General features: G+C 67.7%; 42 protein-coding genes and 2 pseudogenes (1 of these 44 cut by a window edge). 20 read left to right on the forward strand and 24 right to left on the reverse strand.

Annotated elements, in window-relative coordinates; genetic code table 11:
* Nucleotides 1–1,002, reverse strand: the 5' portion of a protein-coding gene (locus ACWD3C_RS23740) for a peptidoglycan-binding protein (RefSeq protein ID WP_451147004.1). 408 nt of this gene lie to the left of the window's left edge; 1,002 of the gene's 1,410 nt are visible here — the first part of the coding sequence; it begins with the start codon at nucleotides 1,000–1,002; its stop codon lies beyond the left edge, outside the window.
* Nucleotides 1,003–1,632: 630 nt separating this feature from the next.
* On the opposite strand from ACWD3C_RS23740, the gene ACWD3C_RS23745 reads away from it, so the two are divergent.
* Both ACWD3C_RS23745 and ACWD3C_RS23750 read left to right on the forward strand, forming a co-directional pair.
* Nucleotides 1,633–3,720 (forward strand): glycosyltransferase family 2 protein, encoded by a 2,088-nt coding sequence (locus ACWD3C_RS23745; RefSeq protein ID WP_451147006.1) that lies wholly within the window; start codon nucleotides 1,633–1,635, stop codon nucleotides 3,718–3,720.
* Nucleotides 3,717–5,654 carry a galactose oxidase-like domain-containing protein gene (locus ACWD3C_RS23750; protein ID WP_451147008.1) on the forward strand — a complete coding sequence of 646 codons (1,938 nt, stop codon included), beginning with the start codon at nucleotides 3,717–3,719 and terminating at the stop codon, nucleotides 5,652–5,654. Before ACWD3C_RS23745 ends, ACWD3C_RS23750 begins: the two co-directional genes overlap by 4 nt.
* A gap of 156 nt (nucleotides 5,655–5,810) precedes the next feature.
* On the opposite strand, the gene ACWD3C_RS23755 is transcribed toward ACWD3C_RS23750, so the two are convergent.
* Complete coding sequence (locus ACWD3C_RS23755; RefSeq protein WP_451147010.1) at nucleotides 5,811–6,839, reverse strand: glycoside hydrolase family 6 protein; 1,029 nt, start codon at nucleotides 6,837–6,839, stop codon at nucleotides 5,811–5,813.
* Nucleotides 6,840–7,006: 167 nt separating this feature from the next.
* On the opposite strand from ACWD3C_RS23755, the gene ACWD3C_RS23760 reads away from it, so the two are divergent.
* Together ACWD3C_RS23760 and ACWD3C_RS23765 are read left to right on the forward strand one after the other, a co-directional pair.
* Complete coding sequence (locus ACWD3C_RS23760) at nucleotides 7,007–7,417, forward strand: hypothetical protein (protein ID WP_451147012.1); 411 nt, start codon at nucleotides 7,007–7,009, stop codon at nucleotides 7,415–7,417.
* The gene (locus ACWD3C_RS23765; RefSeq protein ID WP_451147014.1) at nucleotides 7,398–7,799 is read left to right on the forward strand and encodes an ANTAR domain-containing protein; all 402 of its coding nucleotides are present in this window, start codon (nucleotides 7,398–7,400) and stop codon (nucleotides 7,797–7,799) included. Before ACWD3C_RS23760 ends, ACWD3C_RS23765 begins: the two co-directional genes overlap by 20 nt.
* A gap of 337 nt (nucleotides 7,800–8,136) precedes the next feature.
* On the opposite strand, the gene ACWD3C_RS23770 is transcribed toward ACWD3C_RS23765, so the two are convergent.
* From ACWD3C_RS23770 to ACWD3C_RS23785, 4 genes are all read right to left on the reverse strand, one after another.
* Nucleotides 8,137–8,802: a class F sortase gene (locus ACWD3C_RS23770; RefSeq protein ID WP_451147016.1), complete on the reverse strand. Its 666-nt coding sequence runs from the start codon at nucleotides 8,800–8,802 to the stop codon at nucleotides 8,137–8,139.
* 5 nt (nucleotides 8,803–8,807) lie between these two features.
* On the reverse strand, nucleotides 8,808–9,512 hold the full coding sequence (locus ACWD3C_RS23775) for a hypothetical protein (RefSeq protein WP_451147018.1): 705 nt from the start codon (nucleotides 9,510–9,512) through the stop codon (nucleotides 8,808–8,810).
* Between the two features lie 93 nt (nucleotides 9,513–9,605).
* Nucleotides 9,606–10,385 (reverse strand): HAD-IIA family hydrolase, encoded by a 780-nt coding sequence (locus ACWD3C_RS23780; protein WP_451147020.1) that lies wholly within the window; start codon nucleotides 10,383–10,385, stop codon nucleotides 9,606–9,608.
* A 57-nt stretch (nucleotides 10,386–10,442) separates the two neighbouring features.
* Nucleotides 10,443–11,336, reverse strand: a complete 894-nt coding sequence (locus ACWD3C_RS23785; RefSeq protein WP_451147022.1) for a cell wall protein — start codon at nucleotides 11,334–11,336, stop codon at nucleotides 10,443–10,445.
* A gap of 302 nt (nucleotides 11,337–11,638) precedes the next feature.
* Here ACWD3C_RS23785 and ACWD3C_RS23790 point away from each other — a divergent pair, with 302 nt between their 5' ends.
* Nucleotides 11,639–12,721, forward strand: a complete 1,083-nt coding sequence (locus ACWD3C_RS23790) for a Gfo/Idh/MocA family protein (protein WP_451147024.1) — start codon at nucleotides 11,639–11,641, stop codon at nucleotides 12,719–12,721.
* Between the two features lie 4 nt (nucleotides 12,722–12,725).
* Here the strand turns inward: ACWD3C_RS23790 and ACWD3C_RS23795 are convergent, their stop codons facing one another.
* The 5 genes from ACWD3C_RS23795 to ACWD3C_RS23815 form a co-directional block, all read right to left on the reverse strand.
* Nucleotides 12,726–13,319 carry a Uma2 family endonuclease gene (locus ACWD3C_RS23795; protein WP_451147026.1) on the reverse strand — a complete coding sequence of 198 codons (594 nt, stop codon included), beginning with the start codon at nucleotides 13,317–13,319 and terminating at the stop codon, nucleotides 12,726–12,728.
* Nucleotides 13,320–13,439: 120 nt separating this feature from the next.
* Nucleotides 13,440–14,297: a fumarylacetoacetate hydrolase family protein gene (locus ACWD3C_RS23800; protein ID WP_451147028.1), complete on the reverse strand. Its 858-nt coding sequence runs from the start codon at nucleotides 14,295–14,297 to the stop codon at nucleotides 13,440–13,442.
* 160 nt (nucleotides 14,298–14,457) lie between these two features.
* Nucleotides 14,458–15,183, reverse strand: a complete 726-nt coding sequence (locus ACWD3C_RS23805; protein ID WP_451147088.1) for a YidC/Oxa1 family membrane protein insertase — start codon at nucleotides 15,181–15,183, stop codon at nucleotides 14,458–14,460.
* Nucleotides 15,184–15,332: 149 nt separating this feature from the next.
* A complete protein-coding gene (locus ACWD3C_RS23810) occupies nucleotides 15,333–15,650 on the reverse strand; it encodes a DUF6412 domain-containing protein (protein ID WP_451147030.1) in 318 nt (105 codons plus the stop codon).
* Between the two features lie 135 nt (nucleotides 15,651–15,785).
* Entirely contained in the window at nucleotides 15,786–16,571 is a 786-nt protein-coding gene (locus ACWD3C_RS23815) for a class E sortase (RefSeq protein WP_451147032.1), read from the reverse strand.
* A gap of 238 nt (nucleotides 16,572–16,809) precedes the next feature.
* Between ACWD3C_RS23815 and ACWD3C_RS23820 the strand changes: the two genes are divergently transcribed.
* Together ACWD3C_RS23820 and ACWD3C_RS23825 are read left to right on the forward strand one after the other, a co-directional pair.
* Nucleotides 16,810–18,369, forward strand: a complete 1,560-nt coding sequence (locus tag ACWD3C_RS23820; RefSeq protein ID WP_451147034.1) for a beta-1,6-galactanase — start codon at nucleotides 16,810–16,812, stop codon at nucleotides 18,367–18,369.
* 203 nt (nucleotides 18,370–18,572) lie between these two features.
* Nucleotides 18,573–19,772: a PP2C family protein-serine/threonine phosphatase gene (locus tag ACWD3C_RS23825; protein ID WP_451147036.1), complete on the forward strand. Its 1,200-nt coding sequence runs from the start codon at nucleotides 18,573–18,575 to the stop codon at nucleotides 19,770–19,772.
* Between the two features lie 103 nt (nucleotides 19,773–19,875).
* On the opposite strand, the gene ACWD3C_RS23830 is transcribed toward ACWD3C_RS23825, so the two are convergent.
* On the reverse strand, nucleotides 19,876–20,484 hold the full coding sequence (locus ACWD3C_RS23830) for a calcium-binding protein (RefSeq protein WP_451147038.1): 609 nt from the start codon (nucleotides 20,482–20,484) through the stop codon (nucleotides 19,876–19,878).
* On the opposite strand from ACWD3C_RS23830, the pseudogene ACWD3C_RS23835 reads away from it, so the two are divergent.
* The 3 genes and pseudogenes from ACWD3C_RS23835 to ACWD3C_RS23845 all read left to right on the forward strand — a co-directional run.
* Nucleotides 20,483–20,692 (forward strand): annotated as a pseudogene (locus ACWD3C_RS23835) (AAA family ATPase); the annotation flags it as partial. The gene ACWD3C_RS23830 and the pseudogene ACWD3C_RS23835 sit on opposite strands and share 2 nt — an antisense overlap.
* Before the next feature lie 2,002 nt (nucleotides 20,693–22,694).
* On the forward strand, nucleotides 22,695–23,153 hold the full coding sequence (locus ACWD3C_RS23840; protein ID WP_451147090.1) for a response regulator transcription factor: 459 nt from the start codon (nucleotides 22,695–22,697) through the stop codon (nucleotides 23,151–23,153).
* A 115-nt stretch (nucleotides 23,154–23,268) separates the two neighbouring features.
* The gene (locus ACWD3C_RS23845; protein WP_451147040.1) at nucleotides 23,269–24,285 is read left to right on the forward strand and encodes an SEC-C metal-binding domain-containing protein; all 1,017 of its coding nucleotides are present in this window, start codon (nucleotides 23,269–23,271) and stop codon (nucleotides 24,283–24,285) included.
* Between the two features lie 435 nt (nucleotides 24,286–24,720).
* On the opposite strand, the gene ACWD3C_RS23850 is transcribed toward ACWD3C_RS23845, so the two are convergent.
* From ACWD3C_RS23850 to ACWD3C_RS23865, 4 genes are read right to left on the reverse strand one after another with little or no spacing between them, the layout of a single operon-like run.
* Nucleotides 24,721–25,821 carry an AAA family ATPase gene (locus ACWD3C_RS23850; RefSeq protein ID WP_451147042.1) on the reverse strand — a complete coding sequence of 367 codons (1,101 nt, stop codon included), beginning with the start codon at nucleotides 25,819–25,821 and terminating at the stop codon, nucleotides 24,721–24,723.
* Nucleotides 25,818–27,716 carry a DrmB family protein gene (drmB, locus tag ACWD3C_RS23855; RefSeq protein ID WP_451147044.1) on the reverse strand — a complete coding sequence of 633 codons (1,899 nt, stop codon included), beginning with the start codon at nucleotides 27,714–27,716 and terminating at the stop codon, nucleotides 25,818–25,820. Before drmB ends, ACWD3C_RS23850 begins: the two co-directional genes overlap by 4 nt.
* Nucleotides 27,717–27,721: 5 nt before the next feature.
* Nucleotides 27,722–30,880 (reverse strand): helicase-related protein, encoded by a 3,159-nt coding sequence (locus ACWD3C_RS23860; RefSeq protein ID WP_451147046.1) that lies wholly within the window; start codon nucleotides 30,878–30,880, stop codon nucleotides 27,722–27,724.
* Nucleotides 30,877–32,493 carry an NERD domain-containing protein gene (locus ACWD3C_RS23865; RefSeq protein WP_451147048.1) on the reverse strand — a complete coding sequence of 539 codons (1,617 nt, stop codon included), beginning with the start codon at nucleotides 32,491–32,493 and terminating at the stop codon, nucleotides 30,877–30,879. Before ACWD3C_RS23865 ends, ACWD3C_RS23860 begins: the two co-directional genes overlap by 4 nt.
* Before the next feature lie 711 nt (nucleotides 32,494–33,204).
* Here ACWD3C_RS23865 and ACWD3C_RS23870 point away from each other — a divergent pair.
* The 4 genes and pseudogenes from ACWD3C_RS23870 to ACWD3C_RS23885 form a co-directional block, all read left to right on the forward strand.
* A pseudogene (locus ACWD3C_RS23870) lies at nucleotides 33,205–33,873 on the forward strand (sigma-70 family RNA polymerase sigma factor); the annotation flags it as partial.
* Between the two features lie 258 nt (nucleotides 33,874–34,131).
* Entirely contained in the window at nucleotides 34,132–36,231 is a 2,100-nt protein-coding gene (locus ACWD3C_RS23875; RefSeq protein WP_451147092.1) for a helix-turn-helix domain-containing protein, read from the forward strand.
* Nucleotides 36,228–37,220: a hypothetical protein gene (locus tag ACWD3C_RS23880; protein ID WP_451147050.1), complete on the forward strand. Its 993-nt coding sequence runs from the start codon at nucleotides 36,228–36,230 to the stop codon at nucleotides 37,218–37,220. Before ACWD3C_RS23875 ends, ACWD3C_RS23880 begins: the two co-directional genes overlap by 4 nt.
* The gene (locus tag ACWD3C_RS23885; protein ID WP_451147052.1) at nucleotides 37,217–38,104 is read left to right on the forward strand and encodes a DUF6339 family protein; all 888 of its coding nucleotides are present in this window, start codon (nucleotides 37,217–37,219) and stop codon (nucleotides 38,102–38,104) included. Before ACWD3C_RS23880 ends, ACWD3C_RS23885 begins: the two co-directional genes overlap by 4 nt.
* Here the strand turns inward: ACWD3C_RS23885 and ACWD3C_RS23890 are convergent.
* From ACWD3C_RS23890 to ACWD3C_RS23910, 5 genes are all read right to left on the reverse strand, one after another.
* On the reverse strand, nucleotides 38,073–39,341 hold the full coding sequence (locus ACWD3C_RS23890) for a DNA cytosine methyltransferase (RefSeq protein WP_451147054.1): 1,269 nt from the start codon (nucleotides 39,339–39,341) through the stop codon (nucleotides 38,073–38,075). The genes ACWD3C_RS23885 and ACWD3C_RS23890 overlap by 32 nt on opposite strands.
* A gap of 44 nt (nucleotides 39,342–39,385) precedes the next feature.
* A complete protein-coding gene (locus tag ACWD3C_RS23895; protein ID WP_451147056.1) occupies nucleotides 39,386–40,393 on the reverse strand; it encodes a DNA cytosine methyltransferase in 1,008 nt (335 codons plus the stop codon).
* Nucleotides 40,390–40,842 (reverse strand): very short patch repair endonuclease, encoded by a 453-nt coding sequence (locus ACWD3C_RS23900; protein ID WP_451147058.1) that lies wholly within the window; start codon nucleotides 40,840–40,842, stop codon nucleotides 40,390–40,392. The genes ACWD3C_RS23895 and ACWD3C_RS23900 overlap by 4 nt, the downstream gene beginning before the upstream one ends.
* A 126-nt stretch (nucleotides 40,843–40,968) precedes the next feature.
* Nucleotides 40,969–41,118, reverse strand: a complete 150-nt coding sequence (locus tag ACWD3C_RS23905; RefSeq protein WP_451147060.1) for a hypothetical protein — start codon at nucleotides 41,116–41,118, stop codon at nucleotides 40,969–40,971.
* A gap of 284 nt (nucleotides 41,119–41,402) precedes the next feature.
* A complete protein-coding gene (locus tag ACWD3C_RS23910; RefSeq protein ID WP_451147062.1) occupies nucleotides 41,403–42,062 on the reverse strand; it encodes an ATP-binding protein in 660 nt (219 codons plus the stop codon).
* 226 nt (nucleotides 42,063–42,288) lie between these two features.
* Between ACWD3C_RS23910 and ACWD3C_RS23915 the strand changes: the two genes are divergently transcribed.
* The 3 genes from ACWD3C_RS23915 to ACWD3C_RS23925 all read left to right on the forward strand — a co-directional run bounded on the left by ACWD3C_RS23915 (nucleotide 42,289) and on the right by ACWD3C_RS23925 (nucleotide 47,067).
* Nucleotides 42,289–43,137 (forward strand): helix-turn-helix domain-containing protein, encoded by an 849-nt coding sequence (locus ACWD3C_RS23915; RefSeq protein WP_451147064.1) that lies wholly within the window; start codon nucleotides 42,289–42,291, stop codon nucleotides 43,135–43,137.
* A complete protein-coding gene (locus tag ACWD3C_RS23920) occupies nucleotides 43,134–43,346 on the forward strand; it encodes a DUF397 domain-containing protein (RefSeq protein WP_451147066.1) in 213 nt (70 codons plus the stop codon). Before ACWD3C_RS23915 ends, ACWD3C_RS23920 begins: the two co-directional genes overlap by 4 nt.
* Nucleotides 43,347–43,527: 181 nt before the next feature.
* Nucleotides 43,528–47,067: an nSTAND1 domain-containing NTPase gene (locus tag ACWD3C_RS23925; protein WP_451147068.1), complete on the forward strand. Its 3,540-nt coding sequence runs from the start codon at nucleotides 43,528–43,530 to the stop codon at nucleotides 47,065–47,067.
* Here the strand turns inward: ACWD3C_RS23925 and ACWD3C_RS23930 are convergent, their stop codons facing one another.
* The 3 genes from ACWD3C_RS23930 to ACWD3C_RS23940 form a co-directional block, all read right to left on the reverse strand.
* On the reverse strand, nucleotides 47,068–47,376 hold the full coding sequence (locus ACWD3C_RS23930; RefSeq protein ID WP_451147070.1) for an NIPSNAP family protein: 309 nt from the start codon (nucleotides 47,374–47,376) through the stop codon (nucleotides 47,068–47,070).
* A 312-nt stretch (nucleotides 47,377–47,688) separates the two neighbouring features.
* The gene (locus ACWD3C_RS23935; RefSeq protein ID WP_451147072.1) at nucleotides 47,689–48,861 is read right to left on the reverse strand and encodes a serine hydrolase domain-containing protein; all 1,173 of its coding nucleotides are present in this window, start codon (nucleotides 48,859–48,861) and stop codon (nucleotides 47,689–47,691) included.
* Nucleotides 48,862–48,932: 71 nt separating this feature from the next.
* Nucleotides 48,933–50,255 (reverse strand): transcriptional regulator, encoded by a 1,323-nt coding sequence (locus ACWD3C_RS23940; RefSeq protein ID WP_451147074.1) that lies wholly within the window; start codon nucleotides 50,253–50,255, stop codon nucleotides 48,933–48,935.
* Nucleotides 50,256–50,447: 192 nt separating this feature from the next.
* Here ACWD3C_RS23940 and ACWD3C_RS23945 point away from each other — a divergent pair, with 192 nt between their 5' ends.
* From ACWD3C_RS23945 to ACWD3C_RS23955, 3 genes are all read left to right on the forward strand, one after another.
* Nucleotides 50,448–51,698 (forward strand): methionine adenosyltransferase, encoded by a 1,251-nt coding sequence (locus ACWD3C_RS23945; protein ID WP_451147076.1) that lies wholly within the window; start codon nucleotides 50,448–50,450, stop codon nucleotides 51,696–51,698.
* Between the two features lie 79 nt (nucleotides 51,699–51,777).
* Nucleotides 51,778–52,623, forward strand: coding sequence for an aminoglycoside phosphotransferase family protein (locus ACWD3C_RS23950; protein ID WP_451147078.1), 846 nt, complete (start codon nucleotides 51,778–51,780; stop codon nucleotides 52,621–52,623).
* Nucleotides 52,620–53,288, forward strand: coding sequence for a histidine phosphatase family protein (locus ACWD3C_RS23955; protein WP_451147080.1), 669 nt, complete (start codon nucleotides 52,620–52,622; stop codon nucleotides 53,286–53,288). The genes ACWD3C_RS23950 and ACWD3C_RS23955 overlap by 4 nt, the downstream gene beginning before the upstream one ends.
* Nucleotides 53,289–53,368: the final 80 nt, after the last annotated feature.

The raw sequence follows: 53,368 nt of genomic DNA on the forward strand, positions 1-53,368 counted from the left end.
CGCCCACTGGAACGCCTGCGTCGCCCTGCGGTCCGCGTCCGACCAGCGCGGCCCGGGACCGCTCCGGTAGAAGCGCGCCCCGCCCCTGTCAACCAGCATCCGCCCCAGCTGAGTGACGTACGCGTTGTTGGCGCCGGGCCCGAAGGCGGCGGCCCCCGGGTAGCGGGTCACCGGCTTCACGTCCGGCGTGTCCGGCGCACCCGGCGCGCCCCCGCTGCCCGCCACGAGCCCCTTGTAGCGGTACGGCTCGTAGCGCGCGGCGTTGCTCCAGTAGCCGTACGGGGTGGACTGCTTGCGGGTGTGCGGGCGGGTCTGCTCGTAGGCGAGGTAGTAGGTGTGCGTGTAGTCCGTCCAGCCGCCGAAAATGGTGACGTGCGAACCGTCCTGGGGGTCCTGCGGATTGTGGAAGAGGAGAATGTCGCCGGGTTGCAGCTCCTCCTTGGGAATCCGCTCGGCATAGGTGCCGAGACTGCCCGTCCATTCGTTTCCGCCGAGGTTCCAGGCCATCGAGACATAACCCGAACAGTCCTGCCGGTACCCGTCCGACCAGTACGAGGTCATGCTGTACGGCACGCCCGTCGCGACCCACTTCTTGGCCCGGTTGATGATCTCCGCCCGGGTCGTCGGGGGCGTCTTGACCGCGGCCGGCTCCGGCTGTTCCCCGTCCGCCGGGCGCCCCGTCGGGCCGTGCAGCGGAGCCGTGCCGCCCTGCGGTGTTCCGGGGTCTTCACCTGCGGGAACGCCCGGCCGGGCGGGTGAGTGCGCGGCCACGACCGCCGGTACGGCATGGCCCGCGCCGAGCACCGCGGAGGCCGCCGTGGCGACGGCGAGCGCCCGGCGCGCCGGGGGGCGCCCGGCATTCCCGTACGAGGAGGAGGACGGGGAAGATGACGAGTAATGCGGGCAGGACAGGGAATACGGCAGGACCCGCCGCCAGTACGCGCACCCGGGACATTCGCAGCCGCTCACGGGCTCGAATTCCTCGAATACCGGCGTCTCCATGCGATTCCCCTCACGCTCCACCTGGACCTGGAAATGTCCGCGCTTCTGCACGATCGTCAGTTTCTCAACTGTCGTCCGGTGTCGCACGTTGACGGTCCGAATGATGTACAAGGCTCGAACCCCGGACCGCGCGGGCCGGCCTCCAGGGCCACGACCGCGACCGCGACCGCAACCGCGAGGGGCCTCCACGGCGTCTTCATGGTCCCGATCCGTCTCCATGATCCTGGTCACCCGATCTCACCATGTACGCGACATCTTCACCTCTCCTCCACACTCCGCCTTTCTCCTCCACTGATGCCCCAATCACCGCGTATGACCGGTAAACACCGCGTTTCGCATCTTGCGATCATGGTGAACGCCGTAGAACCCTGGGTCGTAAGAGACTGCGGATACATGGCAGTTGGGGGGCTTGGGCCGGATTTCGGCCGTGGTGGGGATCAGGGGCTCCCGTTCATGAACGGATGCCGAGGGGGGCATCATGCAACCGGAAGGTCGTCGTCCAGTGTCTCTGTCGTGGAGATGACGTGGCGGCGCCGACCTACCACTGATGCGCCCGGGCCGGTCGAGGGGGACCGGATCGGGCGGAGGACCGACGACCACACACCGATCGTGTGTGCGGGGGGATGACTCATGACGTCGACGCCGACGGGCGCCCGGCATAACTCCGACCCGTCCGAGACGACCCAGCTCAGGGTGCCATCGCACCGGACCGGAGCCTTCCGGAGGATCAAGAAGACCCTGCCCAGATACGACTACGAGCACTACAGCCGGCTCGCCGGGCCCCTGACCCAGCCCGACCCGAGCAAGCCGTACAAGGTGCAGTACCGCTCGCTGATCGGGCAGGAGCCGCATCGCATCCGCGTCGCCCTGATGCTGGCGGCGGCTCCGCTGCTCTCGCTGGTCCTGCTGGCCTGGCTGCTGCAGCCGGAGCACTGGACCGAGCGGGACTACGTGCCCAACGCCTACCTCGAACACCTCGATGTGGTGATGCTGGTCTCGATCGGTCTGATCGAGTTCTTCCGCTGTATGAACGTGCTGTCGAACGCGCACGCCACCCTCGTCGCCCGCGACCCGATCCCGGTGGTGCCCGAGACCGGCACCAGAGTCGCCTTCCTCACCTCCTTCGTGCCCGGCAAGGAGCCGCTGGAGATGGTGACGAAGACCCTGGAGGCCGCGGTCAAGCTCCGGCACCGCGGGCTTCTTCACGTCTGGCTCCTCGACGAGGGCGACGACCCGGAGGTGAAGGCGGTCTGCGCGCGCCTGGGCGTGCACCACTTCTCCCGAAAGGGAGTCGCGCGCTGGAACCAGGCCACGGGCCCGCACCGCGCCAAGACCAAGCACGGCAACTACAACGCCTGGCTCGACGCGCACGGCGACGACTACGACTACTTCGCCTCGGTCGACACCGACCACATTCCGCTGCCCAACTACCTGGAGCGGATGCTCGGATTCTTCCGCGACCCGAACGTCGGCTTCGTCATCGGCCCGCAGGTGTACGGCAACTACGACAACTTCGTCACGAAGGCCGCCGAGTCGCAGCAGTTCCTCTTCCACGCGCTGATCCAGCGCGCAGGCAACCGCTACGGCTCGCCGATGTTCGTGGGCACCTCCAACGCCGTACGCATCAAGGCGCTGAAGCAGATCGGCGGTCTGTACGACTCGATCACCGAGGACATGGCGACGGGCTTCGAGATCCACCGCCACAAGAACCCGGCGACAGGCAGGAAGTGGCGCTCGGTCTACACCCCGGACGTGCTCGCGGTGGGTGAGGGCCCCAGCGCCTGGACGGACTTCTTCACCCAGCAGATGCGCTGGTCACGGGGGACGTACGAGACGATCCTCAAGCAGTACTGGAAGGGCTGGTACTCGCTGCCGCCGAGCAAGCTCTTCAACTACACGATGATGATCATCTTCTACCCGATGTCGGCCCTCAACTGGATTCTGGCGGCGCTGAGTTGTGCACTGTTCCTGGGCCTGGGCGCCTCGGGTGTGAACATCGACCCGACGATCTGGCTGATGCTCTACGGCAACGCCTCCGCCCTGCAGATCGGTCTCTACGTCTGGAACCGCCGCCACAACGTCTCCCCGCACGAGCCGGAGGGCTCCGGCGGTGTGGCCGGCATGGTGATGTCCGCGCTGTCGGCGCCGCTCTACGCAAAGGCGCTGATCGACTCCGTACTGCGCCGCAAGAGCAAGTTCGTGGTCACGCCCAAGGGCGACTCGGCGAGCCCGGACAGGTGGTTCGGGACCTTCCGTTACCACTGGTACTTCATCCTGATCTTCGGCGCCTCGATCGCCGCCGGTTTCCAGTTCGGGAACTCGCACCCCGCGATGATCATCTGGGCCACGTTCGCCCTGCTGATCACCGCGACACCGATCTTCGCCTGGCGTCACATGATGCGGCAGGAGCGGAAGAAGCCGGCCGCCGTGGCACCGCCGCAGGACAGTGCGGCGGTACCGCCGCAGCCACTGGCCGGCCAGCACGTGCCGCACTCCCCGCACGCCGCCCCGCACTCCCAGCATGCGCCGCACGCGCCGCACCCGCACGCCCCTCACGCGCCGCATCACACCCCTCACGCACCTCACGCGCCTCAGCAGAAGCCGAACTGGGCGGCGGCGCACGGGGGTAGCGGGAGTAGCGGAAGCAGCGGGGGTGACGCAGGCAACGACCAGACCATGCAGATCGCCCTTGGTGGACTTGGGGGACGTAAGGAATGACTGACCGTGCAGGCCGCCGCCGTGCCCGCCGGCTCGCGATAGGCGCGGCGGTGGTACTCGCGCTGGCCGGGATGAACGGCCCGTGGCTCTACCGCTTCGGGACGGAGCAGTACCACCAGTACAAGATCAACAGACCCGAGTACAAGGCGGAGAACGGCCACTGGGAGATCGTCGAGTTCCCGGAGGAGTACCGGCAGAACACCATCCACGCGGCCCTGCTCCACACGGGAAAGGTGCTGATGGTCGCGGGTTCGGGCAACAACCAGGACAACTTCGACGCGAAGAAGTTCGACACCCGGATCTGGGACCCGGTCAAGGGCACCATCAAGAAGGTCCCGACGCCCAAGGACCTGTTCTGCACGGGCCACACCCAGTTGTCCAACGGCAACCTGCTGATCGCGGGCGGCACCAAGCGGTACGAGAAGCTCAAGGGTGACGTCACCAAGGCCGGCGGCCTGATGATCATCCACAACGAGAACCCCGACAAGCCGATGACCCTGAAGGCGGACACCCGCTTCACCGGCAAGGAGAACGGCAAGACGTTCGTCCTGGAGGACTCGGTCGTCGTCGAGCGGGCGGAGAAGCAGTTCGACCCGGCGACCGGCAAGTTCCTGGGCAACGAACCGGGGATCGAACGCGCCTACGTCGAGGCGCAGCGCAGCGGCAGGAAGTACGAGACCGGCACCGAGGACAACTACCGTATCCAGGGCCTGACCGGCGCCGACGCCCGCAACACCTACGGCATCGCGCAGAAGCTCGCCCTCGACAAGAAGGACTTCCAGGGCATCAAGGACGCCTACGAGTTCGACCCGGTCGCCGAGAAGTACATCAAGGTCGACCCGATGAACGAGGCACGCTGGTACCCGACGCTGACCACGCTGCCCGACGGCAGGATCCTCTCCCTGTCCGGCCTCGACGAGATCGGCCAGCTGGTCCCGGGCAAGAACGAGGTGTACGACCCGGAGACCAAGGAGTGGACGTACACCAAGGACACCCGGCAGTTCCCGACGTACCCGGCGATCTCCCTGATGCAGAACGGCAAGCTGTTCTACTCCGGCGCGAACGCCGGTTACGGCCCCGACGACGTGGGCCGCGACCCGGGCATCTGGGACCTGGAGACGAACAAGTTCACCAAGGTCCCCGGCATGAGCGACCTGAAGCTGCTCGAAACCGCCGGCACGGTGCTGCTGCCGCCCGCGCAGGACGAGAGGTACATGGTGATCGGCGGCGGCGGGGTCGGCGAGTCCGAGCGGTCCAGCGAGAAGACCCGCATCGTCGATCTGCTCGCCGACGACCCGGAGTTCACCGACGGCCCGCCCCTGGAGAAGGGAACCCGCTACCCGCAGTCCTCGATCCTGCCCGACGACACGGTGCTCATCTCGGGCGGCTCCGAGGACTACCGCGGCCGCAGCGACTCCAACATCCTCCAGGCACGGCTCTACGACGCGAAGACCAACGAGATGCGCCGCGTCGCCGACCCGCTGGTGGGCCGCAACTACCACTCGGGCTCGATCCTGCTGCCCGACGGCCGCGTGATGTTCTTCGGCTCGGACTCCCTGTACGCCGACAAGGCCAACACCAAGCCGGGCAAGTTCGAGCAGCGCATCGAGATCTACACGCCGCCGTACCTCTACCAGGGCGCGGGCCCGTCACTCTCCGGCGGACCGAAGACCGTCGAACGCGGCGACTCGGCAACCTTCGCCACCCGCCACGCCTCCTCCATCAGGTCGGCCCGCCTCATCCGCCCGAGCGCCACCACCCACGTCACCGACGTCGACCAGAAGTCCATCGCCCTGGACTTCGAGACGACGAAGAACGGCATCTCCGTAACCGTCCCGAAGAACCGCAACCTGGTCCAGTCGGGCTGGTACATGCTGTTCGTGACGGACGACCAGGGGACGCCGAGTGAGGCGCAGTGGGTGAGGGTTCCGTAGTTTTTTGAAAGATGGCGGGGCCCGGCGCTATGCGCCGGGCCCCGCCATCTTTCAGGGGCGCAGGGCTGTGACATTATGCGGCTCCGCCGCGTGGGCGCGACCAGCCACAACCAACCGCCACACGCAGAACCGGCATCAAGCACCCCCTACGCAGCGTCATTTGGAGGCCTGCGCCAGCGCAAGCGCATAGGCGGGCCACCACTCCCCCGCCTTGGGCCCCCCCTTGCACTCCCCGTCCGACTCCCCCGGCCGCTTGACCCAGAGATACGCGTCGACCAACGGGTCGGCGGTCTTCGTACTCGGCGTCTCCCCAAGCGCACGGCCCGGCGGATTGCACCAGCGCTCACCGGGGTCGCCGTCGGTATAGGGACCGTTGCCGTTGCGGCTGGTGTCGATGACGAACGGTTTGTCGCCCACCTTGGCCGAGAGTTCCTTGCCGTACGCGATGGAGTCCTCGGTGGTGTAGAAGTTCGAGACGTTGACCGAGAAGCCGTCGGCCTGATCGACCCCCGCCCGCTTGAGCGGCTCGAAGATCTGGTCGGGGTCTCCCCAGCCCGCGTTGCCCGCGTCGACGTACACCTTGGTGTTCTTCAGCGCCTTGAGCTTGCCCACGGCTTCGCTCAGCAGGCTGTAGCGCTCCTCGTGGAACTCCTCCGGGGTGCAGCCGTCGACGAGGTGCAGTACCGCGTCGGGCTCCAGGATCACCGTGGCATCGCGCTCGCCGATGCCCCTGGCTATCCCGTCGATCCACGTCCGGTACGCGTTGCCGTCGGCCGCGCCGCCGCCCGAGTACTGGTCGCAGTCGCGGTGCGGGATGTTGTAGAGGACCAGGACGGCGTCCCGGTCGGCCTTCTCTGCGGCCTCGGTGAAGCCCTTGGCCTCCTGTTCCGGGTTCTCCGGTCCGATCCACTCCCCCGTCGGCTGTTCGGCGATCTTGCGGATCTCCTCGGCGTCCTGGTCCTTGCCCGCCTTCTCGTACGCGGCGACCTGCGACGCCGCGTTGCCGTCCGGGTTGACCCAGAACGGGCTGACGTCCCTGGGCTGTTGGGCGATGGCGAAGCCCGCCTCGTTGCCCTTCGGGTCCTCCTCGCCGTCGCCGTCTCCTCCCGAACAGCCGACGAGCAGCAGCGCCGCCCCCGCCGCCGCCCCCGCCGACCGGATTCCGGCCCCCCTCATGCCGTACATCCAACTCCCCCTTGGGTGCACTGTCGTAAGCCTCAATCCTGGCATATCTCCCGCTCCCCCACGAGGTCGTCCATGCCTTGTCGGAGAGCTGTTACCTCTCCCCTTCCCTGGGTAGACAGAGGTTCCCCAGGACTGGGGGCGGACGGCGGCGAGGGGCGGGCTCGGTCATGCAACAACGCAACCAGGAGAGTCGGTGGGGAGACTGGGAGACACGGCTGGCCGAGGCCCTGCTGGAGGCATCGGACACCCTGCTCGACGGCTTCGACAGCGGGCACTATCTGCGACGCCTGTCCGACCACTGCGTCGCGCTGCCGGACGCGCGGGCGGCCGGGGTGATGCTGATCGACGGCGGTGAGGCGGGGTCGTTCGCGGTGAGCAGCCGGAACGAGGCCATGGCGCTCGACCTGCTGGAGACCCAGCGGCAAGGCGGCCCCTGCCTCGACAGTTGCAGCAGCGCGGCCGGTGCCGCCAGTCTCCCTCCGCGAGGCCCACGCCGCGGTCCGCTGGCCCGAGTTCACAAGTGCGGCGCTCCACCACGACGTCGTCACCACCTTCGCGGTGCCCCTGCGCCGGGGTGAGACCGTCATCGGCGCGCTCAATGTCTTCCTCCCTGTGTCCGCCGAACCTCCGTCCCCGGAAGCCACGGAAGGGGAACTCGGCCTGCTGCTGGCGCGGCAACTAGCCGACGCGGCGGCCACCGGCCTCGACAACCAGCGCCTGTACAGCCAGTGCCGCAACCTGGCGGCCCAGTTGCAGCACGCGCTCACCAGCAGGGTCTACATCGAACAGGCGAAGGGCGTGCTCGCCGAGCGCTGGGGCTCCGGGGTGGACGAGGCGTTCGTGACGCTGCGTCAGCACGCCCGCAGCCAGCGGCTGCCGCTGGACCAGGTGGCGAAGGCGGTGATCGAGCGCTCGCCGAAGGCGGCTGCCCTGCGCGAGAGGCCCCCGGCGCCGTCGTAGGAGTTCCCTGGCTTCCACGGCCCTCCTTTGCCATCGGCACATGTTCAATACCGCCTCACCTGCGCAGATGACACAGAGCCACACCGTGTCAACTTGGCGTCAAACAGCCCCTAGCCCGGAGCGCGCATCCGTTCTAGAGTCACTTTCGAACGGCCCCAGCCCCCGGCCTTCGCACCATCCGCGATGTGCGGATCGGCCCCAAGGACCTCCCGTGCCGGCGCCGGGTTACTCCCGCAGCCCGAGCGCGTACGGTCGAGGACCAGCCCGGTCGGCGGCTCCGGGGGGAGCGGGTCGTCGACCGGGCCAGGTGGAAGCGGTAGCAGCCCGGGAGCCGGTCTCAGACGCCGCTTCCGCTGAGGTACGCCGAGACGATCACGTTGGCCGTATACGTCCGGTTCGCCCGGTCGAAGGCCCCGCCGCAGGTGACCAGGCGCAACTCGGCCCGCCCGGACTGCCGTACGCCGTACGTCTGTTGGGCGTCGAAGCGGTCCCGGCCGATGACCTGGACGTCGTCCACGGTGAACTCGGCCACCGTTCCGTCGTCGCGGACCACCCGGACCGTCTCGCCGACCCGGACCGCGCTGAGCTTGTAGAACACGGCGGGCCGGGTCTCGGTGTCGACGTGCCCCACGAACAGCGCCGCCCCGGCCGCCCCCGGCCCCGCCCCGGCCTCGTACCAGCCCACGAGCCCCGACTGTTCGAAGGGCGGCGGGTCGATCGCACCGCGCTCGTCCAGACCGCGCGCCACGACCGGCGCCCGCACGCCCAGCGACGGGATGTCGATCCGCTGCGGCCGGGCATCGCCCAACGGCTCGGCGGCGGGAGGCAGTTCGACCTCGTCCGGCCGCCCGACCGCCGCCACGTCCCCCGTGGTCGGTGCGGAGGTCCCCTGCCGTACGTCGGTCACCTCGCGGCCCCACAGCCACAGCCCGAGCAGCAGCACGGCCCAGGCAACGCCCGTGGTCAGGCGCCCTGTTCCGGAGGAACGTTCCTTGCCGGCCACGACATCTACTCCGTCCCGCGCCTCCGGCGCACGCTCCGCACCGCCACGGCCACCGCGGCGACGCCCGCCAGCACGAGGCCGATCACGGCGTGCCCGGTGCCGGGACCGTGCTCGCGGGCGTCGGGCTGGGCGAACACCTGGGCCGCGCCGCCACCGCCGGCGCGGACGGGGGCCACCGGGGAGGCGGGGGCCACTGGGGAGGCGGGGGCCACTGGGGAGGCGGGAGCCTTCGACGGTTCGAGGTCCTTCGGCGGCGCGGGGTCCTTCGGCGGCGCGGAGTCCTTCGGCGGCGCGGGGTCCTTGGACGGCCTGGGGTCCTTCGACGGGCCGGGATCCTTCGACCGCCCGGGATCCTTCGACGGTGCGGCGGGCTTCTCGGTGCCGACCTTGATCGTGCCCGTGATCTTGTCCTCCCGCCCGTCGCAGGTGACCTTCACGTCGAACGTGCCGGGCGTGAGCGAGGACCGTACGCGGGTCTCCCCGGTGAGCGGGCCGCCGCCCTGCCCGGTGAGCAGCGCGTCGGCGACGAAGGCCGGGGAGGCGGCGGTGCCCGTCTTCCCCACACACCCTTCGGCCCGCACCTGTATGTCGGTACCGGGGGCCGTGGGCGAGGGCGTCACGGAGACGCTCCCGTCAGCGGCGTACGCGGTGGGAGCCAGCGCGGCCGCGACCACCACCCCAGCACTGAGAGTGAGTCGCAGTGAACCCATCGTGAACCTCCAGACACCTGAAGAGTCCCCTGCCGGGTGCGGGGTCGCATGTGGAGAGGGGCGCGGGTTGCTCCGTACGGGTGGCAGGGGGGTTTAGATGCGGTCGATCAGGTCCGCGATCGAGTCCACGACCTTCGACGGCCGGTACGGGTACTTGTCGACCTGCCCGGGGGTCGTCAGCCCGGTCAGCACCAGGTACGTCCGCATCCCGGCCTCGATTCCGGCCAGGACATCGGTGTCCATCCGGTCGCCGATCATCGCGCTGGTCTCGGAGTGCGCGCCGATCGCGTTCAGCCCGGTGCGCATCATCAGCGGGTTCGGCTTGCCCGCGAAGTACGGCTTCTGGCCGGTCGCCTTGGTGATCAGCGCGGCGACGGCGCCGGTGGCGGGCAGCGGGCCCTCGGCGGAGGGGCCGGTCTCGTCGGGGTTGGTGGCGATGAACCGGGCGCCGCCCTCGATCAGCCGTACGGCCTTGGTCATGGCCTCGAAGGAGTACGTACGGGTCTCGCCGAGGACCACGTAGTCGGGCTCGTGGTCGGTGAGGACGTACCCGATGTCGTGCAGGGCCGTGGTGAGCCCCGCCTCGCCTATGACGTACGCCGTGCCGCCGGGCCGCTGGTCGTCCAGGAACTGGGCGGTGGCCAGGGCCGAGGTCCAGATGTGGTCGACGGGCACGTCCAGGCCCATGCGGGAGAGGCGGGCGTGCAGGTCACGGGGGGTGTACATGGAGTTGTTGGTCAGCACCAGGAAGGGGCGGTCGGACTCCCGCAGCTTCTTGATGAAGGCGTCGGCGCCGGGGATCGGCACGCCCTCGTGAATGAGCACACCGTCCATGTCGGTGAGCCACGATTCGATGGGCTTGCGCTCTGCCATGTGCGATCTCCTGCCGGACGCGGTGCTGCGTGCGCCCCAGCCTAACGACTGGCTCGATCATGGTGAATGGCCAGTTTTCGACCGCCGGACGACTGTGACGACCGTGACGCCCAGGCGGAGAGCGGCTCCGGCTCCGACGAGGCCTCCGGCCAGGAGTGCGGTGGGGACGGGGGGTGCGGTACCGGTACCGGTACCGGTTCGGGCCAGCTCTTCGGCGTACGGCAGCTCCTCCCGTACGCCGCTGTCTCTGCCGTCGTCGCCACCCTCACCGTCACCGTCGCTGTCACCGTCACCGTCGCTGTCGCTGTCGCTGTCGCTGTCACCATCGCCATCGCCATCGCCGGAGCCGTTGCCGTCGGTGATCCGGAACCGGTAGTCGTTCGACTCCCCCACCCAGTCGCCGTCGTCCCCGTCCTCCCCGTGCCGCTGGACGACGGCCGCGTGGGCGACGACGTCGTTCGGTACGCCCGCGTCGGAGGTGATCGCGAGGCGGACCGGGACGGTGAGGGTGCGGCCGGGGGCGACCGTGAAGCCGGGGAAGCCGTCGAAGACGCCGACGAGTTCGTCCCGGTCGGTGAGTTCGAACGAGACGGGGTGGGGGCGCGTGCCCACGTAGAACTCCAGGCGGGGCTGGCCGGGCCGGAGCGTGCGGTACTCGTCGACCAGGACGATCACGGGGTGGATGTTCGCGCAGGGGCGGGTGGTGGTGTTGGTGAGGTCGAGGGACCAGGCGCGGTAGCCGCCGCCCGCGTCGTACTCGGCGGGGCCGCCGTGGATGCGGGTATGGAGGGGGAAGGCGCGGGAGCCGGGGGTGGCACAGGTGGGGAGGCGGTCAGCCGCGCCGGCAGGGGAGAGCCCGTGGGTGAGGGCGTACGCACCGGCTGGGGCGGGCCCGTACGCGAGGGCGGCTGCGGTGGCAACGGCGAGAGTCAGGCACGTACACAGTCGCATAAACACATGACCCTGCCATCCGTCCGGCGTGACGGGCCCCGCCACGCCTGGGACGCCCGGAACGGCGACGGAAGTCCCCTCGATCGGCGCAGCGGGGAGGTCATCGGGCGCGTGGTCTCGGCCTGCCGGACGAAGGTCCGCTATGGAGACCGCGATGGGGTCCCCCGGCCCGAGCGGCGCGAAGCCCGTTCGAGGGTGGGGGCGCGTGCCAGGCGGCCTGGAGGCACGCCCGCACTTGCCGGGCGGCGCCGCCCAGCGGCCCCCCACCTCGGCGCCGCCCGCCAGGTGCTTAAGTGGACGGCATGACGACAGGCACGAACCCCGATCCCCCTCTCCGCGTGGCCCTGGTCGGCTACGGCCTCGCGGGCTCCGTCTTCCACGCCCCGCTGATCGCGGCCACCGAGGGCCTGGTCCTCGACACGGTGGTCACGGCGAACCCGGAGCGGCGGGAGCAGGCCCGCGCCGAGTTCCCGGAGGTGCGCTTCGCGGCCGCCCCCGAGGAGCTGTGGGACCGGGCCGGCGAACTGGACCTGGTCGTCGTCGCCTCCCCGAACAAGACGCACGTCCCGATCGCGACCGCCGCCCTCAAGGCGGGCCTCGCGGTCGTCGTCGACAAGCCGGTCGCCGGTACGGCGGCTCAGGCCCGCGAGCTGGCGTCGATGGCCGACGAACGCGGCCTGTTCCTCTCCGTCTTCCAGAACCGCCGCTGGGACAACGACTTCCTGACCCTCCGCAAGCTGCTGGCCGAGGGCGAACTCGGCGACGTCTGGCGCTTCGAGTCCCGCTTCGAACGCTGGCGTCCCCAGCTCAAGGGCGGCTGGCGCGAGTCCGGCGACCCCGCAGAGATCGGAGGTCTGCTGTACGACCTCGGCAGCCACGTCGTCGACCAGGCCCTCTTCCTCTTCGGCCCCGCCGCCTCCGTGTACGCCGAGACCGACGTCCGCCGCCCGGGCGCGGAGACGGATGACGACACGTTCATCGCCGTCACGCACACCAACGGCGTCCGCTCCCACCTGTACGTCTCCGCCACCACGCCCCAACTCGGCCCGCGCTTCCGGGTACTGGGCTCGCGGGCGGGTTACGTGAAGTACGGCCTCGACCCTCAGGAGGCGGCCCTCCGCGAGGGCCTGCGCCCCGGCCCGGACTGGGGCCTGGAGCCCGAGTCGGCGTGGGGCCGGGTCGGCTCCGGCGAGTCCCCGCTGACGGGAGGGGGGCGGCCGGTACCGACGCTTCCGGGCGACTACCCGGCGTACTACTCGGGCGTGGCCGCGGCGCTGCGCGAGGGCGCCCCGAACCCGGTGACGGCGAACGAGGCAGCGGCGGCGCTGGACGTGCTGGAGGGGGCGCGGAGGTCGGCGGGCGAAGGGGTCACCATTCGGGTGTAGGGCGCTACTTGGCGGGGCCGCTCTCACACGGGAACTGGTCCGTGGTCAGCTTGAGCTCGACCGGCGTCTGCGTCAGGTCGACCTCGGTGCCGAAGTCAAGGCTCAGATGGCCGCGGTACTCCCCGTTCTTGGGGAGCGTGTGGAGGTGCCACTTGCCCGTGTACGGATCGACGATCAGATACACGGGCACCTCGGCCTCGGCATATGCATCCAGCTTGGGACCGTAGTCGTTGCCTGCCGTGTCCTTGGAAATCACCTCGGCGATGAACTCGACGTCCTGATAGCGCCAGCGGCCCTTGCTGTCCTGCTCGGCGCCTTCCTTGAAGGCGGCAACGTCGGAGGCAAAGCCGTTGAGGCGACCTGGGAAGTCGACCCGAACATCGGAGGCGATACGCTCCTCCGGGTAGCGAGCCAGAAGCTGCACGATGATGTTCAGGATGATCCGCCAGTGCGTCTGACGCTGCGGCGACATGTAGATGGCCCCCTGGACGATCTCCAGCTTGAATCCCTCAGGGGCGGACACTCGCTCGAACATCTCATCGAGCGTGAGCTCGTCGCTCTCCTCGGCCATCGCGATCCTGTCTTCGAGAACAGTCACCGTTGCCGCTCCTCCCCGCTGCCGCAGGGGTGCGGTCAGCCGCGCAGTACAACGATACGCTCGGCTTCCCGGTTACGCCGGGGCGTCGAGCGCCACCGTCACCTCCCTCTGCCGGAGGCGTCACGCGTCCTTGAACTCCTGCCGCTGCCGCCCCAGCCCTCCGATCTCCAGCTCCACCACGTCCCCGGCCCGCAGATACGGCTTGGGCTCGGGCTCACCCATTGCCACCCCCGCCGGCGTACCCGTGTTGATGACGTCACCGGGGTAAAGGGTCATGAACTGGCTGACGTACCGCACGACTTCCGCGACCGGAAAGATCTGCTCGGCGGTCGTGCCGTTCTGCTTGAGTTCCCCGTTCACCCAAAGCCTCAGCGCGAGGTTCTGCGGGTCGGCCATCTCGTCGGCGGTGACGAGCCACGGCCCCAGCGGGTTGAACGTCTCGCAGTTCTTGCCCTTGTCCCAGGTGCCGCCGCGCTCCAACTGGAACTCGCGCTCCGAGACGTCGTGCGCCACCGCGTACCCGGCGACATGCGCGAGCGCCTCCTCGTGCGAGCCGAGGTAACGCGCGGTCCGCCCGATGACGACGGCCAGCTCGACCTCCCAGTCGGTCCTGGTGGACCCGCGCGGTACGAGCACCGTGTCGTTCGGCCCGACCACGGTGTCCGCCGCCTTGAAGAAGATCACCGGCTCGGCGGGCGGCTCGGCCCCGGTCTCGCGGGCGTGATCGTGGTAGTTCAGGCCGATGCACACGACCTTGCCGATCCGGGCGAGGGGCGGCCCGACGCGCAGCCCGGCGGCGTCCAGCGCGGGCAGCTCACCGGACTCGGCCGCCGTACGGACCCGGCCGAGCGCCTCGTCGTCCGCGAGCAGGGGTCCGTCGATGTCCGGGACGACCCCCGACAGATCCCGCAGGACCCCCTCGGCGTCGAGCAGCGCGGGCCGCTCCGCACCCGCCGTACCGACTCGCAGCAGCTTCATGAGCACAGTCTCCCTCGATCGCGGACCGTCCGGCCGATGGGCGGCGCCGGAGTGCGGACCAGACGCAGCACAGCCATCGGAGGACTGGTCGATCCTCCAAGGTCGTGGTCCAGTCCGCAATACCCGGTTCACGGACTGGACCAGGTCAGGTCAGGTCAGGTCACTCGGCAATACGGGGTGACGGGTACAGCAACGCCCGCTCCACGGCACTCCACGTCGTACTGGTCACCACGTACAGCGCGGCGGCCAGCGGCACCACCGCCACGGTGACGAGGGTCAGGAAGGACATGAACGGCATGAACCTGGTGACGGCCTCAAGCCCGGGTATCCGCTCCCCGTCGACCACCGGACTGTCGGCGGCCATCATCCGCTTCGTACGCCGGTAGCCGAAGGCGGCGACCGCGGCGACGAGCACGAACAGCCCGACGTACACGAGCCCCTCCGCCCCGAACACCCCGCCCGCACCCAACGCGTCCACCCACCGGTCACCGAGCGGCGCGGCGAACAGCCGGTGCGCGAGCAGTCCGTTGGGCTCGCCGCCGACCGTCGAGTTCGAGAACAGCTGGTAGAGGAGGAAGAAGGCCGGCAGCTGGCACAGGCTGGGCAGCAGCCCGGACAGCGGCGACACCCGCTCCTCCACATGCAGCTCCATGAGCGCCTCCTTCAGCTTCTCCGGCCTCTTCCGGTACTTCTTCCGCAGCTCGGCGATCCGCGGCTGCAACGCGGCCCGCGCCCGCTGCCCCCGCGCCGCCGCCCGGGACAGGGGCAGGACGAGGAGCCGTACGAACGCGGTGAACAGGACGATCGCGGCGGCTGCCGCGGACGCGTGGAACAACGGCTGGACCAGGTCGGCGAGTTGCTCGACCAGATCGGCGAAAAGCCGCAGGAACATGGACAGGGGCATGGACAACATGGACATGGATGAGCCCTCCGAGGGTCTCGTCGTGCCGGGGTGAGGAACGCATGGCGGAGTGCGTGTCGGCATGACGACCCGTGTCGGGTCACCTGGATGCTGGATGTGAGGAGCGGGGTGCCCTACGCGGGTATCAGGCCGTCAGGAGGGCAGGCCCCCGGCGCCCGGGGCCTCGTTCGCCCCCTGGCGTCGGGATCGCGTTGGGGCAGGAACGCCGTACGGCGCTCCCGGTCGCGTATCGCCGTCCGTACCCGCGTACGCGGCACCGCGGGCGCGCACCGCGAGGCGATGATCACGCAGACGGCGAGCGCGGACCCGGCCGCGGCGGTGGCCGCGCAGGCGACGGCGGCGGAGAGCGTACCGACATCGAGGACGGCGACCTGGAAGAGGAGCAGCAGGAGCGCGGCGGCGGGGCGCAGGCCGACCCAGCTTCGGTTCATGACCCACTCCCCCCTTCAACTTCAACCTTCAACTGCGCGCGCTTCCCCCGCACTTCGAGCCTCGCGCCGCTTCGTTCTTCGCGCTTCATTCTTCGTGATTCGTTTATACATGACCCCTCTGACAGCCCGGTTGGTTCACCTCGGCCGCATCGAGGTCAGCTTCCCCCAGACCACGAGGCGGTATGTCGAGGTGTACTCGGGGGTGCAGGTGGTGAGGGTGAGGTAGTAGCCGGGCTGGTCGTAGCCGTACGAGGGCCTGACGCCGCTGCGCGGCACGGGGTGCAGGACGCCGCCGTCGCCGGGGGTGGTGCGCGCGAGGGTCCGGTCGATGACGTACGTGTAGACGGCCGCCTTGGTCTCGACGGTCACCTCGTCGCCGCGCTGGAGCCGGTTGATGTAGCGGAAGGGTTCGCCGTGGGTGTTGCGGTGCCCGGCGAGCGCGAAGTTGCCCGCCTGGCCGGGCTGCGCGGTCTTCGGGTAGTGGCCGGCGTACCCCTTGTCGAGGACGTCCGCCTTGCTGATGCCTTCGGCGACGGGGACGCGGAGGTCGAGGCGGGGGATGGTGAGGACGGCGTAGGCCTGGGACCAACGGGGCCGGGTGGGCGTTGCGTTGGAAGCAGGGGGCAGGGCGCGGGGGCGGGCTTCTTCGGCTTCCCGGCTGTCCGCGACGGGGGAGCTCGCGGCGCTCGGCGCATCGCCGGTCGGCTCGACGAGCGGGGCCGTCCCCCACTCCCGCTCCAGCGCCTGCACCTTGTCGGCGGCCGCCTCCCGGGCCTGCCGGTTGGTCCACCACAGCTGGTGGACGACGAGGAGGATGAGGACGACCCCGAGGGTCACGGCGAGTTCGGCGCCGGTCCACAACACGCGGGCGTACGCGGCACGGCGGCGCCGGGTGCCGTGGTGGACGACGCGGGTCCGCATACGTACACCTCCCTCTCACCAGGGCCGCACGATAGGGCGACGCCCTTCAAGTAACCAGACCCGCGCTTCCGCTCCTCCTTCTCACAACCGTTGGGAAAAAGCCCTGTCGCGCCTCTCGACAACCTCGCTGGTCACCACCGACGCTTCCGAAGGGCGACACACCACCGCACACCCCACGGCACCACCACAGCACCACCCACGACCGCTCCATCCCTCGGCACCCGCACCCGGAGATGACATGAGCACTCCAGGCAACAACCAGAACCCGAAGGACCAGCCACAGCCACAGCCACAATCACAGTCACCCGAATCCCCCCTCCCCAGATCGACGTTCCGCCGCAGAGCCCTGCTGGCCGCCACCGGCGGCGCGCTGCTGAGCGGCACCCTGGGGACGGGCACGGCCCGCGCCGACGCGACAATCGCGGTGAACCCCGGTACGAGATACGGGAGCTGGGAGGGCTGGGGCACCTCGCTGGCCTGGTGGGCGAACGTCTTCGGCGCCCGGGACGACTTCGCCGACATCTTCTTCACGACCAGGTCGGTGACGTACAACGGCACGACCCTGCCTGGCCTCGGCATGAACATCGCCCGCTACAACCTCGGCGCGTGCAGCTGGAACAGCGTGGGCGGCGAGACGATGGTCGAGTCCCCGAACATCCCCGGCTTCAAGCAGATCGAGGGCTTCTGGCAGGACTGGCGCAACGAGGACCCCGCCTCCTCGGCCTGGAACTGGACCGCGGACGCCAACCAGCGCGCGGCCCTCGTCAAGGCGACCCAACGCGGCGCGGTCAGCGAGCTGTTCGCCAACTCCCCCATGTGGTGGATGTGTTACAACCACAACCCGTCCGGCGCCGCGAACGGCGGCAACAACCTCCAGACCTGGAACTACCGCCAGCACGCCTCCCACCTGGCGGCCGTGGCCCTCTACGCACGCGACAACTGGGGCGTGAACTTCGCGACGGTCGACCCCTTCAACGAACCGGCCTCCACATGGTGGACCGCCACCGGCACCCAGGAGGGCTGCCACCTGGACCCGTCCGTCCAGGCAGCCGTACTCCCATACATGCGCAGCGAGTTGGACAGGCGCGGCCTGACGGACATCCGCATCTCGGCCTCGGACGAGACGAACTACGACACGGCGCGCAGCACCTGGAGCTCGTTCGGCTCGTCGACGCGGGCGCTGGTCGACCAGGTCAACGTCCACGGCTACCAGGGCGCGGGCGGCCGCAGGGACTTGCTGTACACGGACGTGGCGACGACATCCGGCAAGAAACTCTGGAACTCCGAGACGGGCGACATCGACGCGAGCGGCTGGACCCTCGCCCGGAACCTCTGCTACGACTTCCGCTGGCTCCACCCGACCGCCTGGTGCTACTGGCAGGTCATGGACCCGACGACCGGATGGGCGATGATCGCGTACGACGAGAGCACGCTCCAGCCGACGACGGTCCAGACGAAGTACTACGTGATGGCCCAGTTCAGCCGCCACATCCGCCCCGGCATGACGATCATCGACACAGGCGTGAGCTACGCGGTGGCGGCGTACGACGCGGCGTCGCGCCGCCTGGTGATCGTGGCGGTGAACACGTCCTCCTCCGCCCAGACCTTCACGTTCGACCTCTCCCGCTTCACCACGGTGACCGGCGGCACGGGCGGCCTGGTCCGCCGCTGGCACACGGCCACGTCCGGCAGCGACCGTTACCGGGAGTACGCGGACACGTATCTGAGCGGGAAGTCGGTGGCCGTGTCGTTCGACGCGGGGTCGGTGCAGACGCTGGAGGTGGACGGCGTGGTGTGACCGAGCGCTTCGGCCGGCGGATCAGCGGCTGAGTCGGCAGGGTCGGGTCGGCGGGGTCGGGTCGGCGGGTCCAAGCGCTTCACCTGGCGGGAGTAGTAGCGGCGGGATCGCCCGGAGCCTGTCGGTCATGGGTTACCGAACGCCTCGGGAGGCCACAAGAGTGCTGAGTGGAACACTCGACCTCAGCGAGGCAGGCTGTACCCATGCGGTCGCTCTCCCGCTCATCCGGCTCCTCGACAGCGGACGGTCACAGCCGGGTCCTCTTCCGACTCGCGCAGTCTGTGCCGTTCGTGATCGTACTGCTCGCGCTGGCGGTCGAGCTCTCGCCCGTACACGATGTGTATACGGGTCCCATCCTCGCTGCGATACCCGCACTGGCTGCGCTGACGATGGGCCCGAAGGGCATCCTTTCCACAGCGGCCGGAGCGGCGGCTGTCACCGTGATCTCGGCCACCCTGCACCAGAGCTGGGGTGGCCTGGTCTACAGCAACCTGACGGCCGCCCTCGCGGTGACAGTGGCCAGTGTCACCATGAGTAAAGCCGTGCATACACGCAGGCAGAGCGAGCTCGACCAGGTTCGCCGGGTCGCCGTGGCGGCCCAGCAGGTCATCCTGAGACCCGTATCCGCGCGGCTGGGTCCGGTGCAGGTGGCCGGCATGTATCTCGCGGCCGAGACGGAAGCGCAGATCGGCGGTGACCTGTACGAGGCGCTGCAGACGCGGTACGGGGTCCGGATGATCGTGGGGGATGTCCGCGGCAAGGGGCTTCCCGCTGTGCACCTGGCCGCAGTCGTGCTGGGCGCGTTCCGGGAGGCCGTGCACTACGAGGACGACCTGGTGGAGGTGATGAACCACTGCGCGGCCGCTCTGAGACGGGAGTGCGCCGTGCCGGGTGCGGTCGACCAGGACGAGGGGGAGGACGAGAGGGAGGATGAGGCGGAGGACTTCGTTACTGCGCTGGTGGCTCAGATACCCGACACACCCGTGATCCAGGTGGTGAACCGTGGCCATCCGCCTCCACTGGTGTTGCACCAGGGCAAGGTCCAGGCCCTCATGCCCACCTCACCACTGCCACCGCTCGGCCTGGAGGACTTCATCACCGATCCTCCCGCCGAGCCGGAGAGCTATCCCTTCCCACCCGGCGACCGTCTGCTGCTGTACACCGACGGCGTGATCGAAGCCCGCAACCGCGACAACGACTTCTTCGACCTGCCCGAGGCCATGGACACGGCGTGCTCCGACACCCCGCACAAGCTCCTGGAACAACTGCATCAGGCATTGATCCGCCACACCCAGGGCAGCCTGGCGGACGATGCGGCGATGCTCCTCCTTGCCCGGCTCGACGAAGAAACAGGCACACAGGGCGACGCGGCTGCGGCCCCCTCGATCGACAGACCGCGTTGATCACTCATCAACGCCTGCCATCTTGTGACCTCACCTCCCACTGTCACCCCACTCCGGCGGGCACCGGAGGTGGCGAGAGAGGCCGCACCGTGGTCAGAAGCGGTCAGAACAGGATCTCGCAGCTGTTCCGGGTCTCGATCCTGACGTGGCAGCGGTCCGTGGATCCGCCGCCGCTGCCGCTGTCGAACGAGCCCGAGGGATCGGTGAGGATGTCCTTGCCTCCGTTCCCGAAGAGGTCGTCGTTGCCGGAGCCGCCATCGAGGTCGTCGGGACCGTCATTGCCGAAGAGGATGTCGTTGCCGGAGCCGCCGTTGACGTCGTCGGCACCTCCGTTCCCGAAGAGCCTGTCGTTGCCGGTGTCGCCGTGGAGGACGTCCCTGCCGTTCTTGCCGTGGATGGTGTCGTCCCCGGCGTTGCCGTGGATGGTGTCGTGCCCGTCGTTGCCGTACAGCTCGTCGTCGCCCGGGCCTCCCCCGATGGTGTCGTTCCCGGCCTTGCCCTCGATCATGTCGTTGCCGTTGCCGCCCGTCACATGGTCGTCGCCGTCGTTGCCGTACAGCTCGTCGTCGCCCGCGCCGCCGGAGAGGGTGTCGTTCCCGGCCTTGCCCTTGACCCAGTCGTTGCCGGTGCCCCGGCCGACGAACACGTCGTCCCCCTCCCCGAGGCACACGGTGTGGTCGCCGGTGCCGTTTCCCGGGCTGCGCAAGGCCATGCGTACCCCGGGCGGGGACGGCTCCGGGCCGGGCGCCGCGGTGGGCGTGTCGAGCGGCCCGGGCCGCTACCGGTTCCACCGGGCGGTCAGGTCGCTGCTGGAGGTACTGGCCGGGCCCTCGGGACTGGTCCTCCTGCTCGACGACGTCCACTGGGCCGATCCGGCCTCGCTCGACCTGCTCGACCATCTGCTGCGTCATCCGCCCTCCGGCGGGGTGCTGTTGGCACTGGCCTATCGGCCGGCGCAGGTGTCGGCACGGCTGGCCTCGGTGACGGCCGGGCTGCCCGCCGAGTGGGCCCGGCGGCTGGACCTGAAGCCGCTCACCCGGGCCGAAGCCGGAGAGATTCTGGGCGGCGGGGTGGACGCGGCCCGGCAGGAGCGCATCTACCGGCTCAGCGGCGGCAACCCGCTGTACCTGCACGCGCTGCGGCACAGCGAACTCCTGCCCGCCGCCGGCGACGGGGTCGGCGGCGTGAGGGGCGGCTCGACGGCGCGGACGCCGGACGAACTGGACCTGGACGCCGCCATCCCGGCGGCGGTCCGCGCCGCCCTCGCGACCGAACTGGAGAGCGTACCCGGCCCCGCCCGGCTGGTGGCGATGGCGGCCGCCGTCGCGGGCGGCGAGTTCGACCCGGCGCTGGTCGCGGCAGTCGCGCAGACCCCTCGGGACGAGGTGCTGGCGGCTGTGGACGACCTGGTCACGCGGGATCTGGTACGGCCGGTCCCGGCCAGCGGACGGTTCCGGTTCCGGCATCCGCTCGTGCGGCATGTGGCCTACGCGGCGGCGCGGGCCGGCTGGCGGCTGGCGGCCCACGCCCGGGCGGTCGGCCATCTGCGGGAGGTCGGTGCGCCTGCCGAGACGCAGGCGCACCATGTGGCCCGCTCCGCCGCCCCGGGAGACGTAGACGCCGCAGCCACGCTGGTCCGGGCGGCCCGCGCGGTGGCGCCGCAGGCGCCGGCCACGGCGGTGACCTGGCTGGAGGCCGCTCTGCGGATCCTGCCCGAGGGCGGCGGCCCGCTCCCGCCGATCGCGCCCGACATCGGCTCACGGCTGGATCTGCTCGGCGAACTCGCGCACTGCCAGGAGCTGAGCGGCAATCCGCGCGAGAGCCGTAGCACGCTGCGGACCGTGCTGCGTCTGCTCCCGCCCGACGACCACGCCCGGCGGGCGCGGACGGTCGGCCGGTGCGCCTCCCTCGAACGCCTGCTGGGCCAGCACGCCGAAGCGAGGGCGCTGCTGCGGGCCGAGCTGTCCCGGCAGCCGGACCCCGTATCGCTCCCGGCGTCCCGGCTGCGCACCCAGCTCGCGCTGTACACCCTGGCTCAGGGCGACTTCGCGGAGGCCCACGACCTGCTGGACCAGGCCGCCGCCACCCACGAGGAGCATGCGGTCGCCCCGGCGCTCGCCGCCGGCCTGCGTGCGTTCGTCGCCAGTCTGGGCGCGTTCACCGCCGACCCGTCGTCCCGGGACGCGACGGCCGTCCGGGCGCTCCCGGACAGCGCGGTGGCCCTGATCGACCAGGTGTCCGACGCCACGATCGCCGCGCAGATCGAGGCCTTCTCCTGGCTGTGCGCCACCGAGTCGTTCCTCGGCCACCACGGCAGCGCGCTGCGGCACTTCACCCGGTGCACGCGGGTCGCCACCGAGGCCGGGCTCCACCACACCCTGCCGTACCTGCTCGCCGGAACGGCCCCCGCCAAGGCGTGGCTGGGCGAGATCCAGCAGGCGGCGGCCATCGCGGAGGAGGCCGTGGCAACCGCCCGTATGCTCGGCGCGGCCGAACCACTGGCGATGGCGCTCTCCGGACAGTCCTGGGTGCTGTACAGGGCGGGGGCGGCCCGGGAAGCCGTCGAGATCGCCGGCCAGGCGCTCGCGGCGACCGACGCCGGCGACGGCGGAGGCATGCTCATAGCCCAGACCACGCTGGCTCTCGCCCAGATGGCCGCGGGCGACGTGGACACCGACCACCTCCACCTGCTGGACCCCTGTGGCGGCCCCGACCTGCCGCTCCTGAGCCCCCAGAACCGGCTCACCGCCTTCAGCCTCATGGCCGAGGCCGAAGCCGGACGCTCGAACGCGGCGCAGGCCCGCTACTGGAGTGAGCAGGCGGACCGGTTCGCCGACACCTCCACCGGCCTGGGGTCCGGTCTGGGGTCCGGCCTGAGGTGTCTGACGCGCGCGTACGCGCTGAGCGTCGACGCCCCGGCCGATGCCGCCGGGTGCGCGGCGGACGCGGCGGCGACGCTGGCACAGGCCGGGGCATGCCAGGAGGCCGGGCGCGCGCACATGCCCCTGCCACGCCGCGCTCGGCCGGCGCGCCGCCGCCCTGGCCGAGCTGCGGCTCGCAGCGGAGACGCTGTCGCGCTGCGGCGCCGACGGGCTCTACGCGCGAGCGGCCCGGTTACAGCGGCAACTGGGCGCGCGGGTGGCGGCGAAGAGCACGCGCCATCACGGCACGGCCCATGGCCTGTCCCGGCGGGAGGCGGAGGTGGCGGGGCTGCTGTGTGCCGGGCGTACCAACCAGGAGATCGCCGAGCGGCTGGTACTGAGCGTGCGAACGGTGGAGACCCATGTGTCGCGCATCTACGCCAAGCTCGACGTCACCTCACGCGCCGCCGCCGTCAGCCTGCTCTCCCAGGGCGATGGCAGGGCCGACCGTCCGGGGTGACCGTTACCCGGTGTCCGGATCGACACCGTTGCCTCAAGCGCTGTGAGCGGCTGTTGAGGCCGTGCTCGAAGCAGACATCTCATCTTTGTCGATCGACGGCAGTACGGTGTCAGTCATGCGCCCCGACACCTCCGCCGAGAACGTCGACCACCACGCCGAAGCGGCCCGCCTGGAGCGGACTGCCGGCCTCTACCCCGAGGACGCCGAACACCTGCTCCTGCAGGCCGCGGCCCACCTCGAACTGGCCGGCGCCCGCGCCGACGCGACCGCGTTGTACGACCGCCTGCTGTCATCCGGGGGTTCACTGGAGAACCCCCACCTGGTACGAGCCCTCAAGGCGGCGAACCTCTGGGAGTACGGCCACGAGGCGGAGGCAAGGGCGATCATCGACGGCGTCCGCGCGGCCGCCCCCCGCGACCCTGCCCCCTGGGTCATCGTGGCCGAGGCCCTGGAGTCCCACGACGAGCTGGAGGCGGCGCAGGAGACGTTCACGCAAGCAGTGACGTTGTTGCTGACGGACGTCCCGGAACCCCCCTACTCCGCCCGCCCCCTCCTCGTCGGCCGCCACCGCGTCCGCCGTATGCTCGGCGCGACCCACGACAACTGGGACACCCTGGCCGACACCCTCCACTCCTCCTCGGTCTCCCTGGACGAACTCCACGACCCCAAGCGGATCTGGTCCCTCGGCTCGAACAACCCGGCGGAACTGGAGGCGGAGATCTCACGCTTGCGCGCAGAGCTGGGTGCCTACCGGGAGGCCCTGTCCCGCCCCTTCCCGGTGGCCGTCCTGCACTGGCCCGCGGACGAACTGACGGAACTGGTGGCGGCGTACCCGTCGCTGGCCGCCGAGTACCCGTCCCACGAGGAGCACCTGGCGACCATAGAGACGTCGCTGCGGGAGCTCGCCGCTTCCGGCACGCCGAACCTGGGGATCGTGACGGGGACGGTGCCTTCGTACGAGGCCTTCGCGGCGTCGGAGGGCTCGTCCCCGTCGGACGTGTCGCTGCTGCCGCAGTATGCGACGACCTTGGCGGCGCGGGGGCGGGCTGTGGAGTGGCCGCCGCAGAGGGGGGCGGGGTGTTGGTGTGGGTCGGGGCGGAGCTATGGGGAGTGTCATGGGGGTGGCGCCTGACGAGAGAAGCTCGACGTGGACCGACCTCGGCCCACCATCGCGCTCCTCGTCGCCACAGCCATGCTGGCTTTCGGCGCCTTCAGACTGTGTGTCGCCCTCCGTAGGCACCAGGCCTGGGGCCCCTCGGCGTCCGGGGCGTCCAGCCCTCGGGCGAGGTGGTGCGTGGCGAACGCCGGGGAGGCGCGATCCGTCCGCTCCAGATCTCTACAAGGCCCCCACCCATCGACCACCCGGTCGGCCAGGATCGGCGGGCTTCGACCTCGGGTCACTGGAGTTGTGCAGCGAGAACGCGAGAGGAATTGTGAGCCTGGTCTTGTAGAGATCGGCCACGTCGCAGACGAACGAGTGCGAAGCAGCGGTGCGTACGAACCCCATGCCCTGTGTGCAGGCGCCGGTTCTGCTCCTGACCTGGGGTGGAATGACTGCGCTGCAAGGTCAACCGGTGTGTCGGACCAACAAGGATTCCGGGATGCTCGACAGGATGGCGGGCTCTTGGGTGCCGCGGTGAGCGAAGTGGAGATCCTCGCGGGCACGAGTACACAGCACGAAGAAGCGAAGACGTGCGTCCACACTGGTTGGGTCCTCTGTATACGCGTCCAAGTCCGGCACGAAGACGCTGTCGAACTCCAAGCCCTTCATGCTGGCCGTGGTCACGAGCCGGATGGGTCGCGTTGAGAAGTCGATGGCGTTCCGGTACCGATCGTCGTGAACATAGGCCTGGGTGTACTTGGCAAGCCCGAGGCGCGTGAGTTCACTCTGGATGTCCCGCAGCAAATGGGTCGACCTGCAAATGATTCCGATACTCCGCTCCGGATGCGCATTGAAGTACTGGGAAACTCCAGTGAGGAGGTACCCCAAGGAGGGCACTTTCAGGACGGTGGGGGTACTACCGCCCCGTGTCGGCAAGGGCATCTCGTCCCGGGCCTCCTTGCGGAACTCGGATGCCAGCATCGCGATCTCTCGACTATTCCGGCGGTTCTCTCGCAGTACGAGCGGATCGGCGCCCATGGTTAGGTATCGGCATATCTCGGAAACGGTGCTCTCGTCGTCGTCGATCCGCTGGTTCTCGTCTGCGAACGCGGTGACGCCGACACCGAGGATGCGGCACAACTTATAGAAAGCAACGGGCAGATTCTGCCCCTCGTCGATCACCAGATGTGCGGTCGACCCGGCCCTCTGCTCGATGCAGTCCCGCTGCATCTCGATCCAGTCGTAGCTCCAACCATCCTCGTCGGTCTGTGGGGGATCGGCCTGGAAGCGCCTCTGCCAGAAGTCCCTGATCCACCGATGGTAGGTGGTGACGTTGAGACCTCCCGTAAGGTCTGGTGCCATTTGCGCGAGGTACTGATGCAGCAGATTGGAGCGCGTGAAGAGGACGACATCGCGCTCGGCGGTTGCCAGCGCCCACGCGCGGTAGACGGCCATTACGGTCTTTCCGGCGCCAGGTGCCCCGGTGATGAGGTGGCTTCCGTGGAACGGAAGATCAATGACGGCCTGCTGCTCGATCTCGAGGTCCAGGAGGGAAGGGATCTTCATGGTAGGTCGACGGCTCCGGCCGATTCCTCGAGCGCGGCCTGGACGACTGCACGAAAGAATCCCGGGACCTCGCCGTCACCGATCAACAGCGTTCTGTCCAACAGGGAGTTGTCGATCTCGCAGCAGGTTTCGGGGAGGAGCGTGCACGCATGGCAGGCAGCACGGTTGAGGTTGGCCAGAGACCTACCGGTCGAGTCGACACACAGAGGGTCCTGCGAGCACCACTGAGCCGATTCGAGCAGCCGGATCAAGGTCTCGACGAGGTTCGGTGGTTGTCCCTGGCGGACAAGCCCGCCCAGTGTCCCTTCTGCGTCCCCGGCGGCTGTGTAGATGAACACGCCGGCTTGGGGCGGATGTTCGCTGCCTGAGGCGTGGCTTCGGGCGTAAACGCGTTCCCGTAGTGAAGCTGCGTTGTATCCGCTGTCATAAGAAAGTTGGCGGATGAATTGATGGGCCAAGGTGTGCAGCATCACGAATCGTGGGAGGAGCTCCGGACCCGATTTTCCTCTCAGGCGGTCGGCCTTGAACGAGGCGTCCAGGTTGCGCTCGATGCGTCGTGTCCAGTCACGCACCGACGGAAGCCTCTCCCAGGCGCTCACACGTTCCTCGTCGACGGCGATGAAGATTCCTTCACCATAGGTCTCTATGGCAGGCAACCATTGGGCCCGGGCCTGCGTGTTGACCGACACGACGCGCCCGCCCTCGCCCTCTTCGCCGTCGCCGGAGTTGGGCTCGTACCGCGTGAATCCTTCGAGCGCACGCACCTCGCGTACCCGGTCCGCGACGACGACCGCGGAGACACCCGCAGCCAGCTCCTGCATGGATTCAGGGGCCTCATGGTCGACCCCGAGGTGGGTCCGGCGCACGGAAAAGGTATTCGAATTGGCGACGGATCCCTGGACGGAAAAGGCCGCCCATTCAGCGATGCTGAGGTCATCGTCCGCATCAGCCGCAGACGGCATCGACGCAGCCTCGGCGGCATGGCGGCGTCGAAGAGATTCCACAAATTCCTCCGGAACCTCGCATTCGTGGGCGAGCACCATTCTGTAGGAATCGGAAATGGGACCGCCATCCGCACTGATAAAGTTCGACCAATGAGGGTGATTGACGACCCTCTGGGTCAATTCGTCTTCCTCGGCCAGACCAGCAGGTGCGGGGATGTCGAGCGCCGAGTGTGTGATAGGGAAGTACACGTTGGAGGCGCCGCGCTGCACCGCTTGCGGTGTCTCCTCGCAAGGATCCGCCTCATCAGTGTCAGATTGCCAAGGGTGCGTTCCGGTGCATTGCAGGCCCGTCTGCTTGAGGATGTTCTTCTGGCTGATTCCTGCCAGATTGCGCCCGGCCCGGCAAACGGCACACACGACGTGCAGGGCTTCCAGCCCAGAGGATTCGGGAGTGGCGACGAACCGAAGCCGGTGAACCTGGCATTGGCGCTGAGCATGCCCTTCGCTCTTGGAGTGAGCCCATCGACGCCAGTCGATGTCGGCCATATGGCCTGCCCTGCATACCTGGATGAAGCGCATCGGGGCCAGCTGAGGCTTTCCTGGGCAACGCCCGCAGGTCGGTTGCTTGTCCCGTAGATCACGCTCGCGATCCGTGCGCCAGAGCTGCATTTCCCTGCACTGAGGGCAGAACAGCCACTTGGGGAATCGTACGTACGAGGGTCCGATACGGGTCGCGTAGGCGGCCTTTCCGGAGGGGATGACAGGGGCTGAGCGGAACTCTGCAACCCCCAATTTCTTCGCGAGCCGTGGTGATTCCACCCGCTCGGCGTTACGCGCCCAGCTTCGGACATCGGCGGCTACGAACGATTCGCCTCGGAGGTCGAGGATCCCGCCGACGCCGAAGGGAACGATGGTCTGTGCCCTGCGGACCTTGCGACGAATATCCTTCACTGCTCTCACGCTCCTTTCACGGCGACGAGGCACTCACGGTCGACGTTGCGCATCGACTGCGCCGTCTCCCACAGGCCGCCTTGCTTGCCGAAGTCGGTGAGGAGCGATATGTGCCCTCGCCCCTGGAACTGGTAGTAGAGACGACTGCCCTCGCCACGCGCGATCTCGGCCTCCTGCCGCCAGGCTTCGATCAGCGAGTCCAACTGTTCGGCGGCGGCATAGGCCTCGTCCGGATCGGCCCGCCGCACGTGATCCACCACGAGGTCCCGGATCCGTGCGACTTCCTCCGCTCGATCGAGGATGTCTCCGGCCCTGTTCTCCGCGTTCAGGCCGATCCCGTGCCGCACAAGGATGGTGAGCACCGCGTGCAGGGCTCGGTTGCGAGAGGGCATGGACCACGGTGTGACGCTGGTCGGCTCGACATGCCGGTAGAGCGAGCGGTGGTAGACACCGAACGACTCGTAGTGGGACCGGTCGCGGGGTTTGGTCGAGCGGAAGAGCGTGACGATCAGTCCCGGTACATGACGACGGCCGACGCGGCTGGTGGCCTGGATGTATTCCGATGTCGTCTTGGGTTGCCCGTTCATGAGCATGAGGCCGAGCCGCGGAACGTCGACGCCCACGGAAAGCATGTTGGTCGTGGCGAGGAAGGAGACACTGCCGCGTTCCTTGAAGCTCTTGCCCAGGCGCTCGAGGAGTCGTGGCTGAGCGGCGCGCGGGATGTTGCTGGTCAGCTCGACCACCGAGTCGTCGTTCAGCTCGCGGCGTCGAGTGTCGTCCTTCGTCAGATGCTCGAGACGCGCGGGGATGTCGTCTCTCGCGATCGTGACGGTTCGTCCGAGTTCCCGCAGGCTGTTGTGATAAGCGACCGCGGTCCAGTACGCGTCGCGGAGGGTGTCGTCGTCGCAGATTTCCTTCGGGGCCTGCAACGCGGCGGCACCCACGTGAACGGTCGAGGTCGAGGCGGTATGCCCCTGTGCCATGACGCCCACGTACAGACGCCCGGGCTTGTCCTTGTCGGGCGAGGCGAAGTAGGAACTACCGGCTTCGATCCCCGCTGGTGGGAAGAGCTGTGCCGGGCGACCGTAGAGGCTGCGGACTTGGTCCTGGGAGCGTCGAATCGTCGCTGTCGACGCGATGACCTTCGGCACGGTGCCGCCCCAGGCGCACAGCTCAAGGATGGCCGATTCGTACAGACCGACCGTTGTTCCCAGTGGGCCAGCCAGCAGGTGCAACTCATCCTGAATCACCAGCGAGGGTGCGCGCTTGCCGTCCCCACCGAAGAGGTTCCCGGCTTCCCGTTCCCACGCCAGGCGTGCGAACTTGTCCACGGTGCCGAGCACGAACGTCGGAGGTTCCTTGTAGATCTGTTGGTCCACGACGGATACCGGGAGGTACTCGTGGAAGACACAGGTGTCGCGCGGACAGAAGAACGAGGTGGTGACGCCATCCGCCCGGATACCGAAGTCCCGGTCCTGCCCTTGTCGTTCCGGGACGATCTCGGTGCCGCACCAGGGACAACGTTCCAGCAGGAAGCGATCATCGGGTGCGTTCATCTGCTTCAGGACACCGAGCTCGTCCTGCGCGGCGGAGATCTTGTTCGGCGTCGTGTCCTGGCCCACCCAGAGTCCGATGGAGATGGGCTCCTTCCCCAGATCGTGGGGCAGTGGCCCGTCGCGTCCCTTCCTGATGTACTCAAGGGCACAGATGGCCGTCGCCGTGCGCTGGAACTGCTGTGTGGTGAGCAGACTCAGCGTGTATCGACTCAGAACGGCGGTGCCGCCCCCGGCCGCGCCGAACCGCAGCCGGCGCCAGAGGATCTCGAAGCAGGCGGTGAGCAGGTACGCCTCCGTCTTGCCTCCTCCGGTGGGGAACCAGATGAGGTCGACCGTCTTACGGTCCTCGTGCTCCGGACTCATTAGTCCCTCGACCACGAGCAGGAAGTAGGCGAGCTGGAACGGATGCCACGCATAGTCGCCATCGGGCTCGGTCAGCTCGAGTACTTCGCTGTTCCTGCGGCGACGGCTGCCTGCCAGTTCCGGGCGGCTGTGGAGCATCTGGAGCGCCATGGCCCGGTTGGCCAGGCGAAAGGCTTCGCGTGCCTTGTCTCCTGCGGGGGTTGGTGCGGTCAGGGCCTCCACTCCCGACGTCATACGGTCGAGTGCGGTCCCGATGCGGCGGAGGATTCGTGTGGCGGGTGCGGCGGCCCATGGCTGCAAGTCCTTCGCCTGCGACCGCTGGATGTCGAACCACTTGCGATAGCCCAGGACGAAGGCGTGCAGCTCGGCCCGGAGGTCCTCCACTGCGAGACCGGTCTGGGCCAGGTGCGCGAGGTTCAGTACCGGCAAGTCCTTGGGGCCGTCCGGTTTGATGTGATCGACCACCTGCTGAGGCATGACCTGCGCTCGCACTGTGGTGACCGGGTCGGAATCGGTGTCCCATTCGACGGCACATCCGTGCCCCACGGCCCTGGTCACGATGTGCCGGTACTGGACTCGAAGCTCCTGCTCCTCCTCGTCGCGGCTGTTGAGACGGGTGCTCGGATACTCGAGCACCTTTCCGTCGAGTGTTGTCGCCTGAAGTTCCGCCTGGAAGAGCATCAGGTCCCGGTCCTTGTACGTGCTCTCCTCTTCGTCATGCGCGTTGGCCAGCACACACGTGACGAGATGCCCTGCGCCGAAGGGACGCCACCGCACGTGGAGACGACCGTGCCCATCCAGAACCGGGATCGGGTCCGTCTGATCCGCAGTGACGGTCTTTGTTGTGGAGAGTCGCGGTTGCCTTCGCCAACTGCGACGTCCGCCCTCGCGGGACGTTACGTAGCGGGAGGCCCCACACGTCACCTTCAGGCGGGGCGCGTTGGTGAAGAAGGAGAAACCCAGCGACGACGGAAGCCATGCATTCGCTTCGGCCACGGGATCGTCGGCGAAGCTGTCCTCCTCTCCGTTTCCGGCCTCCGCCTCGTCGAAGGCCTGCTCGCCATCTTCCTGTGAGTGCTCCAGCAAGGAGGCTCCACGCGGATACAACGTCCCCATCAGGTAGCGCCGGTCAGGCGGGTCGACGAGGGTCTCGTCCTCGGCGACGGGCGGGCCGACCAACTGCCGGCGGAGGTACTCCACGAAGTCGGCGCGGTGTTTGGAGAGCTGTGATTCGGAGTCGTTCACTTGAGATGCCCTTCCCGCTTCAGTACGGCCACACCCAGGTCCTTCAGTATCCGGCGGGTGCCGGGGCGGCAAGCGACCCAGAGCTGGGCGCGAGCCCTGGTCCAGGCGACGTAGAGCGCGTCGAGGCGCCCCTCGATGTGTTCGGGTTCGAGGTCGATCAGACAGACGACATGGTTCTCGTGGCCCTTGAAGTCGGAGACGGACGACCAGGTGAGACGGTGCTTCGTGCGGTCGGTCCCGACCACATCGGCGAATCGCTCGATCTTGGAGGCTCGCTGTGACAGACGCGCCGAGCTCGTTTCCCAGTCCCCGGAAGCGGACAGCAGCGTGATGTCCCGCGGTGAGACACCCTCCCGCACGAGTTCGTTCACATAAGCGTCGAGAACGGTGGCCTCCTCTTGAGCGGCGTGCACGTCGACGAAACGGACCGGCTCCCCCTCACCCGCAGTGGCGACGCCCAGATCGGCTCCCGTGTAGAAGTGGACCTGTTTGACGATCTGCACAGTGTTGCGGCAGTTGCGCTTCATGGGCCCGTATACGGAGCCCAGAGGGCGTAGGTACTCCCAGGCGTCGGGGTCGTAGGCGTCCGGGGTCAGTACCTGGTTGTTCTGGTCCAGCATGAAAATCCATCGGCCCTCGGCGAGGCCACCCGAGACCAGAGCCTCCAGGGCATCGAGACTCTCGAAGGTCATCAGGTCCTGCGCCTCGTCCACGATCAGTTGGTCGAAGACGCGGCCCTGAACCTCGTCGAGGCGGTCGAATGGCAGGACGGTGATCGCGTCGTCTGTGAGGATGCGGCCCACATGAGTCGCCAGTGTGGTGCTCGCGCAGGTGAACAGAACGCTGCCGTGGGCGGACTTGCGACGGGCCGCCTCGGCGGCGAGAAACGTCTTGCCTGTGCCCGCGCCACCGGTCCAGATGAGGCGCGGGTTGGCCTCCAACTCGTCGAGCCTGTCGAACTGTTCGTTGGTGAGGCGTTCGAAGGCGACGTCGAGATGCGTCAGTCGGGACTGCAGATTGGGTACGAGGTCGAAATCCGGACGTATAGCCTCAACCATCCTTTTACGCAGGGAGGCCGAGACGGGGATGCGGGCCCACCTGTTCCGCGTGAGCCAGAAGCGAGTAGCCCGTTCGATGCCCTGTGCCAGACCACGTCCGCCGTCGTACGCAGTGGCACCGAGATATTGTTGCGGCTCGAACTCGGTAGTGCGGTGGACATCGACATCAGTGGTGATCACGAGGTATCCGCTGGGGACACCGTGGTCCCTCAAGTCACCGACCAGGGCTCCGATCTCCCGCTCGAACTCGTGCATACCCCCGCTGGCCTGCGCAAAAGGGCTCTCCTTCGGGCCCTCCTCGCGACCGGGCGGACCGTAGTACCACTTCCCGTCGCGGTGATGGATCCGACCGCCCTTGACCTCGATGAAGAGCAGGATGTCGGGCATGATGACGACGAAGTCGATCTCGCCGACACGCTTCTTGTGGTGCTTGGGGAGATGAACCGTGTGCAGCGCGACGCTCTGGTCATCGGGAATCGCCTTGAGCGCCGCGAACACACTGCGCTCGGCCTGGCTCCTCGTGCTGCTCGAGATCTCGCTCGGAATGATCCGCATCAACTCTCCCCATGGTCACGCCAACACATCTCTAAACTACCGAGTGCTGGATCGTCAGGGCAGCACGGGTCCTGCAAGGAAGTGCTGGCAGCGGCGGCCCGATGAGTGATGAACTACGAGGGAACAGAGACATAGTGCGGGCGCGGGGGCGTGATGACCACGGAGCGGGACGGCACATCCAGCAGGCGGATGAATGAAGCCGGTTGGGATCTGCTCATCGGCCTCACACGTCGATTCACAGCCGAAGGAGTCGAACGCCGCACGGCTCTGGAGCAGGTGATGAGGGCTGCGCGACTCGACGCGCAGGAGACTCACGCCTTGTACGAAGCCGTGACAGCGGCGGAGGTGGAAGACGAACACGTCGAAGAGGAAACGCACTTCACGCAGAGTGTGCCCCCCGACGACGCGGCCGGTCTCGACGAGGTTCTCGACGACTTGGATTCCCCCGAGGAGGAAGGGGAAGGCCCGGACCTCGAGTCGCTTCGAGGGACGGTGCGTGTCGACAACATGGATGTGGCCCGTCGTACCGCTCGGGACCTGCTTGAGGTCGATCGGAGGCGAGTGAACCCACACCGGCGTCTGCTGAGTGCCGAGGAGGAAGTGGGGCTCTGCCTCCTGTTCCGAGGAGACAGAACGTCATCGGAGTCGTTGCCCGATGGCTACCTGGCGACACTTCCGCGAGACAGCGAGGCGCGCAGGGCTTTGTCCGCAATGGTTATCCATAATCAGCGGCTCGTACATAAGATCCTGCGTGGCTTGGGGCACTGGGCTGGTGGTCCCATGTATGAGGATCTTGCGCAGCACGGCATGATCGGGCTCATCCGTGCTGTGGAGAAGTTTGACGTCTCCATGGGCTGCAAGTTTTCTACCTACGCAACCTGGTGGATTCGGCAGCGCATCACTCGGGCTGTGATCAATGAAGGAGCAGCCATTCGACTTCCGGTCGGCATCTGGACCGATGTGGAGAAGGTACGAAAGAGAGAGCGGGTGTTTCTCGACCAGGGCAGAATTCCCAATGTGGATGATCTTGCCTTGGCCTGTGAGCTCAGTCCCGAAAGGGTGGTGGAGTGTCAGCGGTTGGGCCATCGGGCGGTTCTGTCGCTCGAGCAACCCGTCGGCGAGAACACGACTCTCGGAGAACTGGTCGTCGACGGGTTTCGGCCGGTGCCGGGCCCGGAACAGGCACTGTGGTCCGAATTCGAGCGCCAAGAACTATTCCAGCTGTTCGATGCATGCGTGTTCACGGAGAGAACTCAGAAAGTTCTGCAGCTGCGATATGGATTTATCGATGGCAGATCCTGGACGCTGGATGAAATCGGCAAGCGATTCGGAGTCACGCGCGAACGTATTCGACAGCTCGAGAAGCGTGCACTGAAAGACCTGAGAATCCAAATGGGACTGGATCCCGATAATCCTGACGCGGAACGCCGTCGTCTGAAGGCCGCTCGAAAGATCGCTCAGGAGGCTGCTGAAAGGACCGCACTTCGCAGAGGCCCGGAGCGGCGGGAGGACACGGGGGCGGGCGAGTCACTTCCGAACGACAGCGTCGACACGCCTGAGACAGAGAGCAGTTCCGACGAGAGAGAAGGAACGGTGGCCTCGAAGGGGACGGAGTTCGGTCGGTGGTTGGCCGAGCGGATGCAGGGAAATGGAACGGATGAAAGCGAACTGGCACACCGGCTGGGCGTGACGCGAGCAGTTGTCGAGGCCTGGCTCGACGACCGCTCCGTGCCTCACCCGGACCTTTTGGTCAGGATGCAGGAGGTCCTTGGAGTCGAGGACGAAACCGGGCAGGACTCCGCGGTTGGTCCGGAACGGCAGGACGAACCCGCGGAGACGTCAGTTGTGTGGTATCACCGCCCCGGCCACGACGATGGTGGCCGGGAGTTCGGCAACGCGGCGGCCTTCGCCTTCGAGGCCGATCTGGAGGTCCTTGCCCGGGAGGCGACCCAGAACAGCTTGGACGAGCGCGACAGGAGGAACGACCGCCCGGTCAGGGTCCGATACACCTTGCACGAACTGACCGGTGACGCTCTGGCCCGGTTCCATACGGCAATCCGCTGGCACGACCTCCGCCCGCACTACGAGGCAGCCGCCGCTCAGGACCAGAAGGTCGGACGCGTCATCAGTGCCGGTCTGCGGGAGATGTTCGAGCGGGATCGGCTGGTCCTTCTTCGTGTCGACGACTACAACGCCAACGGGCTGACCGGTGACGACTACGGGGACGGCCGATTTGCGGCCGTGGTGCGGCGCCAACTCGAGAGCCGCAAGTCGGATGTGGCGGCCGGCGGTTCATACGGCCTCGGAAAGGCCACGCTGTGGGCGACCAGCCGTCTGGGGCTCGTCCTCATGAACTCCACGCTGTCCGAACCGCACGAGGGACACACCCAGCGGCGGCTGATCGGACGACTCGATCTGCCCTGGCGGGAGGTGGACGGCAGGAGATTTGCCGGTCCCGCTTGGCTGGGCCGGCCGGATGCCGAGGCGGACAATGCAGAGGTGGTCCGCTCCTGGTGGGCTGACGAAGAGACGGTCGAGAACCTGCACCTCACCCGCGAGGACGATGATCCTGGCACATCTTTCTTGATCGTCGGAGCACATGATGTGGCCAGCCTCGCCGAGGCCGGGCAGGACCAAGAAGGCGACGTGGGCGACGACGAGGACAGCCTGGAGCGCATGCACCAGCGGTTGGTTCGCGCGCTCGGACGTAACTTCTGGGCCGCGATGACAGCGGGAGGCGACCGCCGACCATTGCTGGAGGCATCAGTGCGGACGCTGCGCAATGGCGTGGAATACCTTGAGGAGGAGCGGGTCGAGCCACACGTGCACCAACCCGCGCGCTCGCGTGCTCTTCAGGCCTTCCTGAGCGGCACCACGGTGGACCGCCTCACCGAGGCGGGCCAAGTAGCACTCATCACAGTGCCGTTGAAGGTACCCGAGAGGGACGGTCTCACTGGTACGGCCGGTGAGCATCGGGCAGTGCTCCTCGTCACCGAGGCCACCGACGCCGATGGCAAGATCAACCAGGTGACCGCGATGCGTGGCAATCGCATGACGGTCAAGACCAGCTGGGTTCCCGGCCTCCCTGTGGGGACCAACCCGTTCCAGGCAGTTCTGCTCGCGGGCCGGGCGGCGGGAGATGACGCGCCGTTCGCGGCTCAAGCCGAGGAGTTTCTACGCTCCTCCGAACCGCCGGAGCACAACAAATGGGGCCAGACCGAGGAGTTGAGGATGCGCTACTCGCCCTCGGCCCATCGGCGGATCGCAGCGTTGACAACTGAGACCAACAGGGCCGTGCACGAACTTGTGGCGATCCCCAAGGAGAAGAAGCCGAGCGGTACGAGCAAGGTGAGCAAGCGGCTCAAGATTTCGGGCAAGCCCACCAGCAAGGTCAGGGGGACGGTGGCGCCTCCGAAGCTGGACGATTTGGACGCCATGATCGACCCCTCCGGTGCGTGGCAGATCACTGCCGAGGTCAAGGTGTCGCCTGGGGGAGAGCCCTGGCGCATGAGCCCCGTCGCCAAGTTGGAGGTTCGCTCCGGCCCTCGTCCAGTGGTCAAGTGGGCCGAGCTCGTCGCAGTCAGTAACTGTGAGCTGACCGACGGCGTGCTGCATTTCGCTCCAGGGATCCGTCGTGCCGTCTTTCGCGGTGTCACCGATGTGTCCACACATCCGGTGCGGGCCGCGCTGACCGGTCTCGTTGTCGAACTCCAGGAGAGCAAGGGAGGCGCCGCGTGAGGGCCTACCCGTACCCCCGACTGACCGGCCCGGTGACGGCGCGAGTCACGGCCGTGCGGCTGCGCGGCCCCGGCGACTCCCGCGAGCAGTTGGATACCAAGGGATACTCGGTTGTCGAGCAGGTCGTGGCACTCGGCAGGGCCGAGCGCGACGACTGGCAGACTGCACGGCTCGCTCTGACGGCAACCATCCCAGCTCGTGAGATCGAGACGAAGGGCCACTGGTCCGACGTCGCGGTTGTCGCCGTTCTGACGGAGGGGGCCACCAACGCACGCACTGTTGCCCGGTTGGAACCCGGTGCGGAGGGCGGCAGGGATTGGACCGGGGAGATCGAACTCGACCGGGACGACCACCTGGACCGTGCGTCCCTCGCTGTGCACGTGGTGGCCACAGTCGGGGGGATAGCGGGGCGGATCATCGCCTCCACCGACCGGGAGTGGATGATCGACGTGGCGGCCGACGCCCCGCTCCGGGATCGCCAACTCGACGTCAGCACGGTCAGTTTCGCCCGCGGCACGGAGTGGTTGCGGAGTTTTCGGGACGCACCCTGGATCGTGGACACCTCGGGGCGGATGCCCACCGTCCGCCTGAACTCGGACTTCGAGGGCCTCGTAGCGCTCGTGGAAGGCCAGGGCTCGAAGGTGGAGAGCGTGGTCGGCGAGATCCTGCTGGCCCAGATGTGCGCCGATGTGTGGACCGCGGTCTTCCACACCGCCATCGGCGACCTGGAGATCGAGGACGACGGGACTCCGCTGTTCCCGCCCGACTGGCGAGGTGCGGTGCTCCGAGAGATGCTCCCGGACATCGTCCCCGGTCGGTCGGAAGAGGACGCTCTCCGAGAGGTACACATACGGCGTACAGGCGAGGGGAGTTGGACGGATCTGCAGCCGCGTATCCAGTACGCAGCCGCACGTCGCGCCGAGGTCCCCAAGGCGTTGGCCGCCACTGTCCGCGACATCGAACGACTCGACCAGGAGACCCACGCGTGACTTCCCGCCCCGAGCACTTGCCGGAACGGCTTGCCCTGATCTCCGATGTACAGGCCGCCGAGTACATCTCCACAGGACTGCTCGAGGGACGCGAGGACGTCCCCTCTATCGCGCTGAACAAGGTTGCCGAGCCGCTGCCGGGTGACGACGTGCGGCTGCGGCTGCACCGGGTCAGGGATCTGATCGACCACGCGCTGGACAGGTTCCGGGACGAGCGCCCCACGACCGCGGACGCTTGGCTGGCACCGCGCCTGCACGAGACCCTTCGGCTGACCCGTCGGGAAGCAGCCGAGAGGCGGCTTTGGACGTATCTGGCCCTTGGCGTGGCACCGGACTACGTCGTGTGGCGGCATCTGCCCGAACCGAAGGCGGACCGTTCGCACGGGCGCGTGGCCCGCGACAAGTTCGTCGGCCCGCACTACAAGCAGACGTTCGCCCGACTCTGGTGGGCGGCCGAACTCTTCCGCGACGGCTCGGACTACCGACCCGTCGTGATGGCCTGTGGCAACCAGGACATGCTCAACTCTGCTCTTCGGCTGGATGTCATCGACCATCGCCCTACCGCACTGGCTCTCGTCAGGCTGATGGAGCGGGGGATTGTGCGCACCGGTCGAGAGGTGAACGCCCTGACGCCCGCGGTCAACGCTGCTGCGGCGACCCTGATGTACGACGTCATCGCCCCGGACGTGGAACGTGACGGGGAGCCCCTGCGCGACTGGATCGCGGGTGCCGAATCATCCCTTCCATCGCCCAGGAACAATCTGCCCGAAGGTCCGGAGGAGGAGCGGGCTCCGGGGGAGGCGGTTGAGAAACTGGTCGGTCACTTCGAGGAACTGTTTGCGGACGCGCAGGTCAGAGGTCGGACTTCCGATGAGAGCGAGTGACCTTGTGTGACTCCGAAGGACATTGACTCTGATCACCGCACCCGAGGCGACGCAGTTCGTCCGTGGTGGCCCCGGATACGCTCGGCCAAGTACTCGCGGCTGTCAACTCCTCGGCCGAGGGGGCGTTCCCGCGCAATGCCCTGCCGAGCACATGCATTCCCAACCGTGGGGGTACGGCATTGCCGACCTGCTGGGCCTGGCCCTTTCCGGACCACGGGAAGTTGTGCGGGAAGGTCTGGAGAACTCCGGATTCCGGAACGGTGAAACGGTCGGATTGGCCAGCCTCGTATTCCGCGATGCCCTTGTAGATCTTGTTTCGAGAGATCTTCCCGGTGACCGTGAAGGCGGGCTCGGAGGACAGGCGCCTGCCTCGGTTCTTCGGGTCCCCTCCGGAGCCGTAGTTCGACACGACGAAGAACTTCATCTCGCCTCCCGTCCGGAGCCGGGACACATCGACGGGGGAGTCCTTCAGCTTGCTCGCCGCGTCGAGGGCCTCTGCCATGGAGACCCAGCGCGGCTTGGTCCTGAGAACCGGGGAATCGGTCGGGAGCATCTCCGCATGAGCGGCGTTGCGTTTCCCCCGATGCAGATCGAAGGGCAGGTGAGTCGCTTCGAGTGGTTCGATGGCCCCATGTCCCGGGAGCCGAGCGACGAGTACGGCGCGTGTGCGCGTCTGCGGCACCCCGAACTGCTCGGTCTTCAACTCCCAGCATTCCGCTTCGTACTTGATGCCTTCCAGTCGTCCTTCGCCGCCGCGCAGAAGCTTCGCGTAGACCTCCCAGAGGGGCAGGACCGCAGGTACCTGCTCCAGAACGATCACCATGTACGGGTCGCGGCCCTCTGTTTCGATCGCTTTGATGAGCCAGCGGAGGGGTTCCAGGACTAAGGCGGTGCGTGAGTCGCCGAGGGCGTGCAGGTCCTCGTCGATCTTGGCTTCGTCCTCCCCATCCACAAGGCGGTGGATGAAGTCCTTCACCGTCTCCAGCGCTCGCCGTCCCGCACCGTTACCCGCGACGGAGAAGGACTGACAGGGTGGCCCTCCGGCGAGCACGTCGACCGATTTCGGGATCTCGTCGAAGCGGGTTTCGCGCATGACGCTCACGTCGGCGTGAATCGTCGGCAGCCCCGCGGCGTAGCGCGTCTCGCACGCGTCCCGGTCCCACTCGATCCCGATGCTCTTGAAGCCCAGGAAGTGCGCTGCCACATCGAGTCCACCAGGGCCTGCGAAGAGGTCCAAGATGCGGACACCATCGCGATGGTGAACTTGTGTTTCTGGGCTGTTCATGGGGCTGAAGTGTAGCCGGCGACGGGGGCTGCGGGCGCCCCCAGTGCGGCTCGAATCGCGAGACCGAGCGCCCTGCCCACCGGCGGCGGTGAGGCGTGCCCTATCTGACGATAGCGGGCCGTCTTCTTCCCGGCGAATCTCCAATCGGACTGGAAACCCTGCAGGAGCGCGGCCTGGTCCGTCGTGATCCTGACCATGCCGTGGCGTCCCGTCTCAGGGGCCCAGACGAAGTCCGGGCCGGGAACGTCGTCGGCCACAGTGCCGCCATCGACTCCCATCCGGGCCCAGGCCTTCCTCGTCCCCGTCGGTCCTAGATCCGCGCCTCCCCTCCTGTCCGACCCACCCACCAGGGTCGGGGCCACGCTGAGAGCCTGGGCCGCCCAACGGTCTGCGTCGCGCCAACCGCCCATGGCCATGGACCGGCGTAGAGCTCGACCGACGGAACGGTGCTCGCGCACTGTCGGCTCCGGTGGACGGAACGCGTCGAAGTACTGCTTCTTGAGCGCGACGAGCACCCCTTGCTTCCGCTCCTGTGGCACCCCGAAGTCGGCTGCGTTCAGGATGAACCACTGGAACCGATAGCCGAGATGATCGAGTTCCTTGCGGATGAAGTCGCGTATCGGCTCGAAGTCGGGCGCGCCCACCAGCCTCGGCACGTTCTCGATGAGCAGGGCCTGCGGCTGGACGGCGTGCGCCAGATAGGCGGTTGCCTCCAGCAAACGCAGCTCGGCCTCGGTCTCAGTCCGCGCGACGGCCGCAATGGACTTCACGCGGGGCAGACCGGCCGACAGCAGATCGACGTCGTAGATCTCCTGATGCCGAGAAGGGGAGAATTCCAGCAGATCCGTTTCCAGAACCTGCCACGCCGGTCGGTTCATGCGCAGTGTGTCGCAGGCCACCGGCTTCTTGTCCAAGAGCAGTACGGGTTCGAAGCCGGCATGCTCCAGCCCCAAGGCCAGTCCACCCGCCCCCGCACAGACATCGACGAATCGCAGCTCGCTCATCGGCCCCCCTTTACCCGTCGTTTCCGTCTGCCGGCCTTCTCCCGGTCGACAGCTGCGGCCACCTGACGCATAACGGCATCTGGTGACTCGTGTTCCCAGAAGCGCAGGACCGTCCACCCTTCGGCCAGCAGCTGCGCGTTCGTCTCCTGGTCCCGCTCGATGTTGCGATCGAGCTTCTGGCGCCACCATTCCGCGTTCGCCTTGGGACTGGTGGCGTGCTCCGGGCAGCCGTGCCAGAAGCAGCCGTCGATCAGGACGGCCAACCTGGCACCCGTGAACGCGATGTCGATCTTCCGCCTGCGCATGCCCGGCACCGGATAGTGGATCCGGTAGCGGTATCCGGAGGCGTGGAGGAGCTGCCTCACCGCCAGTTCGACACCGGTGTCCCGGTTGGTCTGCCGGCTCATGCGGGCCGAGACCTCGGGACTGGATGGGTGTGCTGCGCGCATGGCCCCAGTGTCCTACTTCCCGGCGTCCTTCGGTCCGCGATCGCGGAGTCACGCCGAGTGGTGTCCCGGGTGTTGAGACGGTGCGGGCTACTCCACGTCCCTCACCGGCCGCTCAACCGGGACCCGTCAAGCCGGAAGCCCCTCGCCCTCGGCGATTTCCGCTTCGAAGTGGATCTGTGCGCGATCAAGTGCCTCATCCGCGTCGCACCCGTGCGCTCTGAGCCAGTGAAGGAGGTCGGCGATCATATCGATCGCCGCTTCCTCCACGATGGCCACGGTCAGAGTGTGTGGCCCTTACCGACTGCGAACCCTCTTCAGGGTGTCTTGAGGTTCGGAGTGATCGAGGAACACTGGCGACGAAGTCAGTACGACACCGGGTTCAACGGTCATCAGAACGAGGAAGCCCTCCTGCCCATCGCCCGCAAGTCGAATGCGCAGCAGCGAGACGCCCAACAGCTGAACTCGATCTTCCGAGAGCTGGCTGCCTTGGGCTGCCCTCAGAGCGTCGTGTAGCGCCTCGAACCAGTCCCCGTTCCTGCTGGGCCGTCCCGATGGCTTCTTCATCGTGCGGTCCGACACGGCAGGCCTTCGATACCTGAGATCTGCGTCTCGAAGCGCGTTTGAGCATGGTCCAAGATCTCGTCTGCGTCGCAGCCGTGCGCCCGAAGCCAGTGCAGAAAGTCTGAGATGACCCCGATAACTGCTTCCTCGGCCACAGCCGCGCTCAGCCTGCTGAAGCTCGCCTCACGGTGAGGCTTCGCGGCCAGGTAGAGGTCGAGCAGTGCCTCGGCCCGTGACACGCCAGGAGTTCCTACGTGGCCGTTCGACGCGGTGAGCCCTGTTGTCAGCTCGCACCAGGTCACTTTCCGATCGGCGTGGAGCTGCACGCCCCAGCGGTCGGCGAGGGCATCGACGAGAGACATGCCCCGCCCCGCCTCGGAGTCGGAAGCCGCTTCGACGAGCGTGGGGAGTGCGCGAGTGTCGGGGTCGTGAACCTCGATGCGCAAGAGCGTGCCGTTCATGGAGACCGCGAGCGTGGCCGGGGTTCCGGGGCCGACGTGGGTGATGACGTTGGACACGAGTTCACTCACGCAGAGTTGAGCCGCGTCGGTTACGTCGTGCAGACCCCAGAGCCCCAGGTGCAGCCGCATGATGCGCCGCAGGGCGGCCACTTCCTCGGGCTCAGCCGTGAAGGCCAGGTCCCACGGCTTTCGTGACATACACGCTTCCTGGATCACGAGGACCCCTCTCGTCGCATGTCGACTCCACCGACCCCAGTTGATCAGCGGAGCGTTACACGTACTCGCAGTGAGTTGCGTCATCGGCAAGAATGGCGTGCACTCATCCCGTCATGCAATGTGCACGACGGGATTCCCACTTCCGAGTGATTGGCAAGCGCGCCCCTTGGCGCGAGACTGAACGCCCGCTAGCTGAAAGAAGGTTCGGATGGCCGGTTCACCGACGGCACGCCGTCGTCGTCTCTCGGTCGAGCTGAAGAAGCTCCGTGAGAAGGGCGGGTTCACCTGCGCTCAGGTCGGTGAGGCGCTGGACTGGAGCGGCTCCAAGGTCAACCGCATGGAGACGGGCAGCGGGAGAGTTCAGCCGTCCGACATCGATGCCCTGTGCCGGTTCTACGACACCGGTGACGAGTTGCGCGAGTTCCTCAAGTCACTGGCCCGGCAGGCCAAGACACGCGGCTGGTGGCAGGTGCACGGTGCCGGGGTCCCCAAGTGGTTCAACATCTACATCGGCCTGGAGCAGGACGCCTCGGCGTTCCGCCAGTACCAGTGCGAGCTGATTCCCGGCCTCATGCAGACGGCCGCATACGCGAGCGAGCTCCACAAGACCGGTGGGCACATGTCTCCTGAGGACATCGACCGAGCCGTACGTGTACGTATGGAGCGTCAGACCATGCTGACTCAGCCTGACGCCCCCGACGCCTGGTTCGTCGTGAACGAAGGCGCTCTGCGCAACGTCATTGGGGACCGGGCATCAATGCGTGAGCAGCTTGAACGCGTCTTGGACTCCGCCGAGTTGCCGAGCGTTACCTTGCAGGTGCTGCCCTTCGACGCGGGCACCTATCCGGCCACGGGCTCTTTCACCATGCTCGGCTTCCCCGATCAGGAAGACCCGGACATCGTGTATCGGGACGGCATCACGGATGCCGTCTACCTCGAAGGCGAGCACCATGTCCGTGAGTACACGAGGGCCTTCGACGGTCTGAGGGCCGCCGCCCTGAGTCCTCAACGATCCGGTCAACTGATTAAGTCTGTCCTGAAGGAATACGCAAAATGAACATGGCAGAGGCGGGCAGCGACGGCAGCACGTCGTGGTTCACGTCGTCGTACAGCAACGGAGCGGGCGGCGAATGCGTCGAGTGCTCGCGTACGGAGGATGGTGCCCTCGTTCGTGACTCGAAGAGTGTTGGAAGGCAGGTGATCGTCGTCCACGGCCAGGCCTGGCAGACCTTTGTCCAGGCTTTGACGCGAGGGGCGTTGAAATGACCTGAAGGGAGCGCACTCCCTGATACAGCACCGTGGCTGGTTCTCCGAGGCGCTGTTGAGATCGTGTCCCCCTCCGCAGATGATGTTCAGGAGCGTTGGTGACTCGATGCCGGTGATCGGTAGCGGCAGAGCGGGGGCATGGAGTGCTGCGGCGGCATAACGGCGCACTGACGGATACGTCATGAGGAACCGTCTGCAGCTGTTGCTCCAGGCCATGCTGGTGCTCGTCGCAAGTCTGCTGGGGATCGTCACCAACTACGCCACCAGCGAGAACGACGCGCCGTGGCTGCTGCATCTGCTCCAGCAGCTTGCGATCCCGGCAATCGGGCTGCTGATCATCACGATGGTGGTGATGCAGGTCGTCGTTCACCGGCTGGAGAACCCCGCACCCCCGCCGACGGACTGGCCCCGCGACCGGGTTCCGTACCCCGGACTGGACGCCTTCGTGGAGGACGAGGCCGCGGTCTTCTTCGGCAGGGAAGCCCAGACCGAGGATCTGACGCGTCGGCTGCACGAAACGCAGGACAGGCCCGCCGACAGGTTCCTCGTGCTCGTCGGGGCCTCGGGGAGCGGGAAGTCGTCCCTTGTGAGAGCTGGGGTGATGCCACGGCTGCGCGGCCGACGGTGGTCCGTCCTCCCCGCCTTCTCACCAGGCCCCAATCCCCTCGCGGCCTTGGCCTCCGCCATCTCCACAGCCGGTGGGGAGAGGGAACCGGTGAGTGCAGTCTTACGGCGACTTCGGCAGGACCCCGCCTCCCTGCTCTCGGAGTTGTCCCGGCTCCGGGGAAGCAGGTTCCGTCATCTGCTCGTCGTGGTCGATCAGTTCGAAGAGGTCGTCACTCTCGCCGGCGAGCGGGAGCGTGCCCAGTTTCTCGACGCCCTCCATTCGTGCGTGACACAGGATTCGAGGGTCCGGGTGCTCGCCACGCTGCGTGTGGAGTTTCTGGGACAACTCCTCGGCACGGGCTACGCCGACCTCTTCCAGCATCCGGTCGCCATCGGCGCACTCGGCAGGAGCCAGCTCGCCCAGGTGGTGGAGCAGCCCGGTGCGCTTGTCGGCCTGTCTTTCGCGCCTGGCGTCGTGGAGGCCATCGTCAACGATGTGGGCACGGATGACGCGTTGCCGCTGCTGGCGTATCTGTTGCAGGAGCTGTACTTCGCCTCCGGCCCCGGCGAGACCGTCTCGGAGGAGCTCTACCGCAGTCTCGGCGGAGTGGCCGGCGCCCTCGCCCGGCAGGCCGACCACACCGTGGCCGACCTCGGCCGCGGAGACGACGGCATCGGCTTCGTGCTGAAGGTGCTGCTCGGATTCGTCACCGTCCAAGGTCAGGAAGTAGCTCGGCGTCGCGTTCACCTCGCCGAACTGACGGCACAGGAACGACGTGTCGTGGACGCCTTTGTCGATGCGCGCCTGCTGATGTCCGACGTACACGCAGGTCAAGAACCGTATGCCCAGGTGACGCACGAGGCGCTGTTCCGCCAGTGGGCCCCCTTGCGGCAGGAGGTCGAGGCGCGCACCGAGCAACTGCGCCAGCGCGCGGAACTGGAACGATGGGCGGAGGACTGGGAACGATCCGGTCGCAGCTCCGACTACCTGCTCACCGGCGAGCGGCTCACCCTGGCCCAGCGATGGATGCACGCGCTCCAGGAGACCGGGCAGGCCTCGGAGACCGCACAGTCGTTCGTCGAATCCTCACAGCGGCGTGATCTTGCCTTCCTGCGCCGTGTCTCGGACGCCATCGGGCAGTACGCGCTCGGCGCCGCGGAACAGCAGCCGGAGCAGTCCCTCCTGCTGACTTTGGCCGCGCTCGGCGAATGCTTCCCCACACCGACCGCTCAACGGGGCTTGATGACGGCTCTGGCGTCCAGTCACCTCCGTACTCAGCTCGACGGGCACACCGACACCGTCCGGCACATCGCCTGGTCACCGGATGGCCTCCTCCTGGCCACCGCGTCGAGAGACGGCACAGCCCGCGTCTTCGATGCGAGGTCAGGCCGCTCGCTGCGTGTCCTTCCGTCCGGCGGCACGATGGTTGAGGGCGTGGCCTGGTCGCCGGACTCGACCTGCATCGCCGCTGTGGGCCGCGATCATGTCGTACGGATCTGGGACGCCGCATCCGGCGAGCCGCTCCGGATGCTTACCGGCGCCACCGACATCGGGCGACAGACCGCCTGGTCACCGGACGGACGCTGGATCGCCGCTACGTCACGCGACAAGGCGGTGCGCGTGTGGGACGCCGGGACCGGTGATCTCGTCCACGAGTTGCGGGGGCACGGCGACGACGTGTGGGGTCTGGCATGGGCTCCGGACAGCAGCCGTCTGGCCTCCGCCTCGCATGACCAGACCGCCCTCGTGTGGGACCGGGCCACCGGCGCCCCGGTGACCACGCTGCGCGGCCACTCCGACTTCGTGGAGGGCATCGCATGGTCTCCGGACGGACGCCTCATCGCCACCGGCTCCGGTGACCACACGGTACGGATCTCCGACGCCCAGAGCGGCGAACTGCGGCTGCTGATACGTGGCCACACGGACTATGTCTGGAATCTTGCCTGGTCGCCCGACGGACGGATGCTCGCCTCAGCCTCCTCCGACCGGACCGTACGGATCGTCGAAGCACACGATGCGAAGGTCACCGCCGTCCTGCGCGGACACTCCGACACGGTCTGGGGCGTGACCTGGTCCCCGTCAGGAGAGCAGCTCGCCACCAGCTCCACAGATGGCACAGGGCGGGTATGGGATCTGCGGCCACGCGGTGCCGAGAGCGTGCTGCTCGACGGGCACCGTCAGCCCGTGAACCAGGCGGCCTGGTCTCACGGCGACACATGCATCGCCACCGCGTCGGACGACGGAACGGTCCGAGTCTGGGACGCCACCACCGGAGCCACCTCCGGCCACGTGCTCGAACAGACGGACCGTGTATGGAGCGCCGCGTGGTCACCGCTCGACGATCACCTGGCCATCAGCACCAACGACGGTCTCTTCCGCATCCTCGACCCGGGCCGGGACAACACGTTCGACCACAGGGGAGCTGTGGTCGAGTGCGTCGCATGGTCCCCCAACGGCGACCACATCGCCACCGGGGACCACGACGGCACAGTGAGGGTGTGGTCGGCCCAAGAGCGGGTAGTGCTCACCTCTCTGACGGGACATCAGGACTGGATCAGCCGCATCGCCTGGTCGTCCAGCGGCCGCTTCCTGGCCAGCGCCTCGGACGACCGTACCTGTCGGCTCTGGGACGTCGTGCAATGCCGACAGCTCACCGTGCTGCGCGGCCATGACAACTACGTCGACGACGTGGCCTGGTCCCCCGACGAAGAGCGCGTCGCCACCGCCTCCGGAGACTGGACGGCGGCCGTCTGGGACACCGCCACCGGCCGCCGCATCGAGATCCTCAAGGGCCACGAGGGTCGTGTCCGCGCCATCGCCTGGTCCCCGGATGGCCGGCTCATCGCCACCGGGTCCGACGACCGCACCGTACGTATCTGGTCGTCTGCCACCTTCGAGGAGATGAGCATCGTCGGGGTGCATCAGGACAAGGTGACTTCGGTCGCCTGGTCCCAGGACAGCGCACGCCTGCTTACGGCGTCCTCCGACGGCACCGCCCGCATATGGCCCGCCGCCCCCGACTTCGACCGCCTGGAAGCGGAAGCGCGCAGCCGGGTCTCCCGCGTTCTCAGCGACGACGAGCGGCGGCACCACATGCTGCCGCTGGACCCGTGATCACATCTGCGGGTGGACCGTCTCGACCGTGCGGTCGTCGGTGTGGACCAGGTACTCGTCCGGGGCGAGGTTCATCGCCTTGCGCTCCGGCGAGGACCAGTAGAGCGCGTTGCGTTCGGCGAACGTCTCCGGGCCGTCGTAGGAGATGAGCCACACGAACTGGTTGCGCTCGCGGTCCACCCAGGCGCCATCAATGGTGAAGCCCAACTCCAGGCGCAGCGGCACGATTTCCGTACGCCATCTCTGCACCCACTCGTCGAGCATCCCTTCCCGGACGGTGTAGGTGCGCAGCTGAGCGGACTTGGGCATGCGGGTGCCTCCTGAGGCGTAGTTCTCCGACCGCAGGCTACGCACCGGAGGGCGGACAGCGATAGGAGGCGAGATCGCTCCGCGCCGGGCGGGACGTCCCAGACAAGAACGGTCCCTTCTCAAGGCTGGAACGGCGCCGTGTGGAAGGGCGCCGAAAGGAGGACTACTGCAGCGCCTCTGACAGCTCCGCCTCATCCTCCCGTCGTCACGCAACGCAACCGCCACGTTGCCGAGAAGACTCTGTTCTTGATCTTGTGGAGTGGTCGCTTCAGACACGCCTGATTCGCGGTACTGCCGTACGTAGACGTCGCTCTACGCGAGCGACCTGTGCACTGCATTGACCAGCGACATCGCACGCAGATCGTCAGGGCCCCCGATGATGTGGTTCATCACGTAGCCGAAGGCGATGCCGTGCTCCGGGTCAGCGAAACCGAGTGAGCCGCCTCGGCCGGTGTGGCCGAAGGAGTTCGGCCCGGTCATGGGGTTGGTGTCGGTGGGCAGCATGTAGCCGGAGCTGAATCGGCTCGGCACCACCATCACCTGGTCCGCTCCGCTGGCCTGCTCCTTGGTTGCCGATGTGAGGATTTCCGGGGTGAGCAGGCGTACGCCGTCCACCTCGCCGGTGAGAGCGGCGTACATACGCGCCAGTCCGCGTGCGGTGCCGATGCCGTTGGAGGCCGGGAGTTCCGCGGCCTGCACCTCGGGCGAGTTGAAGTCGATCTCGGTCGGGTCGGTGACCGCGAAAGCCCTGTTGCTGAACGAGTTCGGGTCGCGCCAGGCGGCGACCAGTTCGCGGAGTTCCTCGGGGATCGACTCCGGCGGTGCGGTGGTGAAATCGACCTCAGGCTGCTGGTACACCATGCGACTTACCCGGGCGCGTTCGCCCGCGGGCAATCCGATGAAGAAGTCCAGTCCCAGGGGGCCGGCGATCTCGTCGGCGAAGAAGCGGCCCGGCGTGCGGCCGGACACCCGGCGGATCACCTCGCCGACCAACCAGCCCCAAGTCCGGCCGTGATATCCGTGTGTGGTGCCCGGAGTCCATAGGGGACGTTGAGCGGCCAGTGCGGCCACCATCGGCTGCCAGGCCAGTGCCTCGGCCAGCGGCACCGGTTGGTCCAGTGCGACCATCCCGGCCTGGTGGGACAACAGCCAGCGCACCGGGATCTCCGCCTTGCCATTCGCGGCGAACTCCGGCCAGTACTTGGCCACCGGCGCGTCCAAGTCCAGCAAACCTCGCTGGGCCAGCAGATGCGCCACGGTCGCGGTCGCTCCCTTGGTCGCCGAGTAGACCAGTTGCAGTGTGTCCCGCGCCCATGGACGACCAGTGTCGGGGTCGGCTGTCCCACCCCACAGGTCCACCACCGATCGGCCATGCCGGTACACGCACACAGCCGCGCCGATGTCGTCGTGCTGGGCGAAGTTGGCCGCGAACGCCTCGCGCACCGGCTCGAACCCGGCCGCGACCTCACCATTGATCATCGTCATGCCGACCATCCTGGCACTTTGGCCGCCTGCACCGAGGACGGTCTCTCTCGGCGCACGCGACGCCGTATCGATCAGGCCGCGTCGGGCAGCGCCTGAAGACGCTCGCGGAAGTCACGGACGGCCGGAACGGACTTGTGCGGTTGGAGCTGCCCGGAGAACTCCTTCAGGCGGTCCAGAGCCCGAACAGAGCTGACCTTGTCTTCGAGGAGCTCGGCACCGTAGTTCGCAGCGTCGAGCGCCCCCTCCAGGTCGTTACCGGAGAGACGGGCCTCAGCCAGACGGCTGGACCGCACGGCCTTGTCCCGAGGGGCGGCCTTCTTGACGGAAGTCTCCAGCGAACTCGTCGCGCGCTCCACCTGGCCCGAGCGCAACAGGACCTTGCCCTCGGTCGACTTCAGTTGCGCTTCGCCGAACCAGTCGAGCCAGTCCGGGTTTTCCTCCACCGTGTGGCGCTCCCAGAGGGAAGCGGCACGGTTCAGCGCCGTACCGGCCCTCTGGTGATCTCCATCGCGGGACAGGGCTTCGGCCTTGTGCAGGTAGAGGAAGGACTGGGTGTAGGGCGACAGCGTTCGGGGAGCGTTGTCGATGGCGGTCGAGATGAGATCAACCCGCTCGGCGGTCCGTCCGGCCTCGGAGACGTGGACTCCCATCTCCGCCAGGACGAAGGCCCCGAAGGCGTCGTCTCCAGCCGTGCGGGCGCCGCGCATGGCCCCGATGTAGTACCGCTGTCCTGCGGACCGCAGCCCTGCGTCGTAGGCCATCCAGCCGGTCAGATGCGACACGCGGGCCGCCAGTGCGTACAGGCGGATGCGGATCTTGTCCGTGTACCGGCCGGCGCTCAGGAGGCTGGTGATCAGGGCGAGATCACCGCGCGCCTGCTCCAAGAGCCGGGCGCCCCCGAGTTGGTCGTCGAGCGTGCGGAGAGTGCTGATGCGCTGCTCGATCGTCGAGACCATCGTGTCGGTGACTCGATCTCCGTTGAGGGCGGAGGCGAAAGCAGACGGCGCCTCGGCCCAGCTCGCAGCAAGCCCCGTCAGGGCGGCGCCGGTGATGGTGAGAAACCCCCGACGGTCCATGCGGCCACTCCCAACCAGATCAGCCAGTGCCTCAACGGTACCGGCCTCTGTCCAGGGAGCCGTGAGCCCGGTGACTTCCCATACGGGGAGCCACCGCGGCCATCCTTCCGCTTGAACCTGTTCATACGGAACGCGTAGCAGGTAGGCGAGGACGCGCTGAGCGTCGGCGTCCGGCTCCTGCCCCTGCTCCCACTTCCACACGGTTGTGCGATTGGTTGCCAGGGGGATGCCCAGTTCCTTCCCCCGCGACTGCATGAGCCGGGCGAGCTCGGCCTTCCCCCATCCGCTCGACTGGCGGACGAACGTCAGTGGGTGCATTGCTAACGACTCACCAGTCACGTCATGCCTCCCGTCAACCCCGTTCGGTGATGGGGACATTACCCACGCTGACGTGCACATGAGAGCCCTCGGCGTCGAGAGAAACCCCCTAGAAACGTTCCTGCCCGGTCGCCAGATGGCTTCACTGATCACCAGCCGCTCAGCTGTCGACCTTGAGATGGGAGCACACCCATGCCCCGCACGAGCACGACCTTCGGCAACAGCCACCTGGTGATCGAGACCAGCACGCCCCAGTCCGATGGCACAACCATCGTCGAACGCAAGGGACTTGGACACCCCGACACCCTCGCCGACCACCTCGCCGAACGGCTGTCACGGGCGTACAGCCGGTACACCGTGGAACTGTTCGGCGCCGTGTTGCACCACAACTTCGACAAGCTCGCCCTCCTGGGTGGGGCGAGCGAAGTCCGCTACGGCAGCGGCAGGATGACGGCCCCGGTGCGGGTCTTGGTTAACGGACGGGCCGCCCCGGTCTGCGGCGGAGAGCGAATACCCGTCCTGGAGATCGTCGAGGCGGAGGTCCGGGAGTTCTTTGCCGAGCGCCTTCCGGAGGTCTTGGGCCACCTCGACATCTCGTTCAACATCACGAGCAATTCGAGCCCCGGCGCCGTGCTGACCGGCGACGCGGTTCCGGACCGGACCCGTTGGTTCAACCCCCGGTCCGTCGACGACCTCCGGGAGTGCCGAGTGCGGTGCTCGAACGACACGTCACTCGGTACGGGCTGGGCGCCCGAGAACCCCTTCGAGTCGTTCGTGCGCGAGTTGGTGAACCACTTCTCCGGACAGAGCGACTTCACCCAGTCCCACGCCTGGTGCGGCTCGGACGTCAAGCTCATGGGCTACTGGGACGGGGAGAGCACCGACATCGTGCTGTGCGTGCCGCAGAAGTCGCGGTACGTCAGCAGCCGAGCGGACTACATCCGCAACACCGAGACCGTCCTCGCCGAGTGTCACCGGCTCGCCGGCCTGCGGTTGCCCGGTGCCGAGGCCAGATTCCGGCTCAACGCCCGCGACATGCCGGAGAAGGACGAGCTCTACCTGACCTACACAGGCAGCTCGATCGAGTCGGGTGACGAAGGAGTCGTGGGCCGGGGCAACCGCGTCAACGGTCTCATCACCCCGCTGCGCCCGATGAACCTGGAGGGTGCCAACGGGAAGAACCCCGTCTACCACGTCGGCAAGCTCTACAACATCGCTGCACAGCGACTCGCGGACCGTCTGCACGAGACGACCGACGGGCACGCGGAGGTCCACCTCGTCAGCGTCACGGGGCAGCGGCTCGACCAGCCCTGGCGCATCCTGGTCCGGCTGTCCTCGCCGGACGCGGAGGCCGACAAGGTTCAGGCGCTCGTCGCCGAGGCCCTCGGCGGGTTCCCGGCGCTCACGGACGAGTTGGTCTCGGACGGGATCGTGCTGAGCTGATGACCGCGCAGACGCTCGGAGAGGTGCCGCCGGGTTGTCGGCGGCGCCTGCTCGACCACTACGGCCCGTCGGCGGAGTCATGGCTTCGGGCCCCGCCCCGTTGCTCCTGGCTGAGGCGGCGGAGCGCTGGAAGCTCTCGCTGAAGGGCTACCACGACGCGGGACACGCCTCTGCCGTCGCGCTGGCCACCACGCTCGACGGGACTCCGGTGATCCTCAAGGCATGGTTCGAGCGGGTCCGCTACCGCCACGAGATCGCCGCGCTGACCGTGTGGGCCGGTGGCCCGACCACAGATGTCATCGACGCGGCGGACGACCTGTCGGTGGCAGCCCTGGAGCTGGTAGGCGGTCGGCCCGGCGGCGCCGAACCTGTCGGGCGCGAGAGGCAGATGGTGGCCGCTGCGATACAGGGGCTCCATTCCCTCGGACGACGGAGAACGACGCCGGACGTGCCGAGCTTGGCGCACTTCCGCCAGGAGGTGGTTGTGCCTCGTATCCGTCAGCGGCTGCAGAGTCTTGATCTTGGCTCCTGGAGGGCGCTCGTGGACGAAGCGTGCGAGGGTCTCCCCGCCCTGCGGGAAGACCCCAACCGGGCGACGGTCCTCCACGCCGACCTGTACCGCGAGAACGTGATCTTCGACGGCGGAGGACACCCGCGCCTGATCGATCCGCATCCCTTGGTGGGAGACGCGGCGTTCGACTGGGCCTTCTGGACGGTGTATTTCGACCTTGAGAGAGAAGTGGCCGACCGCTTGGTCACAGCTACTCGGATCTCCCGCATCCCCGTCCCGGAGATCACGCCATGGTGCAGGGCACTCGCTGTCGACGGATTCCTCTACTACTGGGAGATCGGCGACCCGGCGCTGCCGAAGATCGCGAAGGTGCTGTCCTCGTTCATGGCTTCCGATCCGGAGGCCGGGCGATGACGACGACGTACATCCTCCGACACAGTCAAACCGACTTCAGCGAGCAGTACCTCGTCAACGGAGATCCTGCCCGCGCCATCCGGCTCAACGACGAGGGCGTGCGCTCGTGCCGGCTGCCGTGGGCCGTGCTCCCATTCCACGTGCGCACGTGGTTGGCGAGTGAGCTCCCGCGAGCCCAGCAGACGGCTTCCCTGCTGATGGGAGTGCCAGCTCCGGAGCTGATCACGGACGCCCGGCTCAACGAACTGGACTACGGAGAGTTCGAAGGCGGCCCGTTCCTGGCGTACGGCTCATGGCTGGACCAGCGTGGCGGGGCACAGCGTCCGCCGGGCGCGTGCGAGTCCCAGAGAGAAGGCATCCTGAGGATGATCAACGGAGTGCACGCGGCCCTGGAGCACTCAGGACCCCGGGTCCTCGTCTGTCACGGCTTGCTGGTGTCGGTTCTGATCTGGCACCGGGACCGCTCCCTGGACGAGGTCATGCCGTTGTTCCTCCCGGAGGCCCCCTACGTTGAGCCGCTCGCCGTCGGCGATGAGGTCTTGCGCGACTGGATCGCGGCCCTTCTGACCGACCTCGACAGGGAGGAACCACAAGATCCAGATGCGCATGGCAGTGTCGCGAAATTGCGGATCGATGGCAGTTCGGCGGTTGCTACTGATCTTTAATGCGTGAGGTAGCAAGGTCACGTTTGGGTCGGACCAATGGTCAGGCCGGTCTCGGTGAGGCAGCCGTCGACGAGGTGCGG

The organism is Streptomyces sp. NPDC002845, assembly GCF_053591955.1.

Excerpts from the sequence above, each read along its gene's own strand:
- ACWD3C_RS23745 (WP_451147006.1), top strand. The coding sequence starts at position 1,633 with ATGACGTCGACGCCGACGGGCGCCCGGCATAACTCCGACCCGTCCGAG.
- ACWD3C_RS23750 (WP_451147008.1), top strand. The coding sequence starts at position 3,717 with ATGACTGACCGTGCAGGCCGCCGCCGTGCCCGCCGGCTCGCGATAGGC.
- ACWD3C_RS23755 (WP_451147010.1), bottom strand. The coding sequence starts at position 6,839 with ATGTACGGCATGAGGGGGGCCGGAATCCGGTCGGCGGGGGCGGCGGCG.
- ACWD3C_RS23760 (WP_451147012.1), top strand. The coding sequence starts at position 7,007 with ATGCAACAACGCAACCAGGAGAGTCGGTGGGGAGACTGGGAGACACGG.
- ACWD3C_RS23775 (WP_451147018.1), bottom strand. The coding sequence starts at position 9,512 with ATGGGTTCACTGCGACTCACTCTCAGTGCTGGGGTGGTGGTCGCGGCC.
- ACWD3C_RS23780 (WP_451147020.1), bottom strand. The coding sequence starts at position 10,385 with ATGGCAGAGCGCAAGCCCATCGAATCGTGGCTCACCGACATGGACGGT.
- ACWD3C_RS23785 (WP_451147022.1), bottom strand. The coding sequence starts at position 11,336 with ATGCGACTGTGTACGTGCCTGACTCTCGCCGTTGCCACCGCAGCCGCC.
- ACWD3C_RS23790 (WP_451147024.1), top strand. The coding sequence starts at position 11,639 with ATGACGACAGGCACGAACCCCGATCCCCCTCTCCGCGTGGCCCTGGTC.
- ACWD3C_RS23800 (WP_451147028.1), bottom strand. The coding sequence starts at position 14,297 with ATGAAGCTGCTGCGAGTCGGTACGGCGGGTGCGGAGCGGCCCGCGCTG.
- ACWD3C_RS23810 (WP_451147030.1), bottom strand. The coding sequence starts at position 15,650 with ATGAACCGAAGCTGGGTCGGCCTGCGCCCCGCCGCCGCGCTCCTGCTG.
- ACWD3C_RS23815 (WP_451147032.1), bottom strand. The coding sequence starts at position 16,571 with ATGCGGACCCGCGTCGTCCACCACGGCACCCGGCGCCGCCGTGCCGCG.
- ACWD3C_RS23820 (WP_451147034.1), top strand. The coding sequence starts at position 16,810 with ATGAGCACTCCAGGCAACAACCAGAACCCGAAGGACCAGCCACAGCCA.
- ACWD3C_RS23825 (WP_451147036.1), top strand. The coding sequence starts at position 18,573 with ATGCGGTCGCTCTCCCGCTCATCCGGCTCCTCGACAGCGGACGGTCAC.
- ACWD3C_RS23830 (WP_451147038.1), bottom strand. The coding sequence starts at position 20,484 with ATGGCCTTGCGCAGCCCGGGAAACGGCACCGGCGACCACACCGTGTGC.
- ACWD3C_RS23840 (WP_451147090.1), top strand. The coding sequence starts at position 22,695 with ATGCCGCCGGGTGCGCGGCGGACGCGGCGGCGACGCTGGCACAGGCCG.
- ACWD3C_RS23845 (WP_451147040.1), top strand. The coding sequence starts at position 23,269 with ATGCGCCCCGACACCTCCGCCGAGAACGTCGACCACCACGCCGAAGCG.
- ACWD3C_RS23850 (WP_451147042.1), bottom strand. The coding sequence starts at position 25,821 with ATGAAGATCCCTTCCCTCCTGGACCTCGAGATCGAGCAGCAGGCCGTC.
- ACWD3C_RS23865 (WP_451147048.1), bottom strand. The coding sequence starts at position 32,493 with ATGCGGATCATTCCGAGCGAGATCTCGAGCAGCACGAGGAGCCAGGCC.
- ACWD3C_RS23875 (WP_451147092.1), top strand. The coding sequence starts at position 34,132 with ATGCAGGGAAATGGAACGGATGAAAGCGAACTGGCACACCGGCTGGGC.
- ACWD3C_RS23895 (WP_451147056.1), bottom strand. The coding sequence starts at position 40,393 with ATGAGCGAGCTGCGATTCGTCGATGTCTGTGCGGGGGCGGGTGGACTG.
- ACWD3C_RS23900 (WP_451147058.1), bottom strand. The coding sequence starts at position 40,842 with ATGCGCGCAGCACACCCATCCAGTCCCGAGGTCTCGGCCCGCATGAGC.
- ACWD3C_RS23910 (WP_451147062.1), bottom strand. The coding sequence starts at position 42,062 with ATGTCACGAAAGCCGTGGGACCTGGCCTTCACGGCTGAGCCCGAGGAA.
- ACWD3C_RS23915 (WP_451147064.1), top strand. The coding sequence starts at position 42,289 with ATGGCCGGTTCACCGACGGCACGCCGTCGTCGTCTCTCGGTCGAGCTG.
- ACWD3C_RS23920 (WP_451147066.1), top strand. The coding sequence starts at position 43,134 with ATGAACATGGCAGAGGCGGGCAGCGACGGCAGCACGTCGTGGTTCACG.
- ACWD3C_RS23925 (WP_451147068.1), top strand. The coding sequence starts at position 43,528 with ATGAGGAACCGTCTGCAGCTGTTGCTCCAGGCCATGCTGGTGCTCGTC.
- ACWD3C_RS23930 (WP_451147070.1), bottom strand. The coding sequence starts at position 47,376 with ATGCCCAAGTCCGCTCAGCTGCGCACCTACACCGTCCGGGAAGGGATG.
- ACWD3C_RS23935 (WP_451147072.1), bottom strand. The coding sequence starts at position 48,861 with ATGACGATGATCAATGGTGAGGTCGCGGCCGGGTTCGAGCCGGTGCGC.
- ACWD3C_RS23940 (WP_451147074.1), bottom strand. The coding sequence starts at position 50,255 with ATGCACCCACTGACGTTCGTCCGCCAGTCGAGCGGATGGGGGAAGGCC.
- ACWD3C_RS23945 (WP_451147076.1), top strand. The coding sequence starts at position 50,448 with ATGCCCCGCACGAGCACGACCTTCGGCAACAGCCACCTGGTGATCGAG.
- ACWD3C_RS23950 (WP_451147078.1), top strand. The coding sequence starts at position 51,778 with ATGGCTTCGGGCCCCGCCCCGTTGCTCCTGGCTGAGGCGGCGGAGCGC.
- ACWD3C_RS23955 (WP_451147080.1), top strand. The coding sequence starts at position 52,620 with ATGACGACGACGTACATCCTCCGACACAGTCAAACCGACTTCAGCGAG.